Origin of the sequence: Pseudoalteromonas sp. L23, assembly GCF_021728455.1 — a bacterium.
Classification (GTDB): Bacteria; Pseudomonadota; Gammaproteobacteria; order Enterobacterales; family Alteromonadaceae; genus Pseudoalteromonas.
This window is the reverse complement of record NZ_JAKKCW010000011.1, coordinates 57672-115342: the sequence shown is the minus strand read 5'-3', so window position 1 is coordinate 115342 and position 57671 is coordinate 57672. Positions and strand designations below refer to the sequence as shown.

At 41.7% G+C, this 57671-nt stretch carries 47 protein-coding genes and 1 pseudogene (2 of these 48 cut by a window edge); 34 read left to right on the top strand and 14 right to left on the bottom strand.

Features of this window, described 5'->3' with window-relative positions; genetic code table 11:
* A protein-coding gene (locus L3V43_RS17500; protein ID WP_010603786.1) for a GNAT family N-acetyltransferase crosses the window boundary here: on the top strand, nucleotides 1-122 show its end. It extends 364 nt beyond the left edge of the window; only the last 122 of its 486 coding nucleotides appear in the window; the start codon falls outside the window, past its left edge; the stop codon is at nucleotides 120-122.
* A gap of 32 nt (nucleotides 123-154) precedes the next feature.
* Here L3V43_RS17500 and L3V43_RS17495 read toward each other — a convergent pair whose 3' ends face one another.
* Both L3V43_RS17495 and L3V43_RS17490 read right to left on the bottom strand, forming a co-directional pair.
* Entirely contained in the window at nucleotides 155-1018 is an 864-nt protein-coding gene (locus L3V43_RS17495; protein WP_235368263.1) for a LysR family transcriptional regulator, read from the bottom strand.
* 27 nt (nucleotides 1019-1045) lie between these two features.
* Nucleotides 1046-1510, bottom strand: coding sequence for a hypothetical protein (locus L3V43_RS17490; protein ID WP_237117061.1), 465 nt, complete (start codon nucleotides 1508-1510; stop codon nucleotides 1046-1048).
* A 288-nt stretch (nucleotides 1511-1798) separates the two neighbouring features.
* Between L3V43_RS17490 and L3V43_RS17485 the strand changes: the two genes are divergently transcribed.
* The 8 genes from L3V43_RS17485 to L3V43_RS17455 all read left to right on the top strand — a co-directional run bounded on the left by L3V43_RS17485 (nucleotide 1799) and on the right by L3V43_RS17455 (nucleotide 8053).
* Nucleotides 1799-3292 carry a serine hydrolase gene (locus tag L3V43_RS17485; protein ID WP_235368261.1) on the top strand — a complete coding sequence of 498 codons (1494 nt, stop codon included), beginning with the start codon at nucleotides 1799-1801 and terminating at the stop codon, nucleotides 3290-3292.
* A 124-nt stretch (nucleotides 3293-3416) separates the two neighbouring features.
* Nucleotides 3417-4205, top strand: coding sequence for an amidohydrolase family protein (locus L3V43_RS17480; RefSeq protein WP_267135059.1), 789 nt, complete (start codon nucleotides 3417-3419; stop codon nucleotides 4203-4205).
* 41 nt (nucleotides 4206-4246) lie between these two features.
* On the top strand, nucleotides 4247-4345 hold the full coding sequence (locus tag L3V43_RS23735) for a hypothetical protein (protein ID WP_267135058.1): 99 nt from the start codon (nucleotides 4247-4249) through the stop codon (nucleotides 4343-4345).
* A gap of 177 nt (nucleotides 4346-4522) precedes the next feature.
* Nucleotides 4523-5515: an LLM class flavin-dependent oxidoreductase gene (locus L3V43_RS17475; RefSeq protein WP_237117062.1), complete on the top strand. Its 993-nt coding sequence runs from the start codon at nucleotides 4523-4525 to the stop codon at nucleotides 5513-5515.
* A gap of 597 nt (nucleotides 5516-6112) precedes the next feature.
* A complete protein-coding gene (locus tag L3V43_RS17470; RefSeq protein ID WP_102058367.1) occupies nucleotides 6113-6523 on the top strand; it encodes an NUDIX hydrolase in 411 nt (136 codons plus the stop codon).
* A gap of 20 nt (nucleotides 6524-6543) precedes the next feature.
* A complete protein-coding gene (locus tag L3V43_RS17465; RefSeq protein WP_235368257.1) occupies nucleotides 6544-6984 on the top strand; it encodes a DUF2214 family protein in 441 nt (146 codons plus the stop codon).
* Nucleotides 6981-7397 carry a VOC family protein gene (locus tag L3V43_RS17460; RefSeq protein ID WP_227388104.1) on the top strand — a complete coding sequence of 139 codons (417 nt, stop codon included), beginning with the start codon at nucleotides 6981-6983 and terminating at the stop codon, nucleotides 7395-7397. The genes L3V43_RS17465 and L3V43_RS17460 overlap by 4 nt, the downstream gene beginning before the upstream one ends.
* Entirely contained in the window at nucleotides 7394-8053 is a 660-nt protein-coding gene (locus L3V43_RS17455; protein WP_235368256.1) for a YoaK family protein, read from the top strand. Before L3V43_RS17460 ends, L3V43_RS17455 begins: the two co-directional genes overlap by 4 nt.
* Nucleotides 8054-8176: 123 nt before the next feature.
* Here L3V43_RS17455 and L3V43_RS17450 read toward each other — a convergent pair whose 3' ends face one another.
* Complete coding sequence (locus L3V43_RS17450; RefSeq protein WP_141240143.1) at nucleotides 8177-8365, bottom strand: hypothetical protein; 189 nt, start codon at nucleotides 8363-8365, stop codon at nucleotides 8177-8179.
* A 209-nt stretch (nucleotides 8366-8574) separates the two neighbouring features.
* Here L3V43_RS17450 and L3V43_RS17445 point away from each other — a divergent pair, with 209 nt between their 5' ends.
* Nucleotides 8575-9711 (top strand): MFS transporter, encoded by a 1137-nt coding sequence (locus L3V43_RS17445; protein WP_174169547.1) that lies wholly within the window; start codon nucleotides 8575-8577, stop codon nucleotides 9709-9711.
* A gap of 478 nt (nucleotides 9712-10189) precedes the next feature.
* The gene (locus tag L3V43_RS17440; RefSeq protein ID WP_102058371.1) at nucleotides 10190-11257 is read left to right on the top strand and encodes a ChuX/HutX family heme-like substrate-binding protein; all 1068 of its coding nucleotides are present in this window, start codon (nucleotides 10190-10192) and stop codon (nucleotides 11255-11257) included.
* Nucleotides 11258-11333: 76 nt separating this feature from the next.
* Here L3V43_RS17440 and L3V43_RS17435 read toward each other — a convergent pair whose 3' ends face one another.
* Nucleotides 11334-12110 (bottom strand): 2OG-Fe dioxygenase family protein, encoded by a 777-nt coding sequence (locus L3V43_RS17435; RefSeq protein ID WP_010603771.1) that lies wholly within the window; start codon nucleotides 12108-12110, stop codon nucleotides 11334-11336.
* A 663-nt stretch (nucleotides 12111-12773) separates the two neighbouring features.
* Between L3V43_RS17435 and L3V43_RS17430 the strand changes: the two genes are divergently transcribed.
* From L3V43_RS17430 to L3V43_RS17390, 9 genes are all read left to right on the top strand, one after another.
* Nucleotides 12774-13202, top strand: a complete 429-nt coding sequence (locus L3V43_RS17430; protein WP_235368255.1) for a hypothetical protein — start codon at nucleotides 12774-12776, stop codon at nucleotides 13200-13202.
* Nucleotides 13203-13346: 144 nt separating this feature from the next.
* The gene (locus L3V43_RS17425) at nucleotides 13347-15530 is read left to right on the top strand and encodes a hypothetical protein (protein ID WP_237117063.1); all 2184 of its coding nucleotides are present in this window, start codon (nucleotides 13347-13349) and stop codon (nucleotides 15528-15530) included.
* A gap of 10 nt (nucleotides 15531-15540) precedes the next feature.
* Nucleotides 15541-17676 carry a hypothetical protein gene (locus L3V43_RS17420; RefSeq protein WP_206472543.1) on the top strand — a complete coding sequence of 712 codons (2136 nt, stop codon included), beginning with the start codon at nucleotides 15541-15543 and terminating at the stop codon, nucleotides 17674-17676.
* Nucleotides 17666-18304: a glycine zipper domain-containing protein gene (locus L3V43_RS17415; protein WP_010603767.1), complete on the top strand. Its 639-nt coding sequence runs from the start codon at nucleotides 17666-17668 to the stop codon at nucleotides 18302-18304. The genes L3V43_RS17420 and L3V43_RS17415 overlap by 11 nt, the downstream gene beginning before the upstream one ends.
* The gene (locus L3V43_RS17410) at nucleotides 18304-18792 is read left to right on the top strand and encodes a hypothetical protein (protein WP_010603766.1); all 489 of its coding nucleotides are present in this window, start codon (nucleotides 18304-18306) and stop codon (nucleotides 18790-18792) included. The genes L3V43_RS17415 and L3V43_RS17410 overlap by 1 nt, the downstream gene beginning before the upstream one ends.
* A 9-nt stretch (nucleotides 18793-18801) precedes the next feature.
* Nucleotides 18802-19788, top strand: a complete 987-nt coding sequence (locus L3V43_RS17405; protein WP_237117064.1) for a Calx-beta domain-containing protein — start codon at nucleotides 18802-18804, stop codon at nucleotides 19786-19788.
* 567 nt (nucleotides 19789-20355) lie between these two features.
* Entirely contained in the window at nucleotides 20356-21594 is a 1239-nt protein-coding gene (locus L3V43_RS17400; RefSeq protein WP_237117065.1) for a class I SAM-dependent methyltransferase, read from the top strand.
* Between the two features lie 10 nt (nucleotides 21595-21604).
* Nucleotides 21605-22351, top strand: a complete 747-nt coding sequence (locus tag L3V43_RS17395; RefSeq protein WP_010603763.1) for an autoinducer binding domain-containing protein — start codon at nucleotides 21605-21607, stop codon at nucleotides 22349-22351.
* 522 nt (nucleotides 22352-22873) lie between these two features.
* Complete coding sequence (locus L3V43_RS17390; RefSeq protein ID WP_237117066.1) at nucleotides 22874-23929, top strand: hypothetical protein; 1056 nt, start codon at nucleotides 22874-22876, stop codon at nucleotides 23927-23929.
* 385 nt (nucleotides 23930-24314) lie between these two features.
* Here L3V43_RS17390 and L3V43_RS17385 read toward each other — a convergent pair whose 3' ends face one another.
* Nucleotides 24315-28415, bottom strand: coding sequence for a VWD domain-containing protein (locus L3V43_RS17385; protein WP_237117067.1), 4101 nt, complete (start codon nucleotides 28413-28415; stop codon nucleotides 24315-24317).
* A 157-nt stretch (nucleotides 28416-28572) separates the two neighbouring features.
* Between L3V43_RS17385 and L3V43_RS17380 the strand changes: the two genes are divergently transcribed.
* The gene (locus L3V43_RS17380) at nucleotides 28573-29349 is read left to right on the top strand and encodes a complement resistance protein TraT (RefSeq protein WP_237117068.1); all 777 of its coding nucleotides are present in this window, start codon (nucleotides 28573-28575) and stop codon (nucleotides 29347-29349) included.
* A 158-nt stretch (nucleotides 29350-29507) separates the two neighbouring features.
* Here the strand turns inward: L3V43_RS17380 and L3V43_RS17375 are convergent, their stop codons facing one another.
* Nucleotides 29508-29999, bottom strand: coding sequence for a hypothetical protein (locus L3V43_RS17375; RefSeq protein ID WP_237117069.1), 492 nt, complete (start codon nucleotides 29997-29999; stop codon nucleotides 29508-29510).
* Nucleotides 30000-30333: 334 nt separating this feature from the next.
* Nucleotides 30334-31056 (bottom strand): type 1 glutamine amidotransferase, encoded by a 723-nt coding sequence (locus L3V43_RS17370; RefSeq protein ID WP_237117070.1) that lies wholly within the window; start codon nucleotides 31054-31056, stop codon nucleotides 30334-30336.
* A gap of 98 nt (nucleotides 31057-31154) precedes the next feature.
* On the opposite strand from L3V43_RS17370, the gene L3V43_RS17365 reads away from it, so the two are divergent.
* The 4 genes from L3V43_RS17365 to L3V43_RS17350 all read left to right on the top strand — a co-directional run bounded on the left by L3V43_RS17365 (nucleotide 31155) and on the right by L3V43_RS17350 (nucleotide 35831).
* A complete protein-coding gene (locus L3V43_RS17365) occupies nucleotides 31155-31946 on the top strand; it encodes an AraC family transcriptional regulator (RefSeq protein ID WP_237117071.1) in 792 nt (263 codons plus the stop codon).
* A 121-nt stretch (nucleotides 31947-32067) separates the two neighbouring features.
* Nucleotides 32068-33972, top strand: coding sequence for a S9 family peptidase (locus tag L3V43_RS17360; RefSeq protein WP_237117072.1), 1905 nt, complete (start codon nucleotides 32068-32070; stop codon nucleotides 33970-33972).
* Nucleotides 33973-34116: 144 nt separating this feature from the next.
* Nucleotides 34117-34518 carry a hypothetical protein gene (locus L3V43_RS17355; protein WP_102058384.1) on the top strand — a complete coding sequence of 134 codons (402 nt, stop codon included), beginning with the start codon at nucleotides 34117-34119 and terminating at the stop codon, nucleotides 34516-34518.
* Between the two features lie 203 nt (nucleotides 34519-34721).
* The gene (locus tag L3V43_RS17350; protein WP_237117073.1) at nucleotides 34722-35831 is read left to right on the top strand and encodes an alpha/beta hydrolase-fold protein; all 1110 of its coding nucleotides are present in this window, start codon (nucleotides 34722-34724) and stop codon (nucleotides 35829-35831) included.
* A gap of 51 nt (nucleotides 35832-35882) precedes the next feature.
* Here L3V43_RS17350 and L3V43_RS17345 read toward each other — a convergent pair whose 3' ends face one another.
* From L3V43_RS17345 to L3V43_RS17325, 5 genes are all read right to left on the bottom strand, one after another.
* Nucleotides 35883-37835, bottom strand: a complete 1953-nt coding sequence (locus tag L3V43_RS17345) for a winged helix-turn-helix domain-containing protein (RefSeq protein ID WP_237117074.1) — start codon at nucleotides 37833-37835, stop codon at nucleotides 35883-35885.
* 112 nt (nucleotides 37836-37947) lie between these two features.
* Complete coding sequence (locus L3V43_RS17340; protein ID WP_237117075.1) at nucleotides 37948-38823, bottom strand: DNA-binding domain-containing protein; 876 nt, start codon at nucleotides 38821-38823, stop codon at nucleotides 37948-37950.
* Complete coding sequence (locus L3V43_RS17335; RefSeq protein ID WP_237117076.1) at nucleotides 38823-39773, bottom strand: DUF692 domain-containing protein; 951 nt, start codon at nucleotides 39771-39773, stop codon at nucleotides 38823-38825. The genes L3V43_RS17340 and L3V43_RS17335 overlap by 1 nt, the downstream gene beginning before the upstream one ends.
* Nucleotides 39774-39786: 13 nt before the next feature.
* Nucleotides 39787-42114: a ferritin-like domain-containing protein gene (locus L3V43_RS17330; RefSeq protein WP_102058389.1), complete on the bottom strand. Its 2328-nt coding sequence runs from the start codon at nucleotides 42112-42114 to the stop codon at nucleotides 39787-39789.
* 269 nt (nucleotides 42115-42383) lie between these two features.
* Nucleotides 42384-42977, bottom strand: coding sequence for a hypothetical protein (locus L3V43_RS17325; protein WP_235368239.1), 594 nt, complete (start codon nucleotides 42975-42977; stop codon nucleotides 42384-42386).
* Between the two features lie 131 nt (nucleotides 42978-43108).
* Between L3V43_RS17325 and L3V43_RS17320 the strand changes: the two genes are divergently transcribed.
* On the top strand, nucleotides 43109-43990 hold the full coding sequence (locus L3V43_RS17320; RefSeq protein ID WP_237117077.1) for an alpha/beta hydrolase: 882 nt from the start codon (nucleotides 43109-43111) through the stop codon (nucleotides 43988-43990).
* A 37-nt stretch (nucleotides 43991-44027) separates the two neighbouring features.
* Here the strand turns inward: L3V43_RS17320 and L3V43_RS17315 are convergent, their stop codons facing one another.
* Both L3V43_RS17315 and L3V43_RS17310 read right to left on the bottom strand, forming a co-directional pair.
* Nucleotides 44028-47279, bottom strand: coding sequence for a S41 family peptidase (locus L3V43_RS17315; protein ID WP_237117078.1), 3252 nt, complete (start codon nucleotides 47277-47279; stop codon nucleotides 44028-44030).
* Nucleotides 47280-47423: 144 nt separating this feature from the next.
* Entirely contained in the window at nucleotides 47424-48221 is a 798-nt protein-coding gene (locus L3V43_RS17310; protein WP_102058392.1) for a putative porin, read from the bottom strand.
* 170 nt (nucleotides 48222-48391) lie between these two features.
* Here L3V43_RS17310 and L3V43_RS17305 point away from each other — a divergent pair, with 170 nt between their 5' ends.
* The 8 genes and pseudogenes from L3V43_RS17305 to L3V43_RS17275 form a co-directional block, all read left to right on the top strand.
* Nucleotides 48392-48778: an STAS/SEC14 domain-containing protein gene (locus L3V43_RS17305; protein ID WP_237117079.1), complete on the top strand. Its 387-nt coding sequence runs from the start codon at nucleotides 48392-48394 to the stop codon at nucleotides 48776-48778.
* Nucleotides 48779-48920: 142 nt separating this feature from the next.
* The gene (locus tag L3V43_RS17300; RefSeq protein ID WP_237117080.1) at nucleotides 48921-49613 is read left to right on the top strand and encodes an SDR family oxidoreductase; all 693 of its coding nucleotides are present in this window, start codon (nucleotides 48921-48923) and stop codon (nucleotides 49611-49613) included.
* Nucleotides 49614-49721: 108 nt separating this feature from the next.
* On the top strand, nucleotides 49722-50378 hold the full coding sequence (locus L3V43_RS17295) for an ABC transporter ATP-binding protein (RefSeq protein WP_237117081.1): 657 nt from the start codon (nucleotides 49722-49724) through the stop codon (nucleotides 50376-50378).
* A gap of 4 nt (nucleotides 50379-50382) precedes the next feature.
* The gene (locus L3V43_RS17290) at nucleotides 50383-52836 is read left to right on the top strand and encodes an ABC transporter permease (RefSeq protein WP_237117082.1); all 2454 of its coding nucleotides are present in this window, start codon (nucleotides 50383-50385) and stop codon (nucleotides 52834-52836) included.
* The gene (locus L3V43_RS17285; RefSeq protein WP_237117083.1) at nucleotides 52826-53893 is read left to right on the top strand and encodes a lipocalin-like domain-containing protein; all 1068 of its coding nucleotides are present in this window, start codon (nucleotides 52826-52828) and stop codon (nucleotides 53891-53893) included. Before L3V43_RS17290 ends, L3V43_RS17285 begins: the two co-directional genes overlap by 11 nt.
* A 179-nt stretch (nucleotides 53894-54072) precedes the next feature.
* Nucleotides 54073-54296 (top strand): annotated as a pseudogene (locus tag L3V43_RS23830) (hypothetical protein).
* A gap of 39 nt (nucleotides 54297-54335) precedes the next feature.
* Nucleotides 54336-57614, top strand: a complete 3279-nt coding sequence (locus L3V43_RS17280) for an MHYT domain-containing protein (protein ID WP_237117084.1) — start codon at nucleotides 54336-54338, stop codon at nucleotides 57612-57614.
* Nucleotides 57614-57671, top strand: partial view of an HD domain-containing phosphohydrolase gene (locus L3V43_RS17275; protein WP_017217673.1) — the 5' end (the start) only. The gene runs 926 nt beyond the window's last position; 58 of the gene's 984 nt are visible here — the first part of the coding sequence; it begins with the start codon at nucleotides 57614-57616; the stop codon falls past the right edge of the window. The genes L3V43_RS17280 and L3V43_RS17275 overlap by 1 nt, the downstream gene beginning before the upstream one ends.

The window sequence follows — 57671 nt, the reverse complement described above, 5'->3', positions numbered from 1 at the left end:
TGGCGATTAAACTATGGCAAAAGCTTGGTTTTACCATTGTGGGCACCATTCCCAAGGCATATAAACACGGGAAATTGGGTTTGGTAGATAGCTATGTTATGTATAAATGGTTGGCTGATTAGAGTGGATAGGCGCTAAACTAACGTGGCGAATGTTATTTTGCGCAGTCGATCAGTATTTGTTTACTGCGCATAGTCTTAAGTAAAAAGCTGATAAGCCGCTTGACGTTGGGTATGGATTTTTTTGTTGGATGGGTCAGGATCCATAAATCTGCATAGTGCTCACTCGCTGGTGCAAATTCAATTAAATTAGGAAAATGCCTTGCAATATAGTGCGCCCCTCTGATCATACCAAGGCCTTTGGATGCAGCCTGATGACGCAGCACCAAATCTTCAATTGATAGAGAAACTGGGGCGGTTGGATAGGGTGTATCAAGTAGCCAAGTCGGTCTTTCTGTTACGCTGGCGGTTATCCAAGAAACGCTTTCACTCGTGCGGTTATCGAGATAGTCTTTATGCATGAAGTAACCAAGTGAAATCGGAAATAGCCGGTGACCAACTAAGTGCTCATCCGGAACGTGAGAAGCTCGGATCACGACATCGGCTTCTGATTTCTCTAGATCGGAAAGTGCATAGGTAGTATTAATCGACAGCGTGAGGTAAGGATTGTTTTGCTGAAATTCATGTAATTCGTCTAACAAGACAAACTGCAAAATCGCTGGGGGGATAGATAAGTTTATTTGTTGCTTTAACTGCTTAACCGAAGTGTTAATTTGGCTTAAATGAGGGGCAAGGCTGGCTTCCATGTTTTCAGCGGCACTGAGCAGCTGCAGTCCCAATTCAGAAAACGAGACTTTGCCTTGCGAAAGCATGCATATATCAAGACTAAAGCGTTGATTTAAAGCATGTAGTCTACGAGATACCGTCGTGTGGTTTACGCCTAGAACTTTGGCCGCACCTCTGAGTGTATTAGCACGTTTTAATGCAAGCAGTAATTGAAAGTCGTCCCAGTTTTCCATGCCTACAACACCAAAGTTTAGATGCAATTAAAGTAAAGTGTTTTTCGCATCATGTACAGCGAACGCAGATATTTTCCATTCACCATCAACTAAATAGATGTAATAGCTTGCGCCTACTTTATTAAAAAGTGCGCCTGATTGGGTGTATCGCTCAGCAATGTTGCTTACTAACGCAATATTTTTATCAAGAAAATGAATACTGACCTTGCTCCACTTTACGTGACTGACACCTTCTTCCTTCAGGCGTGTTAAGAATACTTGCACCTGTTTATTCATTTGCGTTTGTGTGATCACGCTCGGCTTTGAACTTGATGACATTAACATAAGCGTATCTGTGTACAGTTGAGGACTGGTTGGTAAATCACCAGTTTGCAGATAATGGTTGTATTTACTCATGTAGCTGTCGAACAGTTTATTGATTTTAGCTGTGTCCGTTTCTGCCAATAACTGGCTACTAAAAGTAAATAAAATAAACAGGATAGCGGCTCTCATAAGATGTTGCTCCAAGTCAGTTTTTTATGAGTCTAGCAGGCAAAAGCTGGTTTTATGTGGATTATTATGTGCTTGCTATGTTGCGCTTACGCACCGTCTGGAAGGCTTGTAAAGTGTATTTTTCGGTGTTCCGGAAGTGCTACAAGTCGTATAAGAATGTCCCACTTTCGATACACCATCAACGTAATAGTTGAAGGAATTTATATTTAACCTATTGTTTTTTATAGCTATATATTTTGGCATGTAAGTTGATTGACTCAACATGTATAAAAACAACAAGGATTAATTATGAAAAAGTTTGTCTTGTCTGCCATTACTTCAACCGTATTAATGTTGAATAGTATGAATGTGCAAAGCTTTGAAGATGACCGAGTACAATTGTTAGAAGCTTACTTTACACACTGCGAACAAATAAAGTTATGCAATGGCAGTGTCTTAGTTGCAGAAAATGACGCCATACTTTTCCAAAGAACGATGGGAGAGGTTAGTCACGCTAGTGAAGAGCTGCTAGGGACTCAACATCAGTTTGATATTGGTTCTATTTCAAAGCAGTTTACCGCTATCGCGATCATGATGCTTAAAGAGCAAGGCAAACTGAAATTTGAAGATCCCGTTTATTTATATATTCCTAACTTTCCATATAAAGATATTAAAATCAATCAGCTATTAAACCACACTTCTGGTGTGCCAGATATGATGCCTTATATCTCGGACTTGTATCGTCAAGGAAAAGTGGACTCCAGCCTTGATCAAAGTTTTTTATTGAGTGTGCTGCTGAGTGAGCAACCTGCATTAATGTTTAAACCGGGTGAGCAATTTAAATACAGTAATACTGGTTATGTTGTACTTGCAAAGGTCATTGAGTCAGTATCTAGATTGCCGTATAGCCAGTTTCTTCAACAGCAAGTATTTTCACCCCTTGGTATGCATTATACAGTTAGTCGAACCAAGTTGACGGAAAAGAAAATAACAACTCGTGCATATGGGTTTCGTCGTCACTTAAATGATAAGAAGCGCGCCTTTGATCAAATTCCTTTCTTTGATGTTGAGGGGATGGGCGGGATCTATTCAACGACTCAGGACTTGTATAAGTGGCACTTAGCGTTAAGCAATAATAAACTTATTTCGAAGGAAACTTGGCTGCAAGCGCTGCAGCCGACCACAACATTAGACAACAACACCAAACAGTACGGTTATGGATTCATGTTAAAGGCTGATGCCTATGATCATCCCAAGTTTGGCCACAGTGGCCACTGGCGAGGTTTTAAGTCGATTTACAGCCATCAATTGGATGATAATAGAACGATTATTCTATTAACAAATAATGGTCAAGATGACGTTGTCGATGAGAATGAAAAAGCGGTAGAAGCCATTTTAGCGATGAAACCATATCCTCAAGTAAAACAACCTATTTCAGCAGTTCTTTATAAGATGTTTACCCAAGAGGAACCTGCTGAGGCGAGAAGTCAATATAATCGCCTCAAGGCCGATAGGTATAACGATTATGATTTTTCAGAAGCGCAGTTGAATGACTTGGGATATGCGCTTTTGGGAGAAGAGAAAAATGCCGCTGCTATTGCTGCATTTGAGCTAAACGTTGAAGCATTCCCTAGTTCAGCCAATGGGTTAGATAGTCTCGCAGAGGCACTGATTGCCGATAATCAACTAAAACGTGCAAAGGCGATTTTAAAACAGGCAATTGTACTTGACCCTAACCTCGAATCTGCAAAGAAGCAACTAGCGAGTTTAGAAACACCTGTAAGTACGAAAAATTCGCTGTAGTAACAGTTGTCTTGGCCAAATCGCAGCTGCTGGGTGAGCTATCATGATTCAGCAGCTAAGCGCGTCATTTTTATAGTTTAGTGAGCTTCAAACTGAACGTGAACTCAGTCTGACTAGAGGTTAGTTGACAATTAGCTATGGCTTTGTTGAATATACTCAGCCTATGCTTTTAAGCCACGGAATAACATCCATTAGTGATGCTCGCGTATATTGGCAGCGCGGCCAATTAGATACTTGGCAAAAGCTACAGGCGGATGGTGTTTTGAAGATGCGAGCCAGCTTGGGCTTATGGGCTTATCCGGAAGCAAGTGATGAAAGCCAAATTAGAGCGCTTAAATCGTTTCATAATACGACGCCAAATAGCTTATTAGAAGTCGACCAAATAAAGTTTTACATGGATGGTATTTTGGTGAATACCACTGCGGCAATGAAAGAGCCTTATAAAGTAGATTGGCTTAAGCTCGATGGTAACCGTGGAGTGAATTATTTTACCCAAGCTCGATTAGAGAAATATATAAAAGTATTGGAGCCTAGTGGCTTTGACTTTAACATTCATGCAGTTGGCGACAGAGGAATACATGAAGCGTTAAATGCTATTGAAGCAGTCTCTAAAGGAGCTGCTCGGCATCGCCTTACACATGTAGAAGTTGTTGATCCTGAAGATTACAAGAGGTTTTCTGCGCTGGGTGTGATAGCAGATGCACAAGTCGCAGGAGAATTTACTCAACCGCATCATTGGCAAGAAATGCAACCACTGTTAGGTCGCAAGCGGGCAGATCATTTGGTTCCAATTAAAAGCCTAAGTGAAAATGGTGCGATGCTCACGCTGAGCAGCGATTGGAATGTGAGTACGCTTAATCCTTTTATCAGTATCGCGAATGCAATTACTCGACAGCCTGAAGCAACTCATTAGAACAAGCAATCGCAGCCTACACAATAAATGCTGCGTACGCGATGCGACAAGAAGACATTGTTGGAAGCCTCGAGGTTGGAAAGCTTGCTGACTTTATTGTGTTAGACCAAAATCTATTCAATATATCATTCGACGAATAAAAGAGACCAAAGTTACGCAAACGTGGATCCATGGAAATCAGGCCTTTTAACGTGGGGCTAATGGCTTGACTGTTCATAACCAGTCGAGAATCAGCAACAATGTAGTGCGGGATTTCGGATTGAAATAGAAGTAGCAACCCTTACTCTATGGTCTAACTCAAACCGTTAAGGATTGTTATGACTTCACTTGCTAACATGCCATTTTCTTTGCTCGAATTAAGCCCGATGAAAGAGCAAGATACCGTTTCACAAACCCTCGCTAACAGCGTGGCTTATGCGCAAAAAGCGGATGAACTTGGCTTTAAACGCTTTTGGATGGCTGAGCATCATAATATGCGTGGCATCGTCTGCGCAGCAACCTCCGTATTGATAGGGCATATTGCCGGACACACTCACAATATTCGGGTAGGGGCGGGTGGCGTGATGTTGCCAAACCATCCACCGTTAGTCGTCGCTGAGCAGTTTGGCACCTTAGAAAGCCTCTATCCAGGCCGTATTGATTTGGGATTAGGGCGCGCGCCTGGCAGCGATCCTATTACCAGCCGAGCACTACGTCGCGATGACAGACGTGCGGAGCAATTTGACGATGAAGTTGCTGAATTACAAGCCTTGCTCGGTCCTTATGACGGTAGATCCTCGGTGCGTGCCATTCCGGGCGAAAACACCAAAGTACCAATCTGGTTGCTTGGCTCGAGTCTTTATAGTGCCCAGCTCGCCGCAAAGCGAGGTTTACCTTATGCATTTGCGGGTCATTTTGCGCCACGATTCGTGCATGATGCTATTGCGCTTTATCGCCGCGATTTCCAACCATCAAAGGTGTTAGATAAACCTTATGTAACGCTTGGCTTACCGGTAGTTGCAGCCGATACCGACGAACAAGCGCAGTATTTAGCTACCACGTCAAAGCAACGTATCCTAGCGTTGATGCGAGGCCAGGCGTTATGGTTGAAACCCCCCGTTGATTCGATGGAGGATCTATGGAATGCCCAAGAGCAAATGCAAGTTGAAAGCTTTTTAGGCCTATCTGTGGTTGGAAGCCCCGCGACTGTCCACCATAAACTCAGCATGATTAAACGTGAGTTAGCGGTCGATGAGTTTATTTTTACCAACGATTTATACGAGCTAAGTGATAGAAAACATGCGCTTGAAATCTTGGCGAGCTTAACGTAAAAGTCTGAGTGCGAAGGCAGTACTTAAGAGAAGGTTTGCGGTACACTGCGAGTTAAAAATTTACAGGGAACGAAAGTTGAAAACGATTTGGTTGTGTATCCTTTCTCTACTTATTCTGCCTTTATGTCGGGGCGAAAGAAATAGCGCGGACCTTTGATGACGCCCCATTACCGGGGAGTAAGTTGATGTCAGGTACGGAAAAAACGACGCTCCGTGATGAAAATGAAGCACTAAGGTACTAGAAGCTAAACTTGCTGAGCTCGGGGTGTTTAAATCACCCTGAATAATAAGTTCAGCGAGTCAATATTTGCAGTAACAACTAGGGCCTGTTGATCTTTGCTGTTTGATTTTTGTTCTTCTGAGTGTGTTTTGGTCGCGACGCTCGACTTGCCGCCTAGTAATCTAGGCAAAAGTTGAGCAACAATGAACAAAGCGCACTCAGGTGAACCCAAAGGGCAGCGCTTGATTAGCATTTCTACTGTGTTATCGCCTGACTCACATAGAATAACTATGCTACGCAGGCTCTGCCTTGTACAAATACCAATCAAACTGCTGCAAAAACAAACTTGAAAGGTAAACAGGCCCTAAGGAAAAATAATGGATCAAGTCGTACGCGTCGGGGTTGGCGTGGTAATAATGCACGATAATAAAATTTTGCTTGGTGAGCGCATCGGCGCTCATGGCGCACATACTTGGGCAACCCCTGGTGGCCATTTAGAGTATGGAGAGGACATTGAGGCATGCGCGATAAGAGAGGTGCATGAAGAAACGGGGCTAGATGTTGTAAACGTTGAAAAGCTTGGTTTTACTAATGATTATTTTGCCAATGAGCAGAAACATTATGTCACTCTGTTTGTCATGGCAAGGTGCGATACTCATGATGCAGAAGTTAAAGAGCCAAATAAATGCAAACAATGGCAGTGGTTTTCGCTTGATGAATTGCCGCAGCCCCTATTTTTGCCTTTGGTGAACTTTTTAGAAGAAAATAACACACTTTATCAAGGCTAAAATAGCAATTGGGGCACAGCATGGAAGAAATAGTCGTTAGATATATTCACTTTCTCGGTATTTTATTTTTGGCATCGACGCTCGCGATTGAAAACGTGTTACTCTCTAAATCAATGAGTAGTCAGAGCATTAAGCGGTTAGCGGTAGTTGATGGCTTGTATGGTGTTAGTGCGCTGGTAACCCTTGGCGCAGGATTAACGCTATGGTTTGCAGTTGGCAAGCCCAGTGAGTTCTACACTAAAAATCCGATTTTCCATGCCAAAGTCGGACTATTTTTGTTAATCGCTTTGCTGTCTATCATTCCGACTGTGTTTTTATTGAAGCACCGTAATACAACAAAAGATAATTTATTTGTGCCCCAGCGTATTATCGTCATTAAAAGGCTAGAAATGCTGTTACTTTTAGTTTTACCGCTACTTGCTGCACTTATGGCAAGAGGCTATGGGTTGCCCTCATCATGAAACAAAATATTGTCAATATTGCGCTCGTCGTCAAAGACTACGATGAAGCCATCGACTTCTACGTCAATAAACTAGGTTTTGAATTAATAGAAGACACCGATCAACCCGAGCAAGATAAACGCTGGGTGGTGGTAGCACCGCCTAATTCACATGGTACGGCGTTACTACTTGCCAGAGCTTCTACGCCAGAGCAGCAGGAGTTTATTGGTGATCAAGCTGGTGGGCGGGTATTTTTATTTTTAAATACCGATGATTTCTGGCGTGATTATGAGCGCATGACATCTATTGGCATTCGGTTTATTCGCGAGCCGCAAGAGCAAGATTATGGCACGGTTGCTGTATTTGAAGATCTCTATGGCAACCGCTGGGACTTATTGCAGTTAAATCCTGATCATCCTATGGCAAAGAGATGATCTCAAAGTTACCAAAATGGGTTGAGATCGGCGCTTTTATATTGGCGCTCGTCGCAGGATTTGTGAATGCAATCGGCCTACTTAGCTTTGAGCACCAATCCGTTTCTCATTTATCCGGCACTGCGACTATGCTCGGAACTAGTTTTTTAGGTGGCAGCCTTAAAGAAACCCTGCACTTATTTGGAGTGTTACTCGCGTTCTTGCTTGGCTCTGCACTTGCAGGGTTTTTGCTGCATGGCACCACGTTAAGGCTTGGCAAACATTACGATACCGCGTTGGTGCTCGAAGCCATGTTGCTTACCGTGTCTCTCGTCTTACTGATGCAAGGCTCATTTTATGGTCATTTTTTTGCCTCCGCGGCTTGTGGACTACAAAACGCATTAGCCACCACGTACAGTGGAGCTGTGGTGAGGACAACCCATGTAACAGGAATATTCACTGACTTAGGGCTGATGATTGGGGCATTGTTTAGAGGCGAGCCTTTGGATATCAGAAAAACAAAACTGTTTGTGTTGATCATTTCAGGGTTTGTGGCAGGTGGCGTGTTGGGCGCTTGGCTTTATAACAAGTTTCACTTTCAGGCGCTGTGGTTACCTATAACCATCTGTTTGCTAATTGCTGGTGTTTACCGCTTTGCGCTTAGGGATAAGGGGTAGCACACCGCTGTGTTGACGTATCTTGGTTTGGATTATTGACTACTTAATCGACATCGTATACATTGGCGCGCGATTTTAATTTGGATCTTTCCACGATGTTTTACATCCTATTTAAGAATTTTGTTAGAAGGCTTTGCTCCGCGCATTAACACGATGAAGTGTTGCTCGGAGCTTACTTTCTAAATCTTCATCAGAGACATTGGCGACTACCTGAATAAAGGTGGGCAGCGGCAGTGTATCTGATGATTGGAAAGACGAAGCCGGCGATGATACTTCATCGCCGGCTTTTTTGTGCCCGAAATTCAGTGGCACACGTTTTCGAAATTTTTTGAAACGGGAGGTCGGTATTACAGCCGATCTCCCGTTTTTTTATGGATGTAATTTAATGAATTTGCTTTTAAATGACCTGATGACGTCAGGTATAGACTCATACAAACACAAGCTTAATGTTGGCTTTATTTCTTTTGCTTTGCTGAACACCTGCAAGGTAAACGTTTGCTGCGCAAAAAAGGGGTAATGAGATGTTATTGACTTTATTACTCGCCTTTATTGCGTTTTTAGTTGGGGCCGATGAGCTGATGCTTGGGCCTATTCTTGAACCTATTGGACTCGAATTAGGTGTAAAGCCTGAGCGAGTAACACTGTTTATTACCACTTACAGCGTTGCCCTAGCGATTGTGGCTCCGCTATTTGGGGCGCTCTCGGATAAAGCAGGGCACCGCGCTATCATCTTACCTGCAATCGTGGTTTTTGGTGGTGCCTCCATCGCGACAGGGCTTGTCACTTCATTTGAGTGGGGCTTAGTTGCTCGTGTGATCACGGGGATTGCCAGTGCTGGCATGCTCCCGATTGCGTTTGCCATCGCGGCAAGCTCTGGTGGAGATGCGCTCAAACGGATCGGTTGGGTGCAAGCAGGCTTAACTCTTGGCATGATCTCAAGTCCTGCGTTTGGCGCGTTTTTAACGCATTTAATGTCGTGGCGAGCGGCTTTTGTTGCACTCGGGATCGCCACTTGGGTTGTGGCGTTATTACTTACTGTAAACCGCCGTGCGATCCCAAGTGACAAAGCTGGAGAAGGCACCAAGATATCAGTCAAGCTATGGCAAATACCTGGTGTTGTTGGCGCGTTACTTACCATGTGTATTGGTTTAGGTGGTGGTATTGGTTTGTTCAATTTGGTTGGGCAGCATTTACGAGATACACAAGCACTGTCAGTGTGGTTTATTGGTGTACTGTATGCCTTATTAGGCTTAGTGAGTGTTGCTGGAAACCTGATGATGCCAAAACTCGCAACCCACTTTGAAAGTGGGCGGCAGGTCATGCGTGCGTCATTGGTCGTTTGCCTCATTGCCAGTAGCGGTCTTTATTGGTATCAAGGTATCTCTCTCATACCGTTATACTTTTTGATGACACTTTGGGCATTGGCTGGCGGCATTGGTTCACCGGCATTACAGGCATATATTTCAGAACTTTCGCCTGCACATCGTGGTGTACTTATCTCACTGGCCATGAGCATGATGCACATTGGTGTGGCGATTTGGTCTGCCGTCGCAGGTTTTGCTTACAGCCTTGGTGCGGCTGCAATGGCGCTGCTTGCTATTATTTTGTTTAGTCTTGCCATTTTGTGTTTACGCCCCGTAAAAGGCGCATCAATTTAGGAGGTAACTAGTACCAATTAGCCTTAATACTTGCTCAATTTTAAGGAGCAAATCTGACGCTAACGGCGTTAAAAATTTCTCATTTAGAACAACTGAATAGCAAAATTTTCGCCCTGCCTACATGGATGTAGGTGCCTTGGCGGTAGCGGTGTTATCGACAAGATTCTCTCGCCTCAAAATTGGAAGCTGAATTAAGCGAGTTGGTATGCCAGCCTGCATATTCAATTGAACACGAGTGCTTTTGATTGAGTAGAAATGTTTTAATCTGTGTGGACTTTCATTAGACGAAATAAATTGCTAGTATCATTTTTGATATTAATTCTCATTTTCATTTGCTTTGGGTTTCATGGTATTTGCAAAGTTGGTACATGGTTTGATCGGATGATGTTGCGTCTATATATGTGAGCACTGTAAATCAACAACTTGTTTTCTTTCTTTGCCAAATGGGTGGTTAAGCTAGGTTCCTTGTGGAGGAAATATGGAACAACTTATTCAAGATTATAAAATGCTGCTAATCGGAGAGCCTAACATTAGGCCCATTGTTGCGGCTATGCAGCTAGGTGTGAGTGAAGCTGAGTTGCTAAACGCACAGCTGGATGAGCCTGTTACGTCTCGAGTTACCAGATTAGATGAGCATAAAATCGCGGATTTATTAAAAGGATTTAAAAAGCTTGGAAAAGTGATGGCTTTGACTAGAAATGGCTCTGTGGTGAGCGAGATAACTGGTTTGTATGAAAAGCTCTATGTTACAGGGCACAGTAACAAACTTAGTGCCGTGGCCATCAATCCAGGAGGGATTGATCTGCGGCTTTTCTTGCACAAATGGAAAAGTGTATTTCTTGTTGAAACGGATAAGCATACTAGTTTTCAATTTTTCGATGAAAATGGTCGCGCTGTACATAAGGTATATATGACTGCAGACGCCGACTTTAACGAGTTTGTGAACCTTAAAGCACGCTACCAGCTAACACATAGTCACAAGTTGGATGTAACGCCTTTTGAAGTCCTAGATACTAATATTAGGGACTTGAGTACTGCGCAACTAGATGATTTTAGGTCGCAGTGGGGCGAGTTAAATGATGTCCATCATTTTCCAAAGCTTTTAGAGACATACAACCTTGAACGCTTGCAGGCCCTTGAAATCGTTGGCTCACCATGGAGCTTTGAGCTACAAAGCTTTGACCTTGCAGATATATTTCAGCAAGCAAACATGTTTAAGCAAGAGATTATGGTATTCGTTGGCAATCCAGGTGCGGTACAGATCTTCTCTGGAAAGGTTGAAAACCTCAAACAAGTTGGCCCTTGGTTTAACGTATTAGATCCTGAGTTTAGCCTGCATATAAAAGCAGACGACCTAACCCGCGCGTTCGTGGTCAGAAAACCCACGGATAACGGCAATACTGTGGTTACCTCTATTGAGTTTTTTGATGCCAATCGCGAGACTGTATTAACGCTGTTTGGTCGCCGAATTGAAGGCAAAAAACAAACCGATGAGTGGCAGGCGCTATGTGAGCGATTGATCCATAAAGGACGGGTTGCGGCGTAATACTTGAGCTATAGAAAAGCTATCCTCTACAATCAGCTAAATTGAAAAGGGCTCTATAAAAGAGCCCTTTGGTTTTCTAGTGCCAAATAGGCGTGACTTCTGAGACCAAAATTATTCGTTTAGAGACGGTATTTTGCTGCACATTCTCCATTCTTGTCGCCATTGCACTATGGCAAAGTGGGCGGGAAGTACCACGTTGACACTCGTCCATAATCACGCCTGACCCCACTGGTAATTCAGCAAAGAGCCGAAGATCTTGGGTACTGACATTATCTATAGGGGTGTTTACCGCGACACCGTCAGCTATCACAAACTCCCCGCCTGATACATTCTCTCTGGCCAGCGTAAGGATTGAGGTAATCGTTTGATGACTTAACCCGTCGAAATGAAGCGTATTTGGGGTTACTAAGCAATCCGCATGAGGTGTCGGATAATAGCCAATAAACTGATGCTCAACATGGTACGACGGTGCCGGAATTGAATGTTGGATCAAAAATTCAGTCAGCGCTGCTATTACTGGGTGGTTGCAAATCAATGTACCGTCAGTGCAATGTGTTATTGCTTTGAACCATCTTTGTTTACCCCCTGCGTCCGGGTTTAGTTGTTGAGACAAGCCGTAAACATAGTATTGGCCTCCTTGTCTATTTTCGGGGCTGATAAGGTGAGTGTTAGCGTCCTTGACGGTATAGCGCACGATACCTCTTGCATTTTGGCCGGATGGAATATAGGTGTCTAAGCCTAATTCAGGTTCTACCTGCTTCAGTAACGACTCAATATCTTGTCGTGAACCAACGTTTAAATTTGGCAAAGAATATTGGCAGAAACCATTTCTTAACAATGTAGTTTTAGTCATCTTTGATTCTCCTATCTGTCTTTGTTGATTTGTTTTCTTAAAAATTTCAATAAGCTTTTTCATATTCACCCCATCTGATGTGTTTTGGTATTTATAGGTTTTCATTTAACTGTATGATTGTGAAGGAAAAATAAGGAATAAAAACGGAATGGGAACGGAAATTTATAGTGGTTTTATAAGTGAGTTATTTATTACGTTGCTAAGCTTTGATGTCTAGATAGGGGCAGTGAGCTTTGTGAACAGCCTTCAGTAAATTGCAAATTATAGAAGGTTGCCAATTCAAACCCGCATTGCATCCAGGAATGATATTTCTGCAATTTTGTGCCAAGCGATAGGGGTGGTTATTTCTACCTTGACAGACTTGTCCGGCAATGAATTTGCGTCTGGTTTCGCTGACAAAGTCCGATTGATAAATGTGCAGAACAGTTAGTTAGCTAGTATCGGTATGATTTTAAATAATTTTATTTCAGTGCCAAGTAATGGTCGTTGATATTCACAATGATGCAAGTTACCGAATGGTAGTTACCTTCATAATTTATATTTAAGTAACAAAGTGAAAATAGATTTGAAAATTGTGTTCTAATTGTATAGAAATGTAATCTAAATGTGGTTTTTAGATCTGTAAGTGAGATTTTTGATATGCCTAAGGGTAAGGAGCGCGAAATGGAACAAGTTTATAACTTTGCGGATGAGGTGCAATTAGAGTCCTTAAGGCAGCTGATTGTTGAGAAGATTAATCAAAACGGACTGTCCGAGCAGCAAGTTACAGACAGTGCTTACATGAGTGATAGAAGTCTTCGCAATTATAAGACGGAAGGCTACTTAGCCAGTTTAGCGCCACTCTCGTCATCGACGGTAAGTAAGCTAAAGAATCTATTGACTGCGCTTAATATTGAGCCTGAAGAAGCGCTGGAATACCACCAAAAGCGAATAGAAAATCAACAAAACAACCACCACTCAGACCCTACAAATCAAAATGGCCAGCAAAACAATACTCAGTTTCAAGGGTGCACCTTTAACGGCGGGGCGAATGGCCCAAATGTTATCACTGGTAATAGGGATATTACGCTTAATTTTGGTGCTAAAGATTAAAGGTAATCTTAAATTCTGATAAGGGGTGGCTTAACCCTGAAAATGTAAGCTAGTTAAGAAGCTTGTATCTCTATAACGAAGTGCTCGTTTTTAGAAGCTATTAAGGTTTAATTACTTCTTTTTTATATTTAAAAGTGATTTTATATGAGTGCGGATCCAAAGGAAGCGGAAGCTGGTTCAAGCATTGGCATCGAAACCAATGCATATGAGAATGATGTTCCTCAGCAGCTGAGCCAGTTTGATAGTAGTACGTTTGAAGAGGCCGTGATCCAAGGGAACAGAGATGTTCAGGTCAATAACTATTTTTCAAACGCTGATAAGAAACCACTGAAGTATGAAGCACTTCAGTTAAGAACGTTTCCAAAAATTGCGAGTAATGAGGTCATTTTAGATGACATCAAGTTAGCCGAACTTAACAACTTCCTCGTTTGTCACAACTGGCTGATTATTGGAAAAAATAACGAGAATGCCTTTTATCTCTCAGAGGCTATCGCTGCTGCTTTACAGCACACCGACATATCATCTTACTACATACGTCACAATTCATGTCGAATGACTGAGTATTTAGAAGCAAGATTTCCTTACGTAGAAAGTCAACACGCTTATGTTATTAGGCAACCAATAGAAGACCTAGAAAGTTTCGAGCGCTTTATCGAAACCCGTGAAAATCTAAATGCACTGACGTCTAAACTAAAAGCACGTAAGGCAACGCTGCTTATGGTATTGGATAGTAAAGGCGATAGTGACTGTCCTAGAAGGATCCAGGAATACCTGCGTTTCAACTCTGTAAGTTCTATGCTTGGTTATTGGCAGCCTGCAGTTCACTTTACACATGACCCATTACCTGTGGCAGCACTAGATAACGACGACTGGTTGGACTGTTTAGTTATTACACTAACTTGTTGGTTTAACAATATGCCACTGGTGTTGTTTCAAAATGCAATTGCTAAGGCATTTGACCATAAATTAAAACAAGCTAAAGAAATAGGAGAAGGAGTCGAAGCGTTAACTCATGCTTATGCTCGTTGGCAGCAAGATCCTGATGCGTTTTTAAAATTAGCTGGGCTTGAGCTCACATCACCGTCGGGCTTAGGTATTTGTTGTATCAGGCTAAGTTCGATTAAGCAGGCAAGCGTATATCGAGAAAAGTTGCTTACAAACAATCCATTCCAACTAGCTGTACTCTCGCCAATTATTGAGGAAGTCATTTTTGATCAGGATATAACAAATGAACTCATTGACATAGATGCACTTTTTTCAGACCTCGCCTACTTCTACTTAAAGCTTTCTGAAGTCGGGGTAATTACTATTAACAGTGACTACCTATTAAAATTATTTGAACGTTATCGTCAGTGTCCAAATTCAAAAATAATTCATTTTATCTCATTTGTTAGGGCGCTCTCTTATCAAGATAGATTCAAAATAGCCATCGATGAATTTATTTATCAACTACTAGGGCAAGTGGAAAAGAAAGAGAAAGATTTAATATCTATTTCAGACTTAGAAATTCATATTGACAACTGGGTGCCAGTATTTAAATCAACCTATGAAAATAAGCTTAAAGAGATGGTGTGTGATTTCAAAAATCACCTCTATTTTTTGTTTAATACTCTAGCCTATTCAATTGAATTTGAAAGTGAGTCTGAAGTTTTGTCATTAGAGTATATATTTTCTAAAAGCTATGAGCTTGGGTTGGATAAGAGTAAGAAATGTCCTAGCTTTGCGCTGCTTCGCTACTATTTTTCAGGGTATTTATATAGCGACTCCTTTCACTTATTAAAAATACTAAAAAGTATACCTTCCGATAGTGAGAAGTGTGTTTTAACTTTAATGATTGTGAGACTTTTTGTTTTTAGTCTTATGCATCGTGTGTTAGAGGGAAATAACCAAGTTGATGATAAGGCTACCTCCTACTTGATTACGTTAATGTTTGAAGAGGGGGCGGAAGAGTTAATTTACCAATTGCTCGCGATGCCAAGTTTGAGCGAAAGTCTAAAGAAGAGAAACATCACAGCATTTTTAACCACATCAATTTATATAAAGCAAACGCTGCTCCAAGCGCAATATATCACCGATGAAAGCGAATATGAGCATTACGACATGATGCTTACGGAGTTAAATGAAAAATTCAAACGATTGAATCAATTGTTTGCCATTGCTTGCACCAGAAAACAGTACGAGCAAATTAAAGCAGATTTAAGAATTCAGCGAGATAAGGCGGTAGAGCAGTACAGAAATTGTAGATCAGATAAAGAGTTGAGGATGCTACTAAAGCTAAAAAAAGGCGTGTTAAGCGAAGCTATTAAACAATTTAAAAAACCTAGATGAGAATCCTACCATGCATGAAAGCATCTCTAATTTGAGCAACTTAATCAGAAAAGTCGATACTAACTTTCACAATCCGAGAGTTCATGGAGAAGGATTTGTTGTCACTTGGAATAAGAAAACCAACCAAATCGTAACCAAGCAAGGTTTGCTATCTGATTTATTTAATAAGAAACATTATGAATATTTCTTTGTTAAATCTCATACAAAACCAATCGTCATTAGCAAAATTCCATTTGAATGGCATGAAGGTGCAAGTGAGATTGCACTAGAGTTTTACGCTACCTTTCAGCTTAAAATTACAGATCAAACTGAAGCACATAAGTTAGTCGAAATCTTGAGTATGTCGGGCACGCCGGAAAAAGGATTATTTAATTTAATAGATAAGCACCTGCATCACTGCATGTCGAAAATGTATAAGAAATGCTTGGACTCACAAAATAGCAACTTATTGGATGAGTTTTATCAGCAAGAGCTACAGCGTGGAGAAAGCAGTGAATTAAACACTTCGGTGTGCGAGCAAATGCAGCAAGAATTAAAAGGAATGGATTTTAATATTGGCTTTACGTTGCGTAATGCACCAGAGCGATATGCCGAATTTAAATATAGTACCAAGATAAAAGAAACGGGCTTAGAAGTAACGTCCGAATGTCAAATGACATTGAATAACTATCAAGCCTATCGCAAGTCTGAAATTAGCGATATCGAGGGGGTGGTAGCACACATGAAGGCGGGTATTGAGAGAGCAATCCGTCAGCATATTTTGGGCAAATCTGAAATGGATCTGCTGAGCAACTTCAAAACGGCAACGAGTCAAGACGTCTCTATCTCCGATCAGGTTAAAAATAGTGTTAAGCAACAAGCTACTGCGATTGGTTATGAACTTAATTCATTTCATACATTACCAAACATTGCTCCGCTGAGGTTATTAAATGGGTTGATGCTCACGTTTGATAAAGAAGATGGCGCATTTAAAACGGGGATGTTTGGTAGCCGTGTACGGTTAAATATTCGCATGGAAGTTAAGGCGAAAGAAGGAGAGTTTGAGAAATACCGTCACTTATTTGCAAGTAGTGAAAACGACAATCAGATTGATTTGTTAGCAATAACGCAAGCGCAAATTCTCGACAGAATAAAAGTACTAGTACACGACATTTGCAAAGAAGTGATGTTGAATGACAAGTTTAATCATTACAAAGCATTAAGTCAGTTTGAAGAATTAATCCGGCCTCAACTTGAAGATGAAATTGGCAAACGATTAAGTGAACAACATGGCTTGGTGGTAAGTATTAAGTCACTTATGGCAGTTGAATCTGAAGATGCCATGAGGCTTGAAGAGCTAAGAGGTAAAAAAATACCAATCCAATTTAAGCATTTTTTTGGTGGACAAGACGGGATTGGTGCCGAGTATTCATTCAGTGGTGCATTTGAAGTGCTCGGTCTAGTCGTCAGTGACGCCGGTGGTGAACATAGTTGGGAAACGTTTGAAAAATGGGATTTTGGTTACCGAATTGATTCTCCTGAGCGTCATACCAACACCGCCCTTAAAGGGAATGACGATAGAGTCTGTAAAAAATTGGCGATTGAGAATGAACTAGAAGATATAAAACAGGAAGTTATTAGGCTTTTCAAGGCATCAACATTACTTATCCCTTCCATTACGCTTTGGGTGAATAAACGCGAGTATAACGCAAAGTTACAAGATGAATTGCTCTGTGAGGTATCGGCTCTGTTGAGGCGCAGCCGAGGAATGGATCTACTGATTGAAAGACTAGAAATTAAAGACGAAAGCCTGATCCAAGCGCAGCTTGATAGTCGAGATCGTAAGCTCAAATCAATTGCCGATGTCGATAGTATGCGTTTAGAGCAGCGTTTAGTTGATTTAAAACAAAGCAAAGACGAAAAGCAAAAGCTTGCGGACGAAGTTACAGAAAGAAGATTGAGTTTCCTGCGCGACAGCGATGATTTTGAGGACTTACTAGACGAAAAAGAGCGTATCGAAAATGATTACCGTCATTTAAATACTAAAGAGTCGACCATAGAAGAGCTACTGCCAGCCCCTAACAGCCATGCCTCGAGCGATATCGAAGAATTAGCTGATGTACTTACTAAATCCAATAACCAGTGGGAAACGAACGATGAAAAGTAGAAAAAACCTTGTTGCTGCTTCAATCATGACAGCTTTGCTATCCGGGTGTGCAATGACTGACGACACTCAAACTCGAGCTGAGGGAGCATCGACAGGTGCACTCATTGGTGGTGCGCTTGGTTTGGTGTTAGGTGACAATAAGCAAGCCGCTATGATTGGTGCATTGATTGGTGCTGTTGCCGGTGATCTTTATGCCAAGAGTGTGGTTAAGAAGAAGCAGGATTACGCTAATACTGAGTTATATATGCAAGATGTGATTAAAGGGGCACAAGAGAAACTTATCGCAGCAAAAAATGAAAGAGAAAAAATTCATTTGGAAATAGAAGGTTATACCGCGCAGTTAGAAAGCATTGAGGCAGAGTCTCAAAAACGCAGTGCTGAGTATAGTAGCTTAGAAACGCAAAAAGATAGTCTGTCTAAAGCGGTTTCCAAGTCAGCTAAGTTAGTCGAGATATTGACTGAAGAAATTCAGTACCAAAAGGACGTGCTGGCACAAGAAAGAGAAACCGTTTCTGTGCAATTAGCCTCACATAGTGAAACGGTTATTCAACAACTTCTTGCTGAAAAGAACGAGCTAGAAGTCATGCAAGCCCAGCTAGCTTCATTAGATAGACGGAAATTATATTAATGCTGAAGCGGGTTATATATTGCTTGTTTTTGTCTTTGCTAGCAGGTTGTAAGACGACAGGTGATCCGACAACTGGTGGGTTGTATGGATGGAGCGAAGAAAAAGCAAAGCAACGACAGGCACAGCTAAACCGAAGAGTAGTGGATATCGAAGCTCAAATGAATGCGATTGAGGAAGAAAATCAAGAGCTTGAAAGTGACAAGGTACAACTAACACAGTTGATAGTAATACAAAGTGAGAAGTTAAACGCTTTAATTGCAAGCCATGATGCGTTGCTGGATAAGATAGAAACATACAAAGGTCTTGAACATATTAATCAGACAAAAATTAGCCAGCTGAAAACACGTTACCCATGGCTCGGCCTGAGTCGAGAGGAGGTATTGAGACAATTTCAGGAAGCGGCAAGCGAATCACGACAACAGCAAATGCTAAACCAGCTAGAGAGTGAGCTTGAATCACTAGCACAAGAAATAGATATGATACTTTGAGTAATGTAGATGTCGATTAAACCAATAAAAGCACAATATTATTGCAACAATATAGAACACTGCAGCAATGCTCGGGCGCATAAGTTATTTACTAAATCATATGCCAACAAGTGTAGTGTTTGTGCTCAGCCATTACTGTTTGCGCGTTGGCATTTTTCGTTTGTCACTTCCTTTAGTTGGGTACTTTGTTTATCAACATTGGCAGCGCTATCTTATCCATATTTTTTTCCTAAAGAATATGAAAATATTACTTTTTCTGGTGTGAAGACTGAAGTTCAAGAGTCTAATGCCGTTGTGGAAGTTACTATTCATCGAACAACAGGCATTGATTTAGTACAACAGATAGAGTTGATAACAGAAGATGGTACTGCAAAAGCAGCTGAGGACTATCGAGCCCTTGATATTGCTTTACAGTTCCAGCCTGGTGAAGTGCAAAAATCAATAAATATTCCCATTATTCCTGACTCCGATGTCTATGAAAACAATGAAATGTTTTACATTAAGCTGAAAAATGTGAAAGGGCAGCCGTCACATATCGTGATGATTGTCGAAGCTGGAGTAAACAAAGACTTAGTGGAAAAAAGCAGCCTTTTGGTAAGTAACCTTTCAGCTCTTGCAGCGGACCTTTCGAATGATTTGAAACAGCTTGAGATCCTTGGTAACTATCTGTCAACCAAAGAAAATCCAAAGGCGAACTTGGTCAAGAATTACCGTAATACTCAAGATAATATTCAAAGAGCGAGAGAAAAATACATCGTTCTTTTTAATGAAGCTTTAGATTTGGACCCTAATGTTTTGAGAAATGCATTGGATTCCCACCTTGAAGCGCTGAAAAAACAACAGTTTCATACTCAATATGAAGCAACAACTGTGATGAAAGCTCAGTTACTTGACTACTTGAGTTCCAGAGTTTCTAACTCGCCTAAGTGGCTCGAGGAGTTAGGTGAGGTAGTAAAGCTTGAAGTGAAAGCAAATAACAATGGTAGTGTTATCTAATCTGAGTTGCTTATTTATTGGGCTAACTTTCAACTAAGCCAATGGGCAGCGCACTCAGCGCTGCTGCATACTCCCCATCAACAGAAGTGAAAATCGAGAGAACTTTTGTTCATTATTCGATGAGTTAGCAATAGCTCATTGAAGCACCCTCAAATACTGCGAGCCTTTGGTTTACGGTGTTTAAGTTCAACCATTACATCGAACTACAATATTTACCTGTAAAACTTTCAAACAAAACGATTGCTGACTAAAGAGCTGGCAGAAGGTTGTCTGTAGCTGACGTTTGTAAAAATACAGAGCTAATTTGAGATCCTTTTATATCAAGTGCTACAAGTAGCACCTTGCTTTACTTCCAATCTATTTCCTATTTCTTTCCTAATCCATTAACTAATTGATATTAAATAGCTTATTGGTTTGTGAATTTTCCAAATATCGGCCTCTGGCATCTGCCATTATCGCCTTAACCTTATGTCTATCGGGCAAACAAGCAAACGCCTGATGTAAGGTGAACTCTGGCTGCAGACAGATTTTACCTCTCCTTTAAAAACAGAATGAGAGGAATTTACTATGTCTTTTAAAATAGAAGCATGTAATTTAAATAATATTGATGTCGCAGTTAAAACGTTGAAAGAAAACTATGTGGAAAACTTTCCAGCTATCAGAGTTACTAAAGATAAAATCTTAGATAAAGGTATTTCTCTATACCTACTTAGTGATATAAGCCAAGTTCCACATAATCCAATAGCGACTTTTGGACTGAGCAGTGCGTATGAAGATGAAGATGTTTGGAAAGAAGTAAGGGCATCATTAAGCGATGACTTTGACCCTAAAAAGGATGCAGTTGTAGGCCAGCTTAGTATATCGAGTAAAGATGTCGCAATTACCAGAGTCGTTTATGGCCTGTTATTAGATAAAGCACAGCAGATGGGTTATGAGCGGTTGTTTTTTATCCTGAGAGGAAATGTTGATTTTTATAAAAAGTTATTTAACGCTATACTGATTAAAAGTGATTGCAACTATGATATTGGGGTTGATAGAAAAATATCTGCTCTAGTTGTTGAAACGAAAGAAATAAAGCAAAGGGGCCTTCGCTTCTTAAATCGAAACTTATCATCTTGCTTTAATAAGAGTGATAGTCTAATTAAAAGGGAAATTATGAATAAATCTCATTGGGATGAATATAGTAGTGCATTTGACTCTATTATTACTCCACCACAGGTTGAACTTTATAATACAATTGCTCCTCTGTTGTCAGGAGTTGTACTGGATGCTGGATGTGGAAATGGAAACTTAGCCGCTTTTGTTAATGGTGAGGTTTCTACTTATCACGGCGTCGATACATCTCTTGATATGGTGCAAAAAGCCAACGCCAATCTGCAGAGACTTAAAGAACCACAGCGGTTTCAAGCATTTCATGTCCAACTAGAAGAGTTTGTTAATACGCATCAATACGACGTGATTACATTAATAAACAGTGTTTATGCGATGGATAATCCTTCTTTAGTTTTTAAACACTGCTATAACTTACTTGCTCCGGGTGGCCTGTTAATTATCGCAAACCCCAATGAAAACATGACAAAATCTCACATGGAAATGATGATTGAGCTGTATGAATCGCAATTTAGTGGCAATCCTGCTGTTGCAGACTTTAAGAGATTGAATTTACAATTTGTCACACAATACCAACATTCGTTTTATACTTTAGATAAAATTGAAGGTTGGCTAGAACAAGCTGGACTGTCTGTAACAAACCGAGACTGCACTCACTTTCATGGTGCAATGAATTTAATCATAGCTAAAAAGTAGGAAAATAAAAATGCGCTATCAAGATCTAGTCGATTTGTTGAATGCTTCGAATCAAGCAGAATACACTGCAAGTTTTTATCGTGCCATATCACATATCGGATTTGATAGCGCAATTTATGGTTTTTTGCCAAGCCATGAATTTGTTAAACACTTGAACCAAATGCCTATCATACTAGCCACCGAAAACGCCCCTCTCGATTATTTAAAGTACTATCAGGAAAATGAAATTTTTAAGCCTGAGAAGGATATCTTCGTGGCTCAAATACTGTCAGGGCATCGAAAGCCAATCAATTGGTGGCGGGACTTGCAGAGTTTTAACCCCACTGAGTTACAAGTTGCTACCTTAGCCCATGCAAAAAACGAATTTGGTCTCAATAACGGTTTTGTCGTCCCGCTCATGTGCGACCACAGAGGCTACGCTTGTGTTACTTTGTATAGCAATTTAAGTGATAAAGACTTTAATCATCTGGTACAGGAAAATGAAGAACAAATCGGGTTATTTTGCTCGGCGTTGAACAGCAAAATCTTCTCAGATCCAAACTTAGTTGCCGAGTTATACGACAATTATATAAAAATGAGCGATACAGAGCGTCAAGTGATGCGATACTTGGTTTCGGGGAAACCGATGAAGCAAATTGAAGATCATATTGGAATAACCTATCGCTACGCTGCAAAAGTAATTGATAAATTTAGAAAAAAGCACGGAAATGTGCCAAAAGACAAATTGCTCTATTCGCTAGGGCACTACTTTAGTTGATTTAACGCTAGTATTTCATATCTGATTTATCGTACTAACGGACGAGTTTGTCTTCAATATGGCAGGCTACTCTGAGCGAGGAGTGGATATTAATGCTAACTTATTTTTGGACAGAAATGAGTTTCGGAAAACTGAACATTAGCATGTCATGAATAACTTCAGGTATGGTAAATGACTTACCTTACATGCAGGACCTACCAGATTGGTTCTAAACTTCTGCCTTGCGATGTCTGCACATCTGATGAAAACACTAAGGCACACCTCTTTAAGAGCAAATCACACAACTTACTTATGGAGGGGAATAGGGCTTGTTCAGCACTATGGATAAGTTTCACACAAAGAGGTTAAGGCTAATTATCTTTAACGGTAGGCATTTGATATGAAAAGAATTATTATAACAGAAAGCAAAAACCCGAGAGGGACTATCTAGTAGTCTGTCTCGGGTCTTCATATAAACTGCTGCAGGCGCATGATAAAGTCAGTGGGGCCTAACAGCTGCTATGAAAAGGATTATAGATAATAATGGCTGAAAGTCAACAAGCATACCCATACAATGAAGTCATAGAAGATACTCAGAAAAGTCGAGCCGAACATATAGAGATTGATCTTTCTAGCGAAAGGCTATTGCCTTACTTTAATGATGGAAAACAAGACTGGTATATAGCTTTCAATCTCTACCTTTACAATGCTAGGTTGTCGAAAGCATTCTTGTACCCACTTCACATTTTAGAGGTAACTTTACGAAATAAATTACATGAGTTGTTTTGCTCAATATTCAACGATAACTGGCCAAATGATCCCACTTATATGGCCATGCTTAACCAGCATAGTTCAAACTCTCTATCCAAAGCCAAGCAAAAAGTTAACAATCGCAGTCCAGAGGATATTACTGCAGCTCTTTCGTTTGATTTTTGGTCTAACATCCTTTTCAGATCAGATTATACCGATTTTTGGCGTACAAATTACTCTAAACTAAATATCCATCGCCCAAAATTCAAACAGTTCAAAACTAAGATTAACGAAGCTAACGACCTGCGTAATCGTATTGCTCATCATGAGCCAATTCTAAGACTAAACTGTTCAAATCTTCATACTGAAATTTTAACTGCAATTCAATGGTGCTCATTTGAAACGTACCGATGGACTAAAGAGCACTCAACAGTCCCTGTGGTACTTCGAACTAAACCCGCACCCACAGGTAACCCACAACCGTTACTGGGAATAAAAGCCGACAATGATTTTGCTATAGTTCAAAGTACTTTGACATTGGACTCTATGCCAGAGAACGCTTTCATAATTTGCGAAGATAAAGAAATTATCATCACAATCTCAGATATCGGTAGGTACCTGCTATCGAAAAAAGATAAAAACGACTTGATGATAGAGCTGCAAGAACACACTTTAGAAATGGTGATAAAGTCGAACCAATTAAGTAAAAATTTTATTGTGTGTAGCCAAAATGAAAGCTATGTACATACCAAGAAAATCTTCAGTAAGAAAAGAAATGGGTTTATTGTTGTAAAAGATTTGAATATGGAGACTCTCGGCGTAATCCAGCAACCTCACAGGCAACTATAAGATACCTCAAATTAGGAAAAAGCCTCATATGATATGAGACTAATTTGGTACAACATGCCGTTAACCTAACGCTTATTTGTATTAGTTCATACTACTCACATCCAAAATGAGCATGGTTTTATACCCTTTCATCAGATTAGATTTGGTAGGGAAAACACACGCCCCTAAATTTTATAGAGTATTTGAACTAACGGACTTTGGGGCAAATGCGAGTTAGTACCAAACGTCCGCTTTTTGACACACATACAACAGCCAAGTTTAATTTAGCCCTGTTATTCTGGTTTATTAACGTCAGGTGGTTTAGCTGTGGTCTCTAATTAAGTCAACTATGGCTAGGTTTTATGGCCCACTCATCAAATTGTACATGAGTGGGCCTGCTTTATTTTTAGTTTGTTGAGCGATCACTTACGATAGGTGATGGCGGGTTTTTGGGCTTATTACTCTGGTGTAGCATAAAGTAATATTGTTGGCGTTCATTGGATTGATTATTGATATCAATACGTGCAACTCCTGCTATTACGTCTAAACCATCGGCACTCTTCACCAAGGGGTAGTCGTTTGGACCGAGAGAGAGTAGGGATACTCTGTTGAATACCAAAGTCTCTACATTCTGAACTGTTTGATGTTGGTTATCTTCACCGACATCAAAATAATGGTTGCCGCCGTATACATCTTTTCCAATGTTACGCATAAATGCCCCCATACTGATAAGGAAGTTGTTTTCAACTTCAATGCCTTTTAGCCCATAGAACAGCTCATGCTCACCGACAAATACAATTCTTCCCCCCTGTGCAGCAAATTGTTTTAAGCGACTGACTTCATCCGGAGAATATGAGTTAAGTGGAGTCCAGAGTACGATAAGTTTTATTTGTGGGTCATCAAGATCCCAATCTTCTAGAGACTGATATGTAATAACTTCAAAGCCTAAATCTTCCCAAGTACTGTACAGGTAATTAATAGATTGGCATGACCAACTGCAGCGAGAATCATGAGATCGATCTAGGACTATTTTAGAACCTTGGGCACGGAGGCTGTTTCCTGAAAAACTGGCTAGGTTTTTAGCAAATTGCGTGTTATCAGCTTTGTAAATCCGCTCATCATCTAGAATATTGACATCATTGAATACGATTAAATCTCCACCAGCTGCAGGTGCGACGTTACTGTCAAACGTAAAACCAATAATTGAATTTGCTCGGCTCCCCTGACTATCTGTCGCATAGAGTATAATGTTGTTTTCACCTTGAACAAAAGACTCCGCTGGTTGAGTGAGTGCGAAACTGCCACTATTAAGCGCAAAGCTAATGTCTCTTTTAGCTTCTCCATTTATAGAAATAAATAATTTGGCGATACTTGATTGAACTGTTTCAATCTTGCCTTCTATTAAGATGTTACTACTCAAAATTGCGCCAGGTGTTGGAGACAATATTGTGATTTGTGGTGGAACTTTTAATGTTAACTCAGATGTTGGCTCCGAAATTGCGCGATAAGTGCTTAAATCGCTTTCGTTTCCTGTTAAAGCAACATCTATGATACATGCTTCAAGCCTGCTTTTTATGCTTACATACTTTTGGCACAATTCTTTAACCCGTTGATATTCCGCACTACCAATTTGTGCCTCTAACCTCGCTTGAGTTAACAATGTTCGTGGAAAGTTAAGGTCAACGAAGCTTTCAGGGGTCTCATCATTGAAGTAGTCGAACAAAGAGGATTCGGATGTTACACGCCAACTATTGCCGTAAATATCATAAAGTTGATTGAAGTTACCTTTGTCTTCAATTTGATTGCCGTTAGCATCCGTTAAGTCATTGTCGACGTTGCCATCAAAGTATCCAAGTAACCCATTAACGCTGCCTGCACGAGAGTTTGGTAAAAGCACTTCTGTCTCGACAAACTCACCCCGCCGATACACTTTTAGTAATGAGGTGTCTGGCCAAGTTATTTCGTAATGACGATTATTTTGTTTAAAGATACTTGCTTGATTAGAAAGCTCACTAGCACCGTTATTCAATGTTTGTAATTGACCATCAATAAGCACGGCAAGGCCTTCATCATTGGGGTAAAAGGTGACTCTTGTTCCTGCGACATTTGCGGCGACAGCGGCATTAAAAGACACGTGTTGATTGCCAGGGACTGCGACATAACGGCCCTGAATCTCAAAAGTGTCGATATTGGACTTGGCTAAGATATACTCACCAACGCCATTAAATCCATAGTTTAAGCCGTCAAACGTACGTAAGTTTGGGTCTCCTGTGACACGAGCCTGCTTGCGCGGGTTGCCTAGGTTGTCGTCAATTGGGTTGCTACCATCTACGGGCTCACCACTGAGCAGAATTAATTGAACTGGTTGGTTGGTGTCCTCGGTAACAGTGATTGTAATGCGCTCTGGTTGAAAACCCGATTTAGAAGCGATCACATGATAATCACCAACTGCGAGTGGTGGAGAACTAAAGGCGCCACTGGTATCGGATGATAATTGTTGAGAAAACCCAGTGCTTACGCTTGTTAGTGACACATCAGCGTCTGATATGGGGCTACCGTCAACGTCGGAGATAGCACCTGTAAGCGTATTGAATTGAGTCTCAAATGGGCATACTTCAGAGCCCCAAATTGGTTGCTCCAAATCATAAAGAGGAATCTTTTTCTTCTTAGCTTTACTTGTCAGCCCAAGAATATCGCCTACAAAGCCGTAATCTAGGTTGGCATTAACTCCTAATCCTACTGAGAGTTCAAGTTTACAATTTGGCTCATGATCTGCGCTTTTGTAGTTTGCTTTAGCAGCATATTTTGCATATGGGCCCATTGCTAACCCTGCTCCAGGGCCATCTAACTCTATCTTATTCCCAAATGGTAATGGTACAGACAACTCGTAAGCAGAAAGCATAAACTGTAGCTCTGCTTTTACTTTTGCTGATGTTTCACCTGATAGTTCGTATTCAGGTCCAATTTGAGATATGACAGGCACAAAACTGTGAACTGGGCTCAGTTTTTCGTTTTGATATTTGAATCCGGTTCTATAGTTTCCTGATGCACTAATACCCATCTTTAAATTTGCTTTACCAGCAACAATAACATTAGCGCCAAGTTGTGGGTGTAATTTGACGTTTAAAAATAAAGGAATAGGCCCCACGAATAGCTTAACATTTTTGTTAATAATGGGATTGAATACCTTGCTTTTGTTCAGGCCTCCTTTGTAACTGTAGTTCGCTTTTAGATAAGTATTAGTGAGGTAATCTGCTTGAGCAATTGTAGAAAAGTGAGTTACCTCACCACGAATAATTGAAAACTCTATTCCTATCTGGGCGCTTGAGTTCATCTTTAGTTCTACAACAGACGTGACTTCAGGGCTTAGTTTTTGTTGCAGTGTTCTTGAGAACGTTAAGATAGGAACATCTACACTCGACTGTACCGTATTATTAGCAGTTGAAATCGACTGATTAAGTGTCGCTGCTTGGTTCGTAATAACAAGGTCTAGTTTAACGTCTGCATCTGGAAAAGCGTTGTGTAATGGTGCTTGCGAGGTAGTTAAAATATTACCATTAATATCAAGAACCTCACGCATAAACCCGGTGTCGCCATCAGTGGTGACACCGACTATAATATCACCGACTTGTATGTCGCTTAACGCACCTGCGGTGAGTGTGAGCCTACCCATCTCTGGGGTAATTTCTACTCCCGATTGGCCATCAACGATAAAGGTTGTGTAACCGTCAACGGCTCTTGTTGCCGGTTTCAATTCGCTGCTCGGGTCTAATGTAGCGATGACTTCAGCATTTTCAAGCGGTTGCTCATCATGGTCACCTGTGTAGTCAACAAAATCTATTGCTTCAGCAACTTCTACATTGGCGCTTGCAGAGATAGAGTAGCCTGATTTATCTGAGACTGTGACCGTAAACTCAAGGTTATCTCCAGTGTAGTCTTCAGGGATTTTTAGTGAAGCAAAATCAGGTTTATCGTTATCAATGTTAAGCTCTATATCTGTTGATTCTTCCCATACAATGCTGTCAATTTCAACGGCACTCGATATATCTGCTTTTAATTGTGCCCACGACCCTTTCGCGATGCTCTGAGGTACTTGCAATTGAATCGTTATGTTGTTCAGGTTGTTTACGGTAACAACTACCTGATCAGTAGCACTTCCTCCTTCATCATCAATAACTGTTAATTCGAAGCTTAACTCCTCGTTTTCTGTGACATCTGGAGCCACAAATGAGGAAATTGCGTTGCTTTGGTCCGATAGCAAAACTGGGGGGCCTGAAAGTTGCTGCCACTGGTAGCTTTTAATCACCCCATCGTTATCTGTGCCACTACCGTGTAATGTGACGGTTGCCTTTTCATCGACCGTTTGATTTTCTCCTGCTTGAGCAATCGGTAGGCTGTTCGTTGGTTTATTTATATCGTTATCTGAGTCCCCACCACATGCGACTAAAACGCCTGTTAACAACGTAATTAGGGTTGTGCGTAGAGGAATGTATTTATGCAGATCCATAACCATCCTTATGTATTTGAGCGAGAGCAAGTTGCTTTGAAAAAATAAGAATGCGTGAAAAAAACAGCATGAGACAGGGTCGAAATTTCCACCTTGTTCAGTATCGGTTCATTGAATAAATTAACTAGGTGTTAATAAAATCAAAAGGGTTATGGACATGGAACACGGCACTATATCACAACATTTTATATCGACACCTAAATTCGGTGCTTGGAAATTGGTTTTTACGCTATGCTCATTTTTTCTAGTGATGCAATTAGTTGGTTGTAATGCGATGCACACTGCGGTGAAAAAGCGGGATTTAAGAGTTGAAACCAAAATGAGCGACTCTATATTTCTTGACCCAGTCAGTCAGGACAAGCGTACAGTGTTTTTACAACTCAGGAACACATCGGATAAGCAGGATTTAGTCATCGCTAACGAGATACAAACTGCATTACTGTCAAAAGGCTACAAGGTTGTTAATGACCCAGATGCAGCGCACTTTTGGATCCAAGCGAATATTCTCAAAGCAGGCAGAACAACCGCTGATGAAAATCGGGGAATTTTAGCCCAAGGCTATGGTGGGGCTGTAGCGGGTGCTATTGTTGGTGCTCAGTTTGGTAGTGGTCGAGGGCAAGCAGCAGCAGGCTTGCTTGGCGCAGCTGCAGGCTTTGTTGCTGACGCAATGGTGGAAGATGTTTATTTTAATATTGTTACTGACTTACAGGTTTCTGAGCGCGCGAAATCTGGTGTCGAAGTACTAGAAGGAAATAGAGCTAAGCTAAAGCAAGGTAACTCAGGCTATAAATCAGTAACTTCAAACGAGGTGACTGACCGTAAAAAGTATCAAACACGGATCGTTTCTACAGCGAATAAAGTAAATCTGGAATTCGTTGAGGCTCGACCCAAGCTAGTCCAAGGTTTAGTAAATTCTATTTCGGGCCTGTTGTAGCTAGGTGTGCGGTAATATTGGAAATATAGTATTAGCATGGAAGTAACGTGCCAATACTATATTTCCATTTATTTTTAACTGCTATAGCGAATAGCAGACACCCATCATAATATAGATGCGAATTGTGGTGGGGTCTGTGTTAGTGCTTTATTGGCTTGTTATACAACTTTTAACTCATGAGTCCAATCTTTCCATGAAATTGATTTGCCCGGCAGTACTATTTTTGAGAAAGGCCACACCGATTGAAGCCAGTTTAAGATAGTCTGATAAAGTATTTTTTCTAACGCAATACTATCATCTCGAATCCACAAGTAGACTTCGCAGTCATAATTTAGTGATCGGCTTGGATCTATATAAACAGAGCCTAGGCATTTTTCCTTTGAATTGTTAAATATGGAATATGCAAAAGCATCCCTTGATTCAAATTCTTGTTTATGAATCTTTAAGCTTTCTATATTTTCTTCGAGGGTCATATTAACTTTAGGCCACTCAGTTTCAGGGCCAAATATTCCTTGTAGCCTTTTTTGACTGGACATTACTGCTTCAAAGTCTAACTCAGCAACTTCTTCTTCAAGCACTCTGAAGTGAAAATTTTCACTATCAAAAAACGTCGGAGGCTTGAACGATTCAGGAATAAAAGGATTGGGCATACTCTGGGCTATCCGTAGTTGTATAAAAATTTAGTATTTATGCGACATGCAGTTTGTGTTGCATAATCGTTTGTTGGGTTGAGCCGTCACCTGCTCGGTGTAACAGAGTTGGTGTTGTTTATGCTATGGACTTACTTAGAAAAAATAGGCTTTTTGGAGGCTCTCACTTTCCTAGCTAGTGTAATCAGTTTAGCTAGTGTTATGTAAGCTTTCCCTGCATTGCTCAGCGCTTATTATTTATTCATTACACCTAAATTTGCCTTAATAAGCAATTATATTTTTTAGACGTACAGAGGCCGCTAGCCTGAGCAATTAGGCAGGTTAAATAATATGATTAACACTCAATTTTTGATTTATAGAAGCTTTCTAACTTATCTAAAAAACCATACAGTTTTTGGTTCATTTCGTCATAGTTATGATTCAGTAAAACGTCTGGCTCATCTACAAATGGATGCTGCAACGCGTCACTGAGATCGTCATTTTCAATCAGTAATGCGACGATATCTTTAGTAAATTCCATATGGCACTGAAAACCGTATACTAGGTCTCTGTAGGCGACAATTTGCCTTGGGCACCCCGCGCTATATGCAATCACTTGTGATCCATTGGTGAGCCCCGGCATATCATTATGCCAATGACCGACATCCAACACTTTTCCAAAATGACTAAATAATGGATGTGTCATCCCAGCTTCCGTCAAGGTTATCGGGTATTTTCCTATTTCACGTTCAGGGCTAGGTTCAAATGTTGCACCTAACGCTTCACCAATGAGTTGCGACCCTAGGCATATACCAAGCACAACTTTTCCGGCGGTAATCGAGTTCAAGATGACTTCTTGCTCACCTTTTGTATCGAAGTGTGGGCATTGCTCAATAGTTGTCGACGGATTTTGAGGTCCTCCCATTACAATCAAAAAATCTAGGTTTTTGGCATTTTTTGGGAGCGGTTCTCCTTGATAAACTCGCGAGTAGGTAATGGTATGGCCGCGTTTATTTGCCCACGATTCATAGGCGCCGGGCGCTTCAAAATGTTCATGAACGATAAAGTGAATATGCATCTTTGTGCCTTGTAATTAACGATAGGCTGTAGATGGTATATTAAATTTGGATGGCGTAATTTATACTAACAGACGTTTAATGTTGATAAGTCGCCAAGATGCAAGCTAATGACCTCATCAAAGGTTCTCCTAATAAACAAATCATAACCAAAACGACGAATATGGCTTCTGGTTATATTGATGACTTTCACTCACATTTGTGGCATCAAATTGTGTTTCCTTTGCAGGGGCTGCTGCAATCAAGTATCGGCGATAAAAGCGGGATTGTTCCTCACAATGGCATGCTCTACATACCCGCAAATACAGTGCATAAATCCATAGCGATTACAAATACACAGTTTTTGGCGATTTACCTTAATCCCGACAAATATGTTCAGTATGGAGACAAACCAAAATCCTGTCTGGTAACGCCATTTATTAAAGCATTAATACTGCTGCTATTCGAAAACAAGACGCTCACTCAAGCAGAGTCCAATATCACACATTTGCTAACCGTATTGCGAGATCAGATCGAGATCGCAAACCGTTATGAAATACCTTTGCTCATACCTACCGATAAACGTCTTTTATCCATTTTCTTACAGCTTAAAGAGCAACCGGATTTACCATTTACGTTAAAGGAATGGGCAACAAAAGTGGGCGCTTCTGAGCGCACTTTGTCGCGATTGTGCTCAAGAGAGTTTTCCCAATCATTTTCACGGTGGAGACAAAATGTGAGGTTAGTTTTATCTTTGCAATTGTTAGAGTCGCAAAAGAGCATACAGGAAATTGCTATCGAGTTGGGGTACGCTTCTGACTCTGCGTTTGTGCAAGCGTTTAAGAAATTGTTTAACCAAACACCCAGAAAATACCGAATTGCCAACTTACAGCACAACGTAAATTTATTTTGAGCAACTTCTGCTGCTTTTAGGTTACCTGCGCTAGAGACGAAAGTATCTTATCGTGAATGCTTTTAAGTTCTTCCCGCTTTATGTAGTCTAGGTGGGATTTGATTATTGGAGGCATTTCGCGATGTTGCGAATTCTTTTATGTGCTAGCTTAGGATTAGCACCAAGTTTTGGGTTAGTTGCCAAAGAGGTAATGACCCCAGACAAGCTTTGGCAAGTAAAGCGCGTAAGTGCGCTTGGGTTATCTAAAGACAAAACCCATGTAATTTATCGAGTTACAACGCCAAGCGTTGAAAACAATGACTTTGATAGCAAAGTTTATCAAGTGCCGTTAAAGGGTGGGGTGTCCCAGCTTTTAAGCGCGTATCAAGGGATATTGTCAGACGACAACATTTCGCCAGATGGCAGCAAAAAACTATTTCATGACACCGTCAATGTTGAAGCTGTGTTGGCCACGGATAGACATAAAGCACTTACGCAAGCAGATGCTTATGTGTTTGATGATTTAAATTACCGCCATTGGGATACCTGGAAAGACGGCAGTGTTAAACATGTGTTCTATCAGGACCTGACTACTGAAGAAAAAGTCGACATCATGAAAGGGATGCCTTTTGATAGTCCGACGTCACCATTTGGTGGTTCAAGCGATTATGTTTGGGGCCCTAAAGGTGAAAATATCTACTACGTCAGTAAAAAGCTGACTGGCGCAGAATATGCGAGCAGCACCAACACAGATATTTATCGTTATAACTTGGCCAGTAAGAAAACCACCAATCTAACCGAGCAAAACTTGGGTTATGATAAAAGCCCTGAGTTCTCATCGACAGGGTTGCTGGCTTTCTTACGTATGGATGAAGCGGGTAACGAGGCGGATAAAAATGACATTATCGTTAAGTTGGGTGACAGAGAAGTCAACTTAACTGCGCATTGGGACGGCACGGTAAGCAGTTTTGAGTGGAGTCACGATGGCAAGCATATTTATTTTATTGCACCAGTTGACGGAACAATCCAGCTATTTCAAGTAGCGGTGAGCAGCAAAACTAAAGCTAATCCAAAAATTAAGCAGCTAACTAAGGGCATGTTTGATGTTAATAGCATTGTTGCTGCCTTAGATGATCAGTTAGTTGTTACTCGTAATAGCATGAATCAAGCAAAAGAGATCTTCCGCTTTGATCTGAATAGTAAAAAGCTTGTTGCGCTGACAAATGTGAACGAGGCGTTTTATGCTGGTTTGGATTTACCGAACGTTGAAAAGCGAATGGTGAAGACAAAAGACGGCGAAGACATGCTAACTTGGGTTATCTACCCACCTAATTTTGATAAGCGTAAGCAATATCCAACGCTGTTATACCTTCAAGGTGGTCCACAGTCGCCGTTATCACAGTTTTATTCCTTCCGCTGGAACTTCCAAGTGATGGCATCACAAGGGTACATTGTGGTTGCGCCAAACCGTCGTGGTATGCCTGGACACGGCGTGAAATGGAACAAAGATATCAGCCAAGATTGGGGTGGTAAGGTAATGCAAGATTACCTTGACGCTATCGACGATGTTGCGAAAGAGTCATACGTTGACAACAAACGTATCGCGGCAGTTGGCGCAAGCTTTGGTGGTTACTCTGCGTTTTACTTAGCTGGCAATCATGATGGTCGTTTCAAAACCTTTATCGCGCACTGTGGCATTTTTGATTTGCGCAGTATGTACGGCACAACCGAAGAAATGTTCTTTGTGAACAACGAATTGGGTGGCGCGTACTGGGAGCAAAACAATGCGGCCATCAGCAAAGCATACAATCAGTTTAACCCAATCAGTTATGTGGATAAGTGGGATGCGCCGATGTTCGTGATCCATGGTGGTAAAGACTACCGTGTACCGCTGAGCCAAGGAATGCAAGCCTTTCAAGCTGCTAAACTACGTGGCTTGAAAAGCCGTTTTCTTTATTTCCCTGAAGAAAACCACTGGGTACTGACACCGCAAAACGGAATAGTCTGGCAGCGTGAATTCTTCAAGTGGTTAGAAGAAACTTTATAATTGATGTCACTACTAGTTAAGAAAATGCCAGATCGCACAGTGTGTAGTCTGGCATTTTTGTTTTGCAGTTTAACCTTGGTGCTGTGCTAGTATTGGTGTGCCCAAAAATTGAATTAGTCAACGGAAAATAGAAGGAAAAGTTAAATGATTAAAAGGATAATAAGTGGTTTTTGGTTACTTATGTTGGCTGTGAATACACAGGCAGCTGAAGAAGCGTTAACGATTGATAGTGTAGTGCCTAACAATATGGAACTGGCTTTTCCGAATGATGCCAATATTTACCCAGATATCAGTGACTTCAAGGTACTTAACGCGGTACTGATGAGTAACGAAAACGGTGAGCGCTGGGCAATGATCACGATTAAAAATCAATCGAGCGGGCGTCGGACATTAACACAAAAACACCTGCTGGCACTAACAGCAAACGGGCAAAGGATCGCGCCGATGAAGCTTTCTGAAAGCTTTGATGGCGGAGAAACGCTTTCACTCACACTGGCTTTCGGTGAGAACAAGTTTCCGTTGCTTAACGTGTATACGCGAAATTAATAAGCCTTAGTAGCATCACTTTTTACAACCATAGTCACTGTGCTAAACGTTGCGACTTAGGTAACCATGTTTGTTAGCACCTGATATTTAGCCTCTGATAAACTCCGATAGATCCACATCAGCAATTCATCAATTAAAAATAAGCAATGTATCAAGTTTTAAAAGTTTTTATTTCATAAGCTTACCCAAAAATGGAGAAAAGCATGAAAATACTTTTAAAAAGTTTGATGTGGTTAAATTGCGCGTTGTTTGCGTTAGTTACTCACGCTCAGATAGCCTCAAAATTACAGCATATCACTGTGAGTTCAAAGTTAGTGGGAGGGCCTGTTGATGTACAAATATATTTGCCTTTTGATTTTGATGTTAACCGAAAAGAGCCATACTCGACGCTTTATACAACTGCGGGAGAGAGTCGTTTTGATGTACTGAAAGCTGAAGTGGACTGGCTGAGTCACACTAGTTTTTCACCTATCCCGCAACTTGTGATCGTGCGAGTGCCCAAATTGAGTTTTGCTGGGGCTGACAAGTTATCTGACCAAGCGTATTTTGCCTTGCTAGCTCGCGTGTTAGCAAGTGAAGTTGAACCAACACTAATACGGCAATTTAATCTTTCGCCGTTTAAAGTCATTGAAGGGTACTCAAGCAGGGCGGCGATTGCCTTGAATTTATTAGGAGAAATGCCCGGGTATTTCCAAGGTGCAATATTGTCTGCGCCAATTTGGAGTCACCTCCCCAAACTGCTAAAAGAGGATATTAGTGACAGCATCACCAAGGGCAAGCTCACCAATAACCTATATATCAGCCTTGGCAGCTTTGATGAAAATAGACCGTTTTTTGCTGCGCTCGCCGTTTCAAAACGACACCAACACCTGATGCTAGAAGACTTAAGTCAATATCATTATCATGTAGGTGCACAGCTAGCGCTAAGACATGGATTACAACATATTCTTGGCGCAATAAAGCTTCAAGATTATGCTCAATTTGACAAGTCAGGCCTGAATGGGTTGCGAGAATATCACCAAAAACTAGAACAGCGCTATGGGTACTCGATTGATATTAATGCCAATCAGCTTGCTCTAGGGCAATATTTATTCGCGCAAGGCAATACAATACTTGGAAAAAACGCGTTCGATGAGCTACTTACGACTATGCCTAACTCTGTTATTTACAATTTACGTTATGGACAGACTCTTTTGAATGCGGGCGATACAACACAAGCAACACTTCAGCTAAAGCGTGCCTTGCTGCTAGCAACAGAGCAAAAAAATGAAGAGGCCAAGCAGTATATTGAACAAGTATTGTCTCGGCTTTAGCGTTATTAAGAGTAATATAAAGGTGGCGCACATGTGTGAGCCACCTTTATATTAGCGGTTTTCTGGTTCTGTTATTTTTACTTTAACTTGGTTTGCGCTAAGTGTTTTTGGTGAGTCAGCTAAAACCTTAAAAGGATGTAGTTGAACATCTGTGATCAAGCGAGTCTGCTCGTCGGATTTGCCCAATGTATCCAAAACTTGCGTGTTGATGTTATAGCGCCAGATAGTCGCCTGTTTGTCGGGAATAATCAGCTCATTCCCACGTAGGTAAAAACGCCAATGCAATGTGATTTTGTTTGTTATTGGCTGTGGTTTGAGCGAATTGTTGACGAGTACTTTTAAGTTTGGCTCATCTGGTGTGGCTATATAGACAGTACCGTTTTGCTGTATTTGTGCCCAGTGAACCTGCCCCTGATAAAGTGGCTGTTTATGGTTGGTTACAGGGTCGAAAAGTACTAGCTGTTCATCGCCAAGATCATTGATGAGTAGGTAGTTACTTCCTTTTATTTCAATTGATTGCATTATAATTTGCTTTTCAAATAAAGCAGGAAAAACTTCAACGCCAGTGACTAAATTGATTTTCAGTAAACTTTGTTTTGATGCTGCCCACAATTGTTTACCATCGGCTGTCCAAACAAAAGACGAAATATGTTTGTTATGGGTGAGCGGGATCTCTTGCTGTTCTTGCTTTAACCAAACTTCATTGGTGCCTGTACGATTAGAGAGAAATGCAATGGCATTTCCACTTCCACTTGGTTGGAATTGCCCTGATAGCTCGTCGTAGTGGCTGATTGTAAGTCGGCTTGTAGAGAGGTTGTCTTGAATATTAATCTGCTTTTGTTCTCGAACTAGTGTCGCTAAATAGCTATTACCTTTAATGTATTCAGTGATGTAAAACGATTCTGAGCCGATTGCCGGAATGGCTTGTACAAGCTTGAGGTTTTGAAAAATATAGAGCGCAGATGCGGTTGAAAGTATGTGTGTTGTATCTGGCCCTTCTACTAACATCAACGAACGGTCTAACTCTACATCAGACAATTTTTCTTGTTGAAGAAGAAAAAGCTTGTTTTCTTTGCTAATCATATAACTAGAGAGATAAGCCTCTTCATCTGGATCTTGGGTGAGTAAAGTAAGTTGATCCTCATTAAATGAGGACGCTAAAATTGTTGCTGCTATAGGTAAAGAAGTAAATGTGACTGAGTCTGAGTGCGGAGTAAAAAGGGCATACTCGTTATTGGCAATAAGTAACACTTGATGACCAACCCAGTAGGCTTGTCGCACTTCGTTATTTAAGCAAGGAGAGATCACTTTTCTGGCAGCAAATCTTGGTAACACGACGATAGCTTGATGACACTTAGCTTGTGATTTTGTTTTGCGTGTTTCAATGAGTACTGCTTTTTTACCATCTTTGTTAAGCTGAGGTTTGCCAACAAAATCCAATGCACGGGTAACTAACTTGGTTGTTTGGAAATCCAAATCCTTTACTTTTAGTTCCGCTGCTTGCGGTGTTCTGGCCACATATAATAACCTTCTACCTGAGGTGAGTGTCGCAGTGCTCTCCAACTCCAATCCGTAACTTACAGGTGTAACCTCTGAAAGTTGGAAATTAGCTTTTGGCATAGTTGAATAGCTAAACAATATACCGAAGAGGATGATGAAACCTGCGAAATAGAGAGCACTGGTTCTCAGCTTTTGGCTTAAATTAGTATGCTGCTCCCCAACCTGTAAACGATAGCCCTTTTTATGAAAAGTCTGGATAATACGTTTATCACTATCTCCAAGTAGTTTTCTAAGCTGAGCGATGCATCGTTGAAGGGCATTTGGGGCGACGACGGTATTTTGCCATACAGAATTAAGTAGGTGCTCTTGCGTAACAAGCGTGCCGCGATGTTGATACAGTATTTCAAGTACTGCCAGCACCTTAGCCTCTAATTTGATTGTCTCATCAAGGTAGGTAAGTTCACCCGTGGCTAAGTCTAGCTTACGGTTATTGATTGTTATCATTATTATTTGGGAGCAGCAGTCGATACAGCTAGTCTATCTTGTATTGGATATAAAAATAACCCATCAAGGTTTATTTCACTTTATTAACTGAGCCATTATTTAGAAAATTGGATCACTGGGGCACTGGTTCATTTTGTAACGTAAACAGCCCCATATTACTAGCGCTTGGCAGCCAAACTGCTAACTGCGCTCTCAATACTTGAGTCTCCATATTCATGCGCTTAGCACAGTAAGTTATTGCTTCTTGATAGCGTAGCGGTTTGTTTCTCAGATGTAGTAATAAGTCTGCTTGCCAGTCATTCAATACACTCATTTTGATGCGATATTGTTGGCGCGATATTGCAATATGCGTTTGCTCAGGCGTTGGCAAGGTGTACGGCTTTGCTTGCTCAAGCTGGGTTATAAGCGGCAGCAAAGGGTAATCGGTTTGAATAAGCTGTACTGATTCTGGCACCGATATGACAAAATTTTCTGCGATACCGCAAAGGAGCTCAATCTCGTTTATTACTGCAGTTGATTGCTCGGTTTCCGGTCCTGGTTTTAACAGTGCAAGCGCTTTGGCTCTTTCAAACTTAGCCAGCTCTGAAGGCAGGCTAAACATAGCTTGCTGGTGGGCATTAAAATCACCGGTGGGTTTAGTGTGTGCTAAAAAATCAGCGAAGCGCGAGCCTAGTTGATGTAGTGTCCAAGATTCTGAGGGTAAGGTGACGATAAAGGCTTTGGCGAAGGTGTCGAATACTTCGTCGCCCATAAACTGGCGAAGTAGTGCAAACTCTCCCCGAAGACATTCAACTAAACGCATCACATAGCCTGCAGCATAGATGTCTACTCTTCTCATGGCTCCCAGTGTTTTACTACTTTTTACACAGTCATGCAGCGTTAAACCATGCGGATTTGCAGCGGTATTGAGTTTTTGTGGTAGGTCGCCTCGCACCATTAAAACGGTGCTAAGCCACTGCTGAGTTTGCGTTAAGTCTGGCGTTTTCATTATGTTAATTCTGCTCGCTCTTTGACGATTGGAGTTGACAGCGCGTTGGGGTTAGTAACTGTATCTTGCTTTGGAATATGCCCTGTAAGTACCAGTTTTGCTTTGCTTAACTCATCAACGAGTTCAGGAAAGCTGGGGATATTGGCATCCCATTCAAGTAAGGTAGATACGCCACCCGTTAACTGCTGCGCCAGTTGGTAAAGCTGCCAAACCTTGGCGGGCACTGGTTGGTCATGGGTGTCTATCAAACAATCACCGCAGTCGCTAGGACCGGCTAGATGGATTTGAACGATGTGCTCATGGGGGAGTTGACGAATAAACGCTTCGGCGTCAAAACCATGGTTAAAGCTACTAACAAAGACGTTGTTTACATCCAATAGCATGCCGCAGCCTGTTGCGGTGACTAACTCACTAAAGAACTCGCTTTCAGTGAGGGTTGAATGTTGAAATTCAAGGTATGTTGATGGGTTCTCAAGCACCAAAGGTCGCTCTAAAAAACCCTGTACTTGATCAACACGGTTGATAACGTGTTGTAGGCTTTCGTCAGTTAATGGCATAGGGAGGAGATCGTGACTATTCAAACCAGCAATACCTGTCCAACACAAATGATCGGAAATAAGCTGTGGTTTAACGAATTCACTTAACTCCTTTAGCTTGCTTAAGTATTCAAAGTTAAGAGGGTCGCTGCTACCAATATTCATTGACACACCATGCATCACTAGCGGGTATTGTTCCTTTAATTGAGCGAGCACATGCCGACCATAGCCGTGATTATCTATATAGTTTTCACTGATGATTTCAAACCAGTCAACATCAAGCGATGCTCCGCGTTCCAATTGAGACATGATAAAGGGATAGTGCTGGCTTCTCAGGCCAACACCAAACCCTAAGTCGGTTAGTTTTTCGATAGCGGACGCAGCAAGCTGCTGCGTCCGAATTGGATTTGTCATGCTATCTTTCCTATCAAGTTGATGGAGGAAGTGCTAGACGAATATCTGAAGGTTTTGGCTTCTCTTTAGGTTCGCCATCTTCGTTCAATAAACCATTGGCATTGCAGTATGCTTGCCAAGCAATATCGTATACGGCATCCCCTTGTTTATAAGGCATTAGCACATGATCTGCAGATTGACCGGTTGGAGCTTGTTGGTCTTTCGGGTAAGTGTAATCCATTGGAGAGAAAGTATTATCTTTTAAGTTAAACTTAAATAGTTGCATATCGTATTCTTGGTCTTCACCAGAAAGTTCAGGGAAGAGTTGAGAGGCTGAGATAGGCACTGCACACCCACCCAAGTTATTACACTTATTATCTGCAGGTGCACTTTTTGGCCCTGTTGATACGCTACCACCACAGCTACCGCCGGGCGTTGTGCTATGAACAAAGCCGCAACCACCTTGTGCTTTACAATCATTACTGCCTTTACAACTGTGATATACCTCAGGAGGTGGTAAGTCATTCGAACCTATATTGGTATAGCTCATTCCTTGGCAGGCATGATAAAGGGCGTTCGGATTTTGTGGGGCGATACCCGTTACTAAATCCGGCGCAATTCCCGTGGTTGCCCAGCAAATCGAGATCCTATCGCCAGAGCCACCCATCGCAGGGCCCGGAAATTCACTGGTCTTACCAGACCAATAACGATCAAGTGCAGTCGTTAGACCTTTAATTGTGCCTACCGCAGATTGACTGAATAATTGATGCGTATTGCCAATATTTGACGAGAGTTTAAGGTTGTTAAGCGCTTTTACTACACTGCTGACGCAAGGTAGATTTGGGTTTTGCTTAGCTGCTTCATCATCGCCGTTGGGGTCCAATAACGCCTCATTCCAGCTATTACCCTCAGCAAACCAAGTTGACCAAGTCATGTAACGTTCGTCTGGTTGACTTGAAGACTTCTCAAAGTCGACAATGAGCCTCATAGTATCGGTAAATATTTGAAAGTGATCTTTGTATTTATTAGTGATCCGCGCACACGCCGAACCGGAAATTGGACCCTCACCGCAGCTTGCGGGATAATCCGCCTTCAATGCTTCTGCACTAGGTTGAAACTTCTCTTCTACGGTGCTGAGGTGGGGATCATCCGCTTCATCCGCTTTCGCTGCTAGGAGGTTTTGTGCCCATTTCTCATCAGCCCAGCGTTTACAAATCATTTCTGCCACACCATCACCTTCTCCTTGATCAGTAATGGCATTTACATTATTCATTAACGCTTCTTTTAAAACAGTATGATCTTCTTTTACGTTGAGAGAGCCCTTAATACCTGGGAATTGTGGCTGATAATCTTTATTACCAGGGCGCTCATTAAAATAGTCGCGCTGAATGGTTGCATAGTCGAGCAAGCTTGTGCCATCGTCATACTGGATCTGGATATAATCCCAATAGCTGAGGTACATGTGTCCAATCGAGCCAAACAGCGGCAGGTTTTTCTCAGTGTAATCTGGTTTCCACCAGTCATAAGGTGCCTGCTCAAAATATTTTGGCCGTTTTGTGTCTTTGTTTGGTTCTAAATATTGCTCTTGGATAATTTTCTTTGCGTTTTCTTCCGTTTCTTCAATCAACATAAAGAGTAGTGTCTGCTCTTTGTTGAGTTCAGTGGCATTAACGCGTAGATCTTGTAACGTTTTACCTGGGAAAATTTGTTTGAAGTAAGCTTGAATCTCAGGGCTCAGTTGCGACAAGTCTTTGGTACAGTCAGCAAAGTCCAAAATATGTGGAATACCACTTTGGTTGTTGTAGCATTTCCAACCATAGTTTTCATCAATCAATGCCGGACTTGTAAAGCTTGGTGTGAGTCCCAACTTACTTGCCATATTGGAAGCAAGCTGTAAATGGAGCATTTCTTCAATGAAAACACTATATACGCCATTAAAAACTTGCTGATTGATAGTTAATCTAAACTTATCCGACAAATCGCTGGGTTTACTATCACTAACTAACGTATTTATATCGAATAACGGCGCGAGATCAACGTCATATTGACTACGGCGCTCTTCCGGGATATATCCAGCTGTTGGACCAAGTCCTGGCCAATAACGTCCTGGATAAAGGTTTGATGAATCAGCGATCGCATGGGTGCCTTGAATGGAATAAAGGCCTGTCATGTATAAAGGGATAGTGAATAATTCTACATTTATTGCGGCTTGTGCTATTGCCCTAAGGCAAGATAAATCAGCGTTCTTGTATTTACTTGCGCGTGCTTTTATTTGTTTCTTTTGTGTACTGCTGAGGATGATGTTGGTGTTGAGCTCTTTGTTTATTTTTAAAGGCTGACTCTCTTTATTCTGCACATTCATAGCTTGCTCCTTGATGACGGTGGACTTGCTGCATTTTTTCGCCTAATAGCCTGTAGTATTGGATATATATGTCGAACTATTGCAATTCAGTTAATAAAGTTAAGTGATTGGTTCAGGTGAAAACACCACTCTCTTTAGAAAGTAGCTGTAAAAGTAAAAAAAGGCGATTACACAAGATTACGGGGTGGGGATTATATGTTGTGTCTAAACGTAGATCGTTATTAGAAGTGAGTAATCAATAATTACTCACTGAATTTAGCTAGCAAGTCTTACCGTTCGCAATAGTAACCAGGATCCGGTACTGGGAATTCAGGCAAACGTTCACAACCTTCAAACTGTACCTGTGGCGATTCGAAAAGAGGTGCGCTTCGATACTTACCTTTGACTGAAAAGCTACTCGGTGCCGTAATTATCCGAGGTTTTGGATCAAAGTTTATGTCGAAACCATCCGCCACCGCTTCATAGGTCATAGCCCAGTTTGAAAATAATTGAGGGCTATTCAACCTATACATCGAGTCAGCTTTATATACATCAAACCATTTACGAGCCAAAATACTTTGACCTGACTTCAAAATGATAAGAATACGGTTATCTTTAATATCATTTATATTATATAAATTATTTATTTCAAACTCTAACTTGGATGCATCCATATTTGAAAGGTTAATTCGGCCATATTGATCGAAAATTTCTGGTGCAAAAGTTTGAATAATTGAGTTGGATGAAGAGGAACCACCAATAATAACTTGACATTGAATAGACACTCTGCCTTGAGCGTGCTCTGCATTCGCTGTCATTTTACATCCGGTTAGTGCAACTAATAAATTTGCAGCGATAATTGAGTTTCTAAATTTACAATTCATAAAATATCCTTTTTAATATGAAATTAGTACTGCAAGGAGGAGATTAGTTAATGTGTACAAAAAGATCAATTTTAATTGTTGTTTTATTTTTTCTTATTAGTTCTGGTTGCACTTCAATAGGTCGAAGTGTTATGAGTAAATCATTGAAATATGAGTTAAAACTAGTTATCGACACAGAGTTGATAAATGTCAAAAAAATTGAAAGGAAATTAAAAAAAGGTGAGTACACGTTGACTTATGACTTTTATCCAAGTGATATTTCAATCAAGGATGACATTGATATGAATGTTGAAATTAATGGTATCAGTGCCGGTTACAAAATAGTGAGAGAAGAGCAGGCTCGGGCTCTCGATTTGAGCGGGCAGCTAACTCTCTTGATCCCCGGTTTTGCCGTGGATAAATCACTACTGACTTCCTACGCGATTTGGTTTTCCTCATTGGGATCAGATGTCATTGTAATGGACTTGAAAAGCGTTGATGAAACTACATTTTCGTTTGGTAGTAAATTGGTCGACTATTATCCTGAATTATCGTCTAATTATAAGTCAGTCAATGTTGTCGGATTTTCTATGGGCTTTCTACCGGCATTGCATATAGCTCAAAAGTATAACCCTAGTAATTTGATTGGTGTGGCACCATTTTTAATTAGGGAAGACTTAAATGTTGCTGCCTCAAAAACGGTTTCATATATTGAGTACTTGCCGCAAGGATTAATCGATAAGGTGATAGAGTCATATTTAATTGAAAATGATTTGCAAGAGTTCTTCTCTGATGGACTCGAAGTTGTTAATCATTATGAAAATCTATTAGTAATTAATTCAGGTAAAGATGATGTACTTCCTGAGTCAAGCAAGTTGGTATTAAAAAATCACTGTGCACAACAGTTTTTTATACCTAATTATCAGCATCATTTACTTGCATCAACGCCGACAAATGAAACAACAAAGCTACTCGTACAATTTTTGGGAGATCTATCGCGTAGAGATAGGAATAAAGATTGTTCGAAAATATAAAAGGCTGATTGCTCAGCCTTTTATATTTTTATAGTAATTAAAACTTAGACGGCGCAGGAGGCACTATCAGTGTTTTCTTCGGGCTATCTTTTAACTCTTTCAACAGCTCCTTCACTGCACGCTCGACAGAAGGGTCTTTACCGGCATGAACAAGCTCTGGTCTATCGATCACTTCGATATCAGGGCTGACGCCCTCATTTTCGATGATCCAGTTGCCTTCATTATCTAGAATTCGGAAGGTTGCAGCGATAACCTGACCTCCGTCAACAAGACTTGGATTACCCGAGATACCGATAAGGCCACCCCAAGTGCGAGTACCAATTAGTTTGCCAAGACCTGCCTGACGGAAGTAATAAGGTAGAGCATCACCACCTGAACTTGAATAGCCGTTGATCAACATCGCTTTTGGACCATCGTGGGCAAATTGTGGAGTTTTTGTTGGCTCAACACCGCGGCGTTTCCAATAGTTAAGTGGCTTACGAGCAAGCCAAGTGATCATGTGCTCAGGGATGAAGCCGCCGCCGTTATAACGGTCGTCGATGATCAGCGCATCTTTGCTCGTTTGTGGCATAAAGTTCTTAAATAATGAACGGTTACCATCATAATGAGTATTTGGTAGGTGAACGTAGCCAATCTTACCGTTTGATAATTTATCCACGTAGTCAGCACGTGATTGAACCCATGCCATGTAACGCAAGCCTTGTTCGCTGGCAACAGGTTTTACCGTGGTTTTCCAGCTATCATCAGCGCTTGGTGATTTACTCAATACCAACTCAACTTGCTCGCCTTGGGTGTTTTCAAGTAGCTCGTAAAAGTTAACCACGTCTTTTACCGAGCGACCATTGACCGAGATGATGTAATCACCCTCATTGGCATTCACGCCGGTTTCATTGAGTGGTGAACGGTAGTCTTCATGCCAGTTCTCACCTTTGTAGATACGCTCAATTTTAACGTAGCCAGACTGATGAGCACTTATTTCTGCGCCAAGTAAACCATGCTTTTTGCGCTCGGCTGTTGGGGCATCACCAGATTGTACGTAGATGTGACCTGCGTTGATTTCACCCGCAATTTCACTAAGTACATAGTCTAAGTCGCTACGGTGTGCGACAGCGCTGGCAAGTGGTTGATACTTCTCCAAGATAGCATCCCAATCTTGACCATGGTGATGTTCGTCGTAGAACCAGTCGCGTAAGGTGCGCCAGCCTTCTACATACATTTGTTGCCACTCAACTTTCGGGTCTATTTTCAGTGTCATCTTAGATAAATCAAGCTGACTGGCTTTTAAATCTTGCTTTGGCTTTGGTGCAATTACACTGAAGTTGTTACCAGCGCGAGCGATCAGGTGCTTACCACCAGCGGCAACTTTATAGCTGCTTACGCCTTCGGCGACGGTTTCTAGTTTGCTATCTGGTTCTGTGCCGAGGAGCTTTAACGCACCGCCTGTTAAAGTCAGTACGCCTCCTTCAACACCTGTAAGCGAACCGTAATTACCTGCTGGGGCTGAGAGTGATACAACCCGTGACATAAAGCCGTTGGCCTCAATGCGATTTGGTTGTTTGTCGCTGTCCTTTTTCGTTTCATCGTCTGATTGAATGCTTAACTCATCACTTTCAAAGGCATTAAGCGGCTTGATCTGACTATTCACCGCAACGCTATAAATGCGCGTGGCATTATTAAACATATAATCAAATTCATAGCTGCTAAAGGTGAGGTTATAGTCGCGCTCAGAAGTGAAATAAATGTAGTTACCGTCAGGAGAGAAAGTAGGGTTACGCTCACTGGTCATGTTGTCAGTCAGTCGAGTGACCTTTTTATCCTCAGTGTTATAGTGCCAAAGCGAGGCGTAGCGGTTTTCATTGTTTTTAACAAAAACAATATCTTCACTGTTTGGCGACCAAGTATATTCAGTTAGACCATCTTCGTCGTATTTGGCGGTGTCAATTTTATGCATATCGCCAGATTTCGCATCAACCCACCATAGCGTGTGGTTTTTATCTGCGAAGAGTAGTTTGCTGTTATCAGCGGACCAAATTGGTGTAAAGCGCCAGATGGTACCATTGTCAGTTAACTGGATGGTTTTGTTGTTATTTGCTCTATCTTTGAGATAGATCTCATATTCACCTGTTTTATCGCTCATGTAGGCAATATAACGGCCATTCGGTGACCAGCTTGCTTCAATTTCACGACCTTCTGGTGTGTAAGAGAGGTTACGAGTTGGACCCTGTTTTACTGGGACTGAGAATAACTCACCACGGGCAGTAAACAATGCACGCTTACCATCGTGTGATATATCCATAGAATCGATAAAGTCGCTAACGTTTTTACTATATGGCATGGCATATTGACGCACACCAGCAACATCGATTTTTAGCTTTTTAGTTGTCTTTGTCGCTTCGTCAAAGCGATATAAGTAACCGCCATTTTCGTAGACAATGGCATCTGGTCCGGCTGATGGCCACAGCACGTCAAAGTCTTTGTGGTCAGTCATTTTAACCGGTGACTTGCCATCGCGATATTTATAAAGGTTGAGCGTGTAGTCACGATCAGACACAAAGTAAATACTGTCATTCACCCAAGTTGGTTGTTGATCGGTGGCTTTGTCAGTGGTGAGTTGTTTAGACGTATTGTTTTCAAGGTCGTAAATCCATACATCCTGAGCTCGACCACCACGAGAGCGCTTCCAAGTTCTAAACTCTCTGTCGATTGGTGTGTAAACATACTTATTACCATCAGGGGAGAGCATACCACCACCCGTTTCTGGAATGGCCATCGGCTGCTCAAGTCCACCTTCTACTGGTACCATATACGGGCGACCCATACGTTTGCCCCATGGTGTGCGATTTGCTCTAAAAACGATATGTTTACCATCGGGTGTCCAGTCCATCACGCGATAGTCGAACCCACCGCGAGGAGGCATTTGACCAACATCGTTGTAGTAAGTGAGTTGCTTTAATCCTGAACCATCAGCATTGATCACATAGATTTGGCGGCTGCCATTATACTCGGCGGCAAAAGCGATTTTGCTGCCATCTGGAGAGAACTTAGGGAAGGTCTCAAAACCAATATGGTCTGTTAGACGCTGACTTTTACCTGTGTTGGTATCTGCAATATATATGTCGCCAGCATATACAAAAGTGACTTTATCTTTGTGGATATCTGGAAAGCGGAGTAGGCGAGTATCTTCGGTCTGATACGCCGAAACAAAAGGCGCGGCTGCCGCAGCAATGGCGAGCACGAGTGTTCTTATCTTCATCATAATATAGGCATTTCCGTTATTATTTTGATACATAATAACTATTGATAAGCGAAATGCACCCAATTTAGATGAGTAGCTTGTTTCAAAATGTGAAAAAACACCCCAACGCGGAGTGTGGTCGCGAAGAGGTGTTGAGTAGTTGGGGGAGGTACAGATGTACCTCAATCATGTGTTGATTTAGAACTGAGCAACAAAAGTTAGGTTGCTTGTTTCACCGCCGTCAGTGTCAACTACACTACCTTTAAGGTAGTAAGTGTCGTTGAAGAAGTATTTAGCTTCTACTGCTAAGTCTGAATCATATGAACCTAGGCCAAGCGCAAAGTTGCGAGTGAAGTAGTAGTTTGCAAGCACGTTTGTTACGTTGTCGTCAAAACCATCAGTATCAATACGGTTGTGCTCTAAGTCGATTGTGAAGTAGCTGTCACCACCAACGTGCATGAAGTAACGTGCACTTAGGTTTAGGTAATCAAATTCGTCTTCAGTTTCAACTGTGAAACCGATGTAATCTGTAGAATTTAGTTCGTGGTTGTACTCAGCTTTGAACCAAGTGGTATCACCGTTTTCAAACTCTTCTTGGCGAATGCTTAGCTTTAGGTTGTCGTTGTAAAGGTAACCAAAACCGAAAGAGTAATGGTCGTCAGCTTCGCCAAGATCTGCGATGCCAGCAGTTACAAACCATTCTTTAGTGATAAAGCCTTCACCACCAACAGAGAAAGCATTTGAATAATCATCGTTAAAGTAACTTACGCCTACATTGCTGTCCGTATCAAGGTAGCCAAAGTCATCCCATACGCCTACTGATTCTTGAGGTGCGAAGAAATAGCGAGAAGAAAGCATCAGTGCGCTGTTGTCAGAGCCATCATAATCTGTATAACTAGCGGTGTTGAACCACTCTTTTTGTACGTTACCAGTGTTAGCCTGAGCTGCTGCTGAAACAAGTAGTGAAACAGCTGCGATAGATAGTAGTTTTTTCATAGTCATCCCTTTAATTTCCATATATTGAGCTACATCGACTCAACGGCGCGCATGGTAGTATTAGAAATCTGAACGGAAGCTGACAATAATGAAAAAAGTTTGGATATTGGCAAAAAAGCTGAGACTTAATTATGCTTTTTATCTATGAGATAAACATAAAGGAAGAGAATATGACGAACTCATTCCATGGCATATCAATAGGCACTGAGCGCTTTGGAGATGATATTTATCTCACACTTAAGCCTACAGGTAAACTCACTCATGAAGATTATGTTGTTATTACACCAATAATCGAGAGTGCACTGAAAGCAGTAACAACGCCTAAAATCTATGCATTTCTTGATGCGACTGATTTTGAAGGCTGGGAGCCAAGAGCCATGTGGGATGACTTCCGACTCGTCTTTGAGCATAGCACTGAATTTGCCAAAGTAGCAATATATGGCGGCAAAAACTGGCATCGACTTGCTGCAACAATAGGTAACTGGTTTGTTACTGGTAAAGTGAAGTATTTTGATGATAAAGGGGATGCATTGAATTGGCTTAATGAACGAGATTGATTAAAGTTGAATTAAATTCATGATTTTTGCATTGTGGCTCGAGATGCTAGTTACATCTGCAAAAAGTGGATTATTCAACCTATCATCAGTATAGTGAATTAACACCATTGGCTTTTGTCATAACGGCTTAGGAGCTTCGACTGTGAAAAAAATACTGATCACTGGTGCAAACCGCGGTATTGGACTTGCGTTAACTAAAACCTATCTGCAGGCTGGCTGGCACGTATTAGCAACTTGTCGAGACCCGCTTACTGCTTCAGAACTAAATTCTCTTGCGCCAACTTTTCCTGAGCTCCAAGTGTTTGCCCTAGATGTGACCAATTACGACCAGATGGAAGAATTAAGCGAGAAGCTAGCCCCTGTTGCCATCGATATTGTTATTAACAATGCGGGTATTTATGGGCCGAAAGACTATGCATTTGGTGAAACAGATATAGAAGCGTGGCGAGAAGTGATGGAGGTTAATGTATTTTCCACCATGCGACTCGCAGAGCTATTTTACACCCATCTTTGCAACGGCAATGAAAAGATTTTTGCGGCCATTTCTTCTAAGGTAGGTAGTCACACCATGAATACTAAAGGCGGTGGCTATATCTATCGCAGCTCTAAGGCTGCACTAAATTCAGTGGTAAAAAGCCTATCAAATGATTTACTGGGTGAGGGGATCCGCACGGTTGCTATTCACCCTGGCTGGGTCCAAACGGAAATGGGTGGCCCTAACGCGTTAATTACTCCAGATGAGTCTGCAAATGGGATCTATTCCGTGTTATCTCATTTTGTGGATGCACAAAGCGGAGGTTTTTACGACTATAGCGGTGATGCTATTCCTTGGTAGTTACACATTAGTTAACCTGCGCTGACTCGAGAAATAAAAGATCCTGGCTACTTAACGAGACTGATGCATTGAGTAGCGCCCACATAGTAGTAAAGGAATGTGCATATAGTGGTAGAAGTTCAAAATTTAGTCTTCACGCGTCGTGATGGTGAAGTGAATCGAGCCGTATTAGATAAGCTTAGTCTCAGTATTGCCGCTAAAGAACAGGTCGCTATTGTTGGTGATAGCGGGTCGGGTAAAACGACACTTATCCATCTTATTGGTGGTTTATTAAGGCCTGATAGCGGCAGCATTGTTATTGATGGCCGGGATATTACTCAGTTTAATGATATTGAACAGGCGCTCTACCGTCGCAAGTTAGGGATGATATTTCAACACTATCAATTGCTTGCACCTTTATCCGTCTACGACAATATTGTTTTTCAAGCACAGCTCAATCAATTGAACCCAAAGCAAAGCGATGTTGATGCGCTGGCAGAGCGTTTGGGGATTTTACATAAATTAACGGCCTTGCCTCAGCAATTGTCAGGTGGTGAGCAGCAGCGAGTTGGTATCGCACGTGCCATGATCAACAAGCCTAAGTTATTGCTGGCCGATGAGCCGACGGGAAACTTAGATGCTGCGAAAAGCGAAGAAGTGGTATTACTTCTGCGTGAGCTGTGTGAAGAGCAAGGCGTTAACTTGCTTATGGTTACACACAGCCAACACCTTGCTGACAGCCTAGATAGAAAAATCACCATTCAAAATAACCGTGCTTATGGCTAAAACGATGGAACGGCTGAGCGCGTTATCAGAAATTAGGCTGGTACTCACGGTGTTTATGCAGTTCTATAAAAGGCATCTTTGGTTGTTTTTGTTATTCGTTTTTGGCTTATCTTTGGGTAGTGCTTTACTTGGCTCAATTCAAGGACTAAATCAAGAAGCAACGGATCGTTACCAGCAAACCAGCGCACTTATAAATAATCCAATTAGTCACTTTGTTCGGCCAAGCGTAGGCCGCGAGATGTTGACTGGAGATGTATGGACGGCGCTGCGAAACGCAGGAGTCGTATCCGCTGAGCCAGTTTTGGAAGGTGTGCTGGTCGTGCCCAGTGAGAACAGGCTTCGCATTAAAGGGGTTAATACTTTGAAATGGCTTTCTCTACCTAAAGTGCAATCACAGGGAGATAAGTCAGGCAATCAAACTGCACCATTACAATTCGGATTTAATACAATTTACGTATCTGAGGAGATGGCCCAACATTTGTCGCTCAGAAGGCATGAAGTGATCAAGCTTCTTGATACGGATGTGCATTTCGCTGTTTTATCGGAACTTACTGGCGATGTTGCAATAGCCGATATTGCATTAGTTGACCATTTACTGAATTCATCAGGTCAAATTAGTTATATAGAGATCTCAAATGCAGTATTGGATGAGGCAAAAGTTAGGCAGATTTTAGGTGATAAAGCACAGCTGCAAAGTGCACAAGCGCAGTCTTTCGACTCGTTGTCGAAGGCGTTTTTCTTCAACCTGCAAGCGCTTGCATTCCTAGGCTACGTGGTTGGCGCTTTTTTAAGTTTTAACGCTATAAAGCTTTGTCTGCACGCAAGAAAAAAACTACATCAGCAACTCACACTACTTGGATGTATTCAAGCAAATGTAGTCGCAGCGGTAGTCATTGAGGTGCTCGTCTTAAGCTTGATTGCTGCATTGGTGGGCGCAGGTGTGGCTTTCTTAGGGGCGAACTTATTGGTGAGCGAGATCTCTATGGCGTTAGAGAGCCTATTTGCATTAGATAGGCGTTTACCGGTTAATTTCAGTTGGTTAGTCGTGCTGCAAGCATTTGTGTTAAACCTTTTGGTACTTGCAAGTGTGGCATATTGCCAAGTAAAGCCTCTTACTTTTTATAAATCTTGGCAGAGTAAAATAGTGAGTGGAAGTCTATTGGTTACGGCCGCTGGGTATTTTTATCTTGGTAGCGAAGCGCCAATTCATGCGCTTGGGTTGTGCGTTTGCTTACTGTTGCTCTTTTTTATGATAACACCAGTGGCACTGTGGGCTGCGTTTAAAGGTATTCCAACTCAGCATCCATTAGTCAAATGGATGAAAGCAGACAGTGTCGAGCAGATCAGAGTACTTGCAATCAGTGTTTATGCCGTGTTGCTTGCGGTTGGCACTTCCGTAGGGTTGCAAATTATGGTGAGTAGTTTTAGCTCAGCTTTGCAGATCCATTTAGATGGTCGCCTTAGCGCAGATCTATATGTGCGGCCTAGTGAAGTTACCGATGTGCAATATCAATGGCTCTTAAGCCAAAAGGATATTGAAAAGGCCGGTGTATTTTGGCGTGCAGAGATAAGTTATGGCCTGGGCTCACATCAACAAGGCACTCAATCAGCGAGTTTGATTAGCTTTGGTCGCTCTGGCGAACATCACTACAATCTTACGCTGCTTGCGGGAGCTGTACCTAATAACGAAGTGCTTTACTATGATGCGAATAAAAATGTGAGTGGGTGCCTTGCCAACGAGCCAAGCAAATTATTGTATGGCGTAAAGTTGGGTCAGCGTATTCGTTTGCAACAAGGCAAAAAGCATATTAACTGTGAGATAACGGGTTTTTATTACGATTATGGCGAACAGCGCGCGGTGTTCGTCGCTGTTAGTGACGCAATTGAAAACGCCGGGCTTAACTATGAAGCATATGGTTTTTCAATTGTTCTAAAGCCAGATATTGATACCGCTTTATTTAAGCAAAAGGTCATGCAGCAATTCCATTTAAACGACTCACAAGTGGTTCAAAATCAGCGCTTTAAACAATACGCTACGCGTTTGTTTGAACATACGTTTTACGCAACGCACGCGTTAAATTTAATGATAGTTGCTATCGCGCTATTTGGGTTGTGGGTATCATTACTGACTCTCGGCGCTAAGCAAATTCAACCTTTGGCCATCTTAAAAACATTAGGCGTTACCACTTGGCAAGCATTTGCTATTAAATTAGGGCAGAGCGCTGTTATTCTGCTTGTGAGTTTAGTGTTGGCGACGATACTCGGGGGAATGCTCGGGTGGATATTACTTAAATTTGTGATGCCAATTGGCTTCGGTTGGACGATCCCTTTTCTATTACCTTATCTTGAGATCGCGGTCTTTATCACCCTCATTTTTAGTTTAGCTTTGCTGGTTAGTGTACTACCTCTACTCAAACTGAGTCGTCACGATACTGCGGATCTGTTGTATGAAGACTAATTATCTTATCGTTTTATTACTGTTAATGGTGGGAGTCGGCTGCACTCCGGAGCTGTCAGAAGCACCTGCTTCAAAACGTGATTTTTTCAATCTTCAGTTGGGCGATCCGGTCTCTCCCGTATATCAGTTAAGTTTTCCGCGTGATCACGGTAGCCATCCTGATCAAGGCATTGAATGGTGGTATGTTACTGCAAACTTAAAAAGTGATTCAGGGCAAGAATTTGGTGTTCAATGGACGTTATTTAGAACCTCAGTTGTCAGCGTTCAATATGTCAGTCCATGGTGGGATGGTGAGTTATACTTTGCGCATTTTGCAATTCAAGATAATACCAGGCACCAATCCTTCGAACGATACGGAAGAGCAGGGCAAGTAAAAATTCAAGCTGACCCATTTATCACGCAATTAGATAACTGGTATTTGCGCAGCGCGACGGAAACATTTTTTCCGTTAACGCTTCATGCTGAGGAAGAAAAAAACAGTGTTAATTTAACACTGAGAAAAAGTCCGATAGTGCTACATGGGAACAATGGCTACAGTGAAAAAACGTCCGACGGCCACGCTTCCATGTACTACAGCTATCCTTTTTTAAGCGTCTCTGGTGAGCTTACTTTTCAAGGTGACACACATCAAGTCAGCGGTGACGCGTGGCTCGATAGGGAATGGTCTTCCTCGTTTATCAGTAAGGCACAAAGCGGCTGGGATTGGTTTAGTATTCGCGGTCAAGACAGATCGAACGGCGCACTAATGGTATTTTGCATTCGTGATAGCCAACAAGTCTACAGAGATTGCCGAGGCACTGAAATTACAGCTGAGGGTAGCACGACAGAAATAGCGCATAAGGATATTCAATTAAGTGTTTTGGAGCAGGTTTCGTTAGATGGAGTAAGCTATCCATTTAAATGGCAACTACGGCTAAAGCACAGTCCTGTTATTCTGATCGAAAGTATCAATCGTGATGCGAGAAACCAGCTGACTATCCCGTATTGGGAAGGAAGAGTAAAAGTGTCCGGTGGCTATATAGGTGAAGGGTACGCTGAGCTAGTCGGATACGAATAGCCCGCATTGGCTATACCGATTAACTTGTACCTATATTATCTTTAAATTTCCTAGTGAGATAGTACTAGGGCCTGTTGATCTTTCAAGTTTGTTTTTGCAGCAGTTTGACTGGTATTTATACAAGGCAGAGCCTGCGTAGCATAGTTATTCTATGTAAGTCAGGTGATAACACAGTAGAAATGCCAGTCAAGCGCTGCCCTTTGGGTTCACCTGAGTGCGCTTTGTTCATTGTTGCTCAACTTTTGCCTAGATTACTAGGCAAAAGTCGAGCGTCGCGACCAAAACACACTCAGAAGAACAAAAATCAAACAGCAAAGGTCAACAGGCCCTAGCCCACAATAAACATGAATTTATCCTGAAATCTTGTTTTAACAGCGATTTTTTCTGTCAAACTCAGTCCTAGAAAGCTAGACTCTAGGAATATCTTACTATCCGTGTTGCTATGTTAAATACGTTTTTTGTAACCGATCCCGCACCAGAGTTGCTACTCAACGGAACTTATGATGCTACGCTTGTAGCGTTATCTGTACTTGTGGCTGTTATCGCCTCATTTTTTACGCTTATCCAGATTGACTTTGCTGAGCAAAATCAAAATAGTCGTATAAATCGGCTTGCAAAATTTGGCGGTGCTGTAGCCATGTCTGGTGGTATTTGGAGTATGCACTTCATTGGCATGTTAGCATTCTCACTTTGTGTTGAAGTGGATTACGATCCTTGGCTTACTGCGGCGTCCATCTTCCCCGCTTTCTTAGGTTGTTGGGTTTCGTTTGATTTGATAACTCGACCAAATGTCACACTTGCAGTAAAGGGGCTCGCCGCGGTCATTTTGGGGGCGGGCATTGGCACCATGCACTATAGCGGTATGGAAGCCATGCAGCTTGGCCCTATGCTGGGTTACGACCCCGCACTTTTTGGTTTATCAATTGTTGTCGCTGTGTCACTTGCCTTCATCGCAATTCAAGCGAGAAGTAAACTGCGTGATTATGTCAGTGATAACAATATCAGTGTTGTAAGATGGCTAGGCGCTTTGGCACTTGGGGCATCGGTGTCAGGAATGCATTACACGGGCATGCAGGCGGCAAAATTTGTATCTGACTCACCAATTATCAACCAAGAAATGCAAGAGCAGCATACTCAATCGCTTGCATTGTTTATTGCTGCTGTCAGTATGATCATTAGCGCTTTATCTGCGCTTATTCATACCGCGAGCAAGTACCGCTCAGTGGCTGCAGACAAAGCCGCTAATGAATCTAGGCTTGCGGCTATCCTAGAAACAGCCGTTGATGGGATCATCACTATCAATGGTGATGGTATCATTAAAAGCTGTAACCCGTTAGTTGAACGAATTTTAGGATGGTCTGAGCGAGAAACGCTTGGTCGCAATGTTGCTGTGTTTTTACCTAAAGAAGCGCAAACGAAAGTATCATTCGACAGCACTTACCTTGAACAATTTAAGGGGGTTGGCCGTGAAATCAAGGCGCTACACAAGCAAGGGCATCTGGTACCTATTCGGCTGGGAATAGGAGAGGTTGAGTTAAAAGACCAAAGCGCGTTTTATGTGGGTTTTATCACTGACTTAACAGCGCAAAAGCAAATGGAAGAAGCACTGATTGAGCAGGAAGCGCGTCATCGGACGCTGCTAAATAACATGCCTGGCGTGGCATTTCGTTGCCGGATTGATAGCAAATGGACGATATCGTTCGTAAGTCCCATTGTCGAGCAGCTTACAGGCTACCGAGCAGAAGAATTTATTTCTGGGCAAGTTCATTTTGCCAGCTTGATTATTGAAGATGACAAAAGCTTAACGCACGATGTGGTTGAACAAGCACTGCAATGCGGCAAAGCGAGTTACTCGCAGGAATATCGAATATTACACAAATCAGGCCATACCAAGTGGGTGCTGGATAAAGGTTCATTTGAATACGATCAAGCGGGTAAAGTTGAGGGCATTGCGGGCGTATTACTTGATATTAGCGAGCGCAAGAACATGGAAGACGAACTACGTGGCGCAAAAAGCATTGCTGAAAGCGCAGCAGCGTCCAAGCAAGCGTTTTTAGCGAACATGAGTCATGAAATTCGCACACCGATGAATGCCATTTTAGGATTTAGTGAAGTACTGAGAGAGTCTGAGCTGAAACCTGATCAAAGTAAGCATGTAAATACGATACTTACGAGTGCAAAGGCACTACTGCACTTGCTTAACGATATTTTAGACTCCGCTAAGCTGGACCAAGGCAAGCTCGACCTGATTGAGAATGATTTCTGTATTTCTGAGCTACTCGACAACGTGGTATCGACGTTTTGGTATCAAGCAAAGAAAAAGGGCTTAAAACTAGAGCTCACGATGAGTCACAGTTTGCATCAAACTTATCATGGTGCTTCCGACCGCTTACGGCAGGTATTGGTAAATTTATTGGGTAATGCCATTAAATTTACTGCACAGGGCCGTGTAGAGCTTAGCGTTGAGTCCTCTCATGACAATTATGTACTGTTTAAAATTGCGGACACAGGTATAGGGATTGCCAACGATAGACTAGATTCAATTTTCAATCCCTTTGAACAGGCCGATGAGAGCATGAGTCGCCGCTTTGGTGGTACAGGCCTTGGAACGACCATTAGTCGCCAGCTAGTCGAGTTAATGGGTGGAAAAATATGGGCTCACAGTGAGCTTGGAAAAGGGTCTACTTTCTACTTTACTGTGCCTCTTAAGAAAATCGCGGCATTCACAATAGCGCAAGATGTTCATGTCGAACTTCCCCCATTAAATATCTTGGTTGCCGATGATATTCAACAAAATACCGAATTGTTGAGCTTATTACTTGAAAAGCAAGGTCATAGTATAGAGGTCGCAGGGGATGGGCTTGAGGCCATCGAAAAAGCAAAAGCGCAACAATACGATCTTATTCTAATGGATATTCATATGCCGGGTTGTGATGGACTTGAGGCGACGCGCACTATCAAAGCATATGAACGAGAAAATAGGCAACAAGAGACACCGGTAATCGCCCTCACCGCGAGTGTGTTAGGCGAGGATAGAGCGGCTGCAAAAGCTGCAGGGATGGCTGCATTTGCCTCAAAACCAGTGGTGATAGAAGATTTAACTCGCACTATTGCTGAAACGCTCAATATCAATATTGCTCATACGGCGATTGGAGTAAGGCAAACCAGCAACAAGCAGCTTATAAATAGAGCTAGAGCGATAAATTTGTGGGGCAGTGAAGCTCGATTTTTAAAAGAATTGGCGCGTTTTTGGGATGGTAAAAGAGAAGAAGTGGTAGCGCTTTTTGCCCACGAAGGTCAGTTTACGAATGATGTACTACAGAATATTCACACCATCAAAGGCGTTGCTGGAAACTTGGCGTTGGAGACACTTTTTGCTCTGCTTGAGCAAATAGAGGGTAAGAAGGAAATTGACGAGCGCTTGAGAGCTAAAATGGCGCTCATTATTGAAAAACTAGACGACGTGGTTGGACTGAGTGATGAAGAAGTTGTAACCAACGCGTTGAGTGAGGGCGACGTTTTTTTGTTTAAGCAAAACTTGCCACAAGTAAAAGAGATGATAGATGAGGCGCAAGTCGAGGATGATGTGCTTGACGCATTGTTAGAGAGCGCGCCCCTTACGTACCGAAGCCAGGTAGAGGCGTTGAAACATGCATTGGATGATTTTGAATTTGAACGTGCGGAGGAAATTCTCGCACAATTAATGAGTACTGATGTGTAATGATAAATGACCACAAGCCTCTGATCCTAGCCGTTGACGATGAAGCAACGAATCTCC

What these genes read in the sequence shown, in the direction of transcription:
- L3V43_RS17460 (WP_227388104.1), top strand. Translation starts at nt 6,981, where the DNA reads ATGAAACAAAATATTGTCAATATTGCGCTCGTCGTCAAAGACTACGAT.
- L3V43_RS17380 (WP_237117068.1), top strand. Translation starts at nt 28,573, where the DNA reads ATGGAACACGGCACTATATCACAACATTTTATATCGACACCTAAATTC.
- L3V43_RS17395 (WP_010603763.1), top strand. Translation starts at nt 21,605, where the DNA reads ATGCGCTATCAAGATCTAGTCGATTTGTTGAATGCTTCGAATCAAGCA.
- L3V43_RS17370 (WP_237117070.1), bottom strand. Translation starts at nt 31,056, where the DNA reads ATGCATATTCACTTTATCGTTCATGAACATTTTGAAGCGCCCGGCGCC.
- L3V43_RS23735 (WP_267135058.1), top strand. Translation starts at nt 4,247, where the DNA reads ATGCGACAAGAAGACATTGTTGGAAGCCTCGAGGTTGGAAAGCTTGCT.
- L3V43_RS17325 (WP_235368239.1), bottom strand. Translation starts at nt 42,977, where the DNA reads ATGAATTGTAAATTTAGAAACTCAATTATCGCTGCAAATTTATTAGTT.
- L3V43_RS17290 (WP_237117082.1), top strand. Translation starts at nt 50,383, where the DNA reads ATGGAACGGCTGAGCGCGTTATCAGAAATTAGGCTGGTACTCACGGTG.
- L3V43_RS17345 (WP_237117074.1), bottom strand. Translation starts at nt 37,835, where the DNA reads ATGATAACAATCAATAACCGTAAGCTAGACTTAGCCACGGGTGAACTT.
- L3V43_RS17495 (WP_235368263.1), bottom strand. Translation starts at nt 1,018, where the DNA reads ATGGAAAACTGGGACGACTTTCAATTACTGCTTGCATTAAAACGTGCT.
- L3V43_RS17420 (WP_206472543.1), top strand. Translation starts at nt 15,541, where the DNA reads ATGCATGAAAGCATCTCTAATTTGAGCAACTTAATCAGAAAAGTCGAT.
- L3V43_RS17285 (WP_237117083.1), top strand. Translation starts at nt 52,826, where the DNA reads ATGAAGACTAATTATCTTATCGTTTTATTACTGTTAATGGTGGGAGTC.
- L3V43_RS17470 (WP_102058367.1), top strand. Translation starts at nt 6,113, where the DNA reads ATGGATCAAGTCGTACGCGTCGGGGTTGGCGTGGTAATAATGCACGAT.
- L3V43_RS17310 (WP_102058392.1), bottom strand. Translation starts at nt 48,221, where the DNA reads ATGAAAAAACTACTATCTATCGCAGCTGTTTCACTACTTGTTTCAGCA.
- L3V43_RS17490 (WP_237117061.1), bottom strand. Translation starts at nt 1,510, where the DNA reads ATGAGAGCCGCTATCCTGTTTATTTTATTTACTTTTAGTAGCCAGTTA.
- L3V43_RS17400 (WP_237117065.1), top strand. Translation starts at nt 20,356, where the DNA reads ATGTCTTTTAAAATAGAAGCATGTAATTTAAATAATATTGATGTCGCA.
- L3V43_RS17425 (WP_237117063.1), top strand. Translation starts at nt 13,347, where the DNA reads ATGAGTGCGGATCCAAAGGAAGCGGAAGCTGGTTCAAGCATTGGCATC.
- L3V43_RS17430 (WP_235368255.1), top strand. Translation starts at nt 12,774, where the DNA reads ATGGAACAAGTTTATAACTTTGCGGATGAGGTGCAATTAGAGTCCTTA.
- L3V43_RS17375 (WP_237117069.1), bottom strand. Translation starts at nt 29,999, where the DNA reads ATGCCCAATCCTTTTATTCCTGAATCGTTCAAGCCTCCGACGTTTTTT.
- L3V43_RS17315 (WP_237117078.1), bottom strand. Translation starts at nt 47,279, where the DNA reads ATGTATCAAAATAATAACGGAAATGCCTATATTATGATGAAGATAAGA.
- L3V43_RS17475 (WP_237117062.1), top strand. Translation starts at nt 4,523, where the DNA reads ATGACTTCACTTGCTAACATGCCATTTTCTTTGCTCGAATTAAGCCCG.
- L3V43_RS17410 (WP_010603766.1), top strand. Translation starts at nt 18,304, where the DNA reads ATGCTGAAGCGGGTTATATATTGCTTGTTTTTGTCTTTGCTAGCAGGT.
- L3V43_RS17335 (WP_237117076.1), bottom strand. Translation starts at nt 39,773, where the DNA reads ATGACAAATCCAATTCGGACGCAGCAGCTTGCTGCGTCCGCTATCGAA.
- L3V43_RS17305 (WP_237117079.1), top strand. Translation starts at nt 48,392, where the DNA reads ATGACGAACTCATTCCATGGCATATCAATAGGCACTGAGCGCTTTGGA.
- L3V43_RS17390 (WP_237117066.1), top strand. Translation starts at nt 22,874, where the DNA reads ATGGCTGAAAGTCAACAAGCATACCCATACAATGAAGTCATAGAAGAT.
- L3V43_RS17465 (WP_235368257.1), top strand. Translation starts at nt 6,544, where the DNA reads ATGGAAGAAATAGTCGTTAGATATATTCACTTTCTCGGTATTTTATTT.
- L3V43_RS17330 (WP_102058389.1), bottom strand. Translation starts at nt 42,114, where the DNA reads ATGAATGTGCAGAATAAAGAGAGTCAGCCTTTAAAAATAAACAAAGAG.
- L3V43_RS17440 (WP_102058371.1), top strand. Translation starts at nt 10,190, where the DNA reads ATGGAACAACTTATTCAAGATTATAAAATGCTGCTAATCGGAGAGCCT.
- L3V43_RS17405 (WP_237117064.1), top strand. Translation starts at nt 18,802, where the DNA reads ATGTCGATTAAACCAATAAAAGCACAATATTATTGCAACAATATAGAA.
- L3V43_RS17365 (WP_237117071.1), top strand. Translation starts at nt 31,155, where the DNA reads ATGCAAGCTAATGACCTCATCAAAGGTTCTCCTAATAAACAAATCATA.
- L3V43_RS17445 (WP_174169547.1), top strand. Translation starts at nt 8,575, where the DNA reads ATGTTATTGACTTTATTACTCGCCTTTATTGCGTTTTTAGTTGGGGCC.
- L3V43_RS17385 (WP_237117067.1), bottom strand. Translation starts at nt 28,415, where the DNA reads ATGGATCTGCATAAATACATTCCTCTACGCACAACCCTAATTACGTTG.
- L3V43_RS17360 (WP_237117072.1), top strand. Translation starts at nt 32,068, where the DNA reads ATGTTGCGAATTCTTTTATGTGCTAGCTTAGGATTAGCACCAAGTTTT.
- L3V43_RS17485 (WP_235368261.1), top strand. Translation starts at nt 1,799, where the DNA reads ATGAAAAAGTTTGTCTTGTCTGCCATTACTTCAACCGTATTAATGTTG.
- L3V43_RS17415 (WP_010603767.1), top strand. Translation starts at nt 17,666, where the DNA reads ATGAAAAGTAGAAAAAACCTTGTTGCTGCTTCAATCATGACAGCTTTG.
- L3V43_RS17355 (WP_102058384.1), top strand. Translation starts at nt 34,117, where the DNA reads ATGATTAAAAGGATAATAAGTGGTTTTTGGTTACTTATGTTGGCTGTG.
- L3V43_RS17280 (WP_237117084.1), top strand. Translation starts at nt 54,336, where the DNA reads ATGTTAAATACGTTTTTTGTAACCGATCCCGCACCAGAGTTGCTACTC.
- L3V43_RS17350 (WP_237117073.1), top strand. Translation starts at nt 34,722, where the DNA reads ATGAAAATACTTTTAAAAAGTTTGATGTGGTTAAATTGCGCGTTGTTT.
- L3V43_RS17455 (WP_235368256.1), top strand. Translation starts at nt 7,394, where the DNA reads ATGATCTCAAAGTTACCAAAATGGGTTGAGATCGGCGCTTTTATATTG.
- L3V43_RS17340 (WP_237117075.1), bottom strand. Translation starts at nt 38,823, where the DNA reads ATGAAAACGCCAGACTTAACGCAAACTCAGCAGTGGCTTAGCACCGTT.
- L3V43_RS17320 (WP_237117077.1), top strand. Translation starts at nt 43,109, where the DNA reads ATGAGTAAATCATTGAAATATGAGTTAAAACTAGTTATCGACACAGAG.
- L3V43_RS17435 (WP_010603771.1), bottom strand. Translation starts at nt 12,110, where the DNA reads ATGACTAAAACTACATTGTTAAGAAATGGTTTCTGCCAATATTCTTTG.